This is a genomic window from Mycolicibacterium fluoranthenivorans (genome assembly GCF_011758805.1).
Lineage (GTDB): Bacteria > Actinomycetota > Actinomycetes > Mycobacteriales > Mycobacteriaceae > Mycobacterium > Mycobacterium fluoranthenivorans.
In genome coordinates this window covers 3,317,126-3,372,214 of sequence record NZ_JAANOW010000001.1, presented here as the reverse complement: position 1 = coordinate 3,372,214, position 55,089 = coordinate 3,317,126, and the positions used below count along the sequence as shown (strand labels likewise).

General features: G+C 65.8%; 62 protein-coding genes and 1 pseudogene (2 of these 63 only partly in view). 32 read left to right on the top strand and 31 right to left on the bottom strand.

Annotated elements, in window-relative coordinates; all coding sequences use genetic code 11:
• Window positions 1-346 carry the end of an SAM-dependent methyltransferase gene (locus FHU31_RS16365; RefSeq protein ID WP_167159922.1) on the top strand. Its footprint begins 491 nt before the window's first position, so only the last 346 of its 837 coding nucleotides appear in the window; its start codon lies off the left edge, out of view; the stop codon is at window positions 344-346.
• Here FHU31_RS16365 and FHU31_RS16360 read toward each other — a convergent pair.
• Complete coding sequence (locus FHU31_RS16360) at window positions 329-883, bottom strand: DUF4334 domain-containing protein (protein ID WP_167159920.1); 555 nt, start codon at window positions 881-883, stop codon at window positions 329-331. The genes FHU31_RS16365 and FHU31_RS16360 overlap by 18 nt on opposite strands.
• Window positions 884-951: 68 nt before the next feature.
• Between FHU31_RS16360 and FHU31_RS16355 the strand changes: the two genes are divergently transcribed.
• Entirely contained in the window at window positions 952-2,409 is a 1,458-nt protein-coding gene (locus FHU31_RS16355; protein ID WP_167159918.1) for an FAD-dependent oxidoreductase, read from the top strand.
• Here the strand turns inward: FHU31_RS16355 and FHU31_RS16350 are convergent, their stop codons facing one another.
• Genes FHU31_RS16350 through FHU31_RS16335 form a run of 4 tightly spaced genes read right to left on the bottom strand, consistent with a single transcriptional unit; the run spans window position 2,410 to window position 5,996 of the window.
• Window positions 2,410-4,800 (bottom strand): ATP-binding cassette domain-containing protein, encoded by a 2,391-nt coding sequence (locus tag FHU31_RS16350; protein WP_167159916.1) that lies wholly within the window; start codon window positions 4,798-4,800, stop codon window positions 2,410-2,412.
• Window positions 4,797-5,105, bottom strand: coding sequence for a DUF1801 domain-containing protein (locus tag FHU31_RS16345; protein WP_167159914.1), 309 nt, complete (start codon window positions 5,103-5,105; stop codon window positions 4,797-4,799). Before FHU31_RS16345 ends, FHU31_RS16350 begins: the two co-directional genes overlap by 4 nt.
• A gap of 28 nt (window positions 5,106-5,133) precedes the next feature.
• On the bottom strand, window positions 5,134-5,544 hold the full coding sequence (locus FHU31_RS16340) for a VOC family protein (RefSeq protein WP_263988249.1): 411 nt from the start codon (window positions 5,542-5,544) through the stop codon (window positions 5,134-5,136).
• A 14-nt stretch (window positions 5,545-5,558) separates the two neighbouring features.
• The gene (locus FHU31_RS16335; RefSeq protein WP_167159910.1) at window positions 5,559-5,996 is read right to left on the bottom strand and encodes a helix-turn-helix transcriptional regulator; all 438 of its coding nucleotides are present in this window, start codon (window positions 5,994-5,996) and stop codon (window positions 5,559-5,561) included.
• Window positions 5,997-6,022: 26 nt separating this feature from the next.
• Here FHU31_RS16335 and FHU31_RS16330 point away from each other — a divergent pair, with 26 nt between their 5' ends.
• From FHU31_RS16330 to FHU31_RS16300, 7 genes are all read left to right on the top strand, one after another.
• Window positions 6,023-6,400: an NYN domain-containing protein gene (locus tag FHU31_RS16330; protein ID WP_167159908.1), complete on the top strand. Its 378-nt coding sequence runs from the start codon at window positions 6,023-6,025 to the stop codon at window positions 6,398-6,400.
• A gap of 474 nt (window positions 6,401-6,874) precedes the next feature.
• Window positions 6,875-7,267: a hypothetical protein gene (locus FHU31_RS16325; RefSeq protein WP_167159906.1), complete on the top strand. Its 393-nt coding sequence runs from the start codon at window positions 6,875-6,877 to the stop codon at window positions 7,265-7,267.
• A 523-nt stretch (window positions 7,268-7,790) separates the two neighbouring features.
• Window positions 7,791-8,705 carry an extracellular catalytic domain type 1 short-chain-length polyhydroxyalkanoate depolymerase gene (locus tag FHU31_RS16320; protein WP_409371270.1) on the top strand — a complete coding sequence of 305 codons (915 nt, stop codon included), beginning with the start codon at window positions 7,791-7,793 and terminating at the stop codon, window positions 8,703-8,705.
• 176 nt (window positions 8,706-8,881) lie between these two features.
• Window positions 8,882-9,763 (top strand): TIGR03854 family LLM class F420-dependent oxidoreductase, encoded by an 882-nt coding sequence (locus tag FHU31_RS16315; RefSeq protein WP_167159904.1) that lies wholly within the window; start codon window positions 8,882-8,884, stop codon window positions 9,761-9,763.
• 111 nt (window positions 9,764-9,874) lie between these two features.
• A complete protein-coding gene (locus tag FHU31_RS16310) occupies window positions 9,875-10,516 on the top strand; it encodes a hypothetical protein (protein ID WP_167159902.1) in 642 nt (213 codons plus the stop codon).
• A gap of 5 nt (window positions 10,517-10,521) precedes the next feature.
• Window positions 10,522-11,604 carry a threonine aldolase family protein gene (locus FHU31_RS16305; protein WP_167159900.1) on the top strand — a complete coding sequence of 361 codons (1,083 nt, stop codon included), beginning with the start codon at window positions 10,522-10,524 and terminating at the stop codon, window positions 11,602-11,604.
• Window positions 11,605-11,688: 84 nt separating this feature from the next.
• Window positions 11,689-12,873: an acyltransferase family protein gene (locus tag FHU31_RS16300; protein WP_167159898.1), complete on the top strand. Its 1,185-nt coding sequence runs from the start codon at window positions 11,689-11,691 to the stop codon at window positions 12,871-12,873.
• Between the two features lie 10 nt (window positions 12,874-12,883).
• On the opposite strand, the gene FHU31_RS16295 is transcribed toward FHU31_RS16300, so the two are convergent.
• The 4 genes from FHU31_RS16295 to FHU31_RS16280 all read right to left on the bottom strand — a co-directional run bounded on the left by FHU31_RS16295 (window position 12,884) and on the right by FHU31_RS16280 (window position 15,864).
• The gene (locus FHU31_RS16295) at window positions 12,884-13,249 is read right to left on the bottom strand and encodes an Hsp15 family ribosome-associated heat shock protein (protein WP_167159896.1); all 366 of its coding nucleotides are present in this window, start codon (window positions 13,247-13,249) and stop codon (window positions 12,884-12,886) included.
• A gap of 43 nt (window positions 13,250-13,292) precedes the next feature.
• Window positions 13,293-14,177 (bottom strand): cutinase family protein, encoded by an 885-nt coding sequence (locus FHU31_RS16290; RefSeq protein WP_263988245.1) that lies wholly within the window; start codon window positions 14,175-14,177, stop codon window positions 13,293-13,295.
• 131 nt (window positions 14,178-14,308) lie between these two features.
• Window positions 14,309-15,184: a sialate O-acetylesterase gene (locus tag FHU31_RS16285; protein WP_167159894.1), complete on the bottom strand. Its 876-nt coding sequence runs from the start codon at window positions 15,182-15,184 to the stop codon at window positions 14,309-14,311.
• 35 nt (window positions 15,185-15,219) lie between these two features.
• Window positions 15,220-15,864 (bottom strand): TetR/AcrR family transcriptional regulator, encoded by a 645-nt coding sequence (locus tag FHU31_RS16280; protein ID WP_167159893.1) that lies wholly within the window; start codon window positions 15,862-15,864, stop codon window positions 15,220-15,222.
• Between the two features lie 70 nt (window positions 15,865-15,934).
• Here FHU31_RS16280 and FHU31_RS16275 point away from each other — a divergent pair, with 70 nt between their 5' ends.
• Window positions 15,935-17,155 (top strand): oxygenase MpaB family protein, encoded by a 1,221-nt coding sequence (locus FHU31_RS16275; protein ID WP_167159892.1) that lies wholly within the window; start codon window positions 15,935-15,937, stop codon window positions 17,153-17,155.
• Between the two features lie 11 nt (window positions 17,156-17,166).
• Here the strand turns inward: FHU31_RS16275 and FHU31_RS16270 are convergent, their stop codons facing one another.
• Both FHU31_RS16270 and FHU31_RS16265 read right to left on the bottom strand, forming a co-directional pair.
• Complete coding sequence (locus tag FHU31_RS16270) at window positions 17,167-17,745, bottom strand: ATPase (protein ID WP_167159891.1); 579 nt, start codon at window positions 17,743-17,745, stop codon at window positions 17,167-17,169.
• An 11-nt stretch (window positions 17,746-17,756) separates the two neighbouring features.
• Entirely contained in the window at window positions 17,757-18,146 is a 390-nt protein-coding gene (locus FHU31_RS16265; protein WP_167159890.1) for a TA system antitoxin ParD family protein, read from the bottom strand.
• A 155-nt stretch (window positions 18,147-18,301) separates the two neighbouring features.
• On the opposite strand from FHU31_RS16265, the gene FHU31_RS16260 reads away from it, so the two are divergent.
• Entirely contained in the window at window positions 18,302-20,056 is a 1,755-nt protein-coding gene (locus FHU31_RS16260) for an MOSC and FAD-binding oxidoreductase domain-containing protein (RefSeq protein ID WP_167159889.1), read from the top strand.
• Here FHU31_RS16260 and FHU31_RS16255 read toward each other — a convergent pair whose 3' ends face one another.
• Window positions 20,057-20,689, bottom strand: a complete 633-nt coding sequence (locus FHU31_RS16255) for an FKBP-type peptidyl-prolyl cis-trans isomerase (protein WP_263988246.1) — start codon at window positions 20,687-20,689, stop codon at window positions 20,057-20,059.
• Between the two features lie 99 nt (window positions 20,690-20,788).
• On the opposite strand from FHU31_RS16255, the gene FHU31_RS16250 reads away from it, so the two are divergent.
• From FHU31_RS16250 to FHU31_RS16235, 4 genes are all read left to right on the top strand, one after another.
• The gene (locus FHU31_RS16250; protein WP_167159885.1) at window positions 20,789-21,823 is read left to right on the top strand and encodes an acyl-CoA dehydrogenase family protein; all 1,035 of its coding nucleotides are present in this window, start codon (window positions 20,789-20,791) and stop codon (window positions 21,821-21,823) included.
• A 180-nt stretch (window positions 21,824-22,003) separates the two neighbouring features.
• Window positions 22,004-22,186, top strand: a complete 183-nt coding sequence (locus FHU31_RS16245; RefSeq protein WP_139169945.1) for a hypothetical protein — start codon at window positions 22,004-22,006, stop codon at window positions 22,184-22,186.
• A gap of 188 nt (window positions 22,187-22,374) precedes the next feature.
• Window positions 22,375-23,337 carry a ferritin-like domain-containing protein gene (locus FHU31_RS16240; RefSeq protein WP_167159883.1) on the top strand — a complete coding sequence of 321 codons (963 nt, stop codon included), beginning with the start codon at window positions 22,375-22,377 and terminating at the stop codon, window positions 23,335-23,337.
• A gap of 83 nt (window positions 23,338-23,420) precedes the next feature.
• Complete coding sequence (locus FHU31_RS16235; protein WP_167159881.1) at window positions 23,421-23,849, top strand: type II toxin-antitoxin system Rv0910 family toxin; 429 nt, start codon at window positions 23,421-23,423, stop codon at window positions 23,847-23,849.
• Between the two features lie 3 nt (window positions 23,850-23,852).
• On the opposite strand, the pseudogene FHU31_RS16230 reads toward FHU31_RS16235, so the two are convergent.
• A pseudogene (locus tag FHU31_RS16230) lies at window positions 23,853-24,602 on the bottom strand (L,D-transpeptidase); the annotation flags it as partial.
• Between the two features lie 213 nt (window positions 24,603-24,815).
• On the opposite strand from FHU31_RS16230, the gene FHU31_RS16225 reads away from it, so the two are divergent.
• A complete protein-coding gene (locus tag FHU31_RS16225; protein ID WP_167159878.1) occupies window positions 24,816-25,508 on the top strand; it encodes a haloacid dehalogenase type II in 693 nt (230 codons plus the stop codon).
• A gap of 8 nt (window positions 25,509-25,516) precedes the next feature.
• On the opposite strand, the gene FHU31_RS16220 is transcribed toward FHU31_RS16225, so the two are convergent.
• The 6 genes from FHU31_RS16220 to FHU31_RS16195 all read right to left on the bottom strand — a co-directional run bounded on the left by FHU31_RS16220 (window position 25,517) and on the right by FHU31_RS16195 (window position 29,510).
• Window positions 25,517-26,425 carry an MBL fold metallo-hydrolase gene (locus FHU31_RS16220; RefSeq protein WP_167159876.1) on the bottom strand — a complete coding sequence of 303 codons (909 nt, stop codon included), beginning with the start codon at window positions 26,423-26,425 and terminating at the stop codon, window positions 25,517-25,519.
• Between the two features lie 132 nt (window positions 26,426-26,557).
• On the bottom strand, window positions 26,558-27,553 hold the full coding sequence (locus tag FHU31_RS16215; RefSeq protein ID WP_167159875.1) for an NAD(P)H-quinone oxidoreductase: 996 nt from the start codon (window positions 27,551-27,553) through the stop codon (window positions 26,558-26,560).
• Window positions 27,550-28,092, bottom strand: a complete 543-nt coding sequence (locus tag FHU31_RS16210; protein WP_167159873.1) for a hypothetical protein — start codon at window positions 28,090-28,092, stop codon at window positions 27,550-27,552. Before FHU31_RS16210 ends, FHU31_RS16215 begins: the two co-directional genes overlap by 4 nt.
• 109 nt (window positions 28,093-28,201) lie before the next feature.
• On the bottom strand, window positions 28,202-28,810 hold the full coding sequence (locus FHU31_RS16205) for a class I SAM-dependent methyltransferase (RefSeq protein WP_167159871.1): 609 nt from the start codon (window positions 28,808-28,810) through the stop codon (window positions 28,202-28,204).
• Between the two features lie 4 nt (window positions 28,811-28,814).
• Window positions 28,815-29,114, bottom strand: a complete 300-nt coding sequence (locus FHU31_RS16200) for a thiamine-binding protein (protein ID WP_167159870.1) — start codon at window positions 29,112-29,114, stop codon at window positions 28,815-28,817.
• Between the two features lie 6 nt (window positions 29,115-29,120).
• Window positions 29,121-29,510 carry a PPOX class F420-dependent oxidoreductase gene (locus tag FHU31_RS16195; RefSeq protein WP_090357436.1) on the bottom strand — a complete coding sequence of 130 codons (390 nt, stop codon included), beginning with the start codon at window positions 29,508-29,510 and terminating at the stop codon, window positions 29,121-29,123.
• A gap of 175 nt (window positions 29,511-29,685) precedes the next feature.
• Here FHU31_RS16195 and FHU31_RS16190 point away from each other — a divergent pair, with 175 nt between their 5' ends.
• Window positions 29,686-30,054: a hypothetical protein gene (locus tag FHU31_RS16190; protein WP_167159869.1), complete on the top strand. Its 369-nt coding sequence runs from the start codon at window positions 29,686-29,688 to the stop codon at window positions 30,052-30,054.
• Window positions 30,055-30,068: 14 nt separating this feature from the next.
• Window positions 30,069-31,046 (top strand): prolyl aminopeptidase, encoded by a 978-nt coding sequence (pip, locus tag FHU31_RS16185; protein WP_409371271.1) that lies wholly within the window; start codon window positions 30,069-30,071, stop codon window positions 31,044-31,046.
• 41 nt (window positions 31,047-31,087) lie between these two features.
• On the opposite strand, the gene FHU31_RS16180 is transcribed toward pip, so the two are convergent.
• Entirely contained in the window at window positions 31,088-31,489 is a 402-nt protein-coding gene (locus FHU31_RS16180; RefSeq protein WP_167159868.1) for a type II toxin-antitoxin system VapC family toxin, read from the bottom strand.
• A gap of 70 nt (window positions 31,490-31,559) precedes the next feature.
• Between FHU31_RS16180 and FHU31_RS16175 the strand changes: the two genes are divergently transcribed.
• A complete protein-coding gene (locus FHU31_RS16175) occupies window positions 31,560-32,567 on the top strand; it encodes a serine hydrolase domain-containing protein (protein WP_167159867.1) in 1,008 nt (335 codons plus the stop codon).
• A gap of 31 nt (window positions 32,568-32,598) precedes the next feature.
• On the opposite strand, the gene FHU31_RS16170 is transcribed toward FHU31_RS16175, so the two are convergent.
• Window positions 32,599-33,087: a DUF1203 domain-containing protein gene (locus FHU31_RS16170; protein WP_167159866.1), complete on the bottom strand. Its 489-nt coding sequence runs from the start codon at window positions 33,085-33,087 to the stop codon at window positions 32,599-32,601.
• A 425-nt stretch (window positions 33,088-33,512) separates the two neighbouring features.
• Here FHU31_RS16170 and FHU31_RS16160 point away from each other — a divergent pair, with 425 nt between their 5' ends.
• From FHU31_RS16160 to FHU31_RS16145, 4 genes are all read left to right on the top strand, one after another.
• On the top strand, window positions 33,513-33,995 hold the full coding sequence (locus tag FHU31_RS16160; protein ID WP_167159865.1) for a flavodoxin family protein: 483 nt from the start codon (window positions 33,513-33,515) through the stop codon (window positions 33,993-33,995).
• A gap of 448 nt (window positions 33,996-34,443) precedes the next feature.
• Window positions 34,444-34,761, top strand: coding sequence for an NIPSNAP family protein (locus tag FHU31_RS16155; protein ID WP_167159864.1), 318 nt, complete (start codon window positions 34,444-34,446; stop codon window positions 34,759-34,761).
• Between the two features lie 393 nt (window positions 34,762-35,154).
• The gene (locus FHU31_RS16150; protein ID WP_167159863.1) at window positions 35,155-36,015 is read left to right on the top strand and encodes a Stf0 family sulfotransferase; all 861 of its coding nucleotides are present in this window, start codon (window positions 35,155-35,157) and stop codon (window positions 36,013-36,015) included.
• Window positions 36,016-36,177: 162 nt separating this feature from the next.
• Window positions 36,178-36,897 (top strand): glycosyltransferase, encoded by a 720-nt coding sequence (locus tag FHU31_RS16145; protein ID WP_167159862.1) that lies wholly within the window; start codon window positions 36,178-36,180, stop codon window positions 36,895-36,897.
• A gap of 277 nt (window positions 36,898-37,174) precedes the next feature.
• Here FHU31_RS16145 and FHU31_RS16140 read toward each other — a convergent pair whose 3' ends face one another.
• Complete coding sequence (locus FHU31_RS16140) at window positions 37,175-38,860, bottom strand: GMC family oxidoreductase (protein ID WP_208410252.1); 1,686 nt, start codon at window positions 38,858-38,860, stop codon at window positions 37,175-37,177.
• Between the two features lie 127 nt (window positions 38,861-38,987).
• Between FHU31_RS16140 and FHU31_RS16135 the strand changes: the two genes are divergently transcribed.
• Both FHU31_RS16135 and FHU31_RS16130 read left to right on the top strand, forming a co-directional pair.
• Window positions 38,988-39,392 (top strand): nuclear transport factor 2 family protein, encoded by a 405-nt coding sequence (locus FHU31_RS16135; protein ID WP_167159858.1) that lies wholly within the window; start codon window positions 38,988-38,990, stop codon window positions 39,390-39,392.
• A gap of 21 nt (window positions 39,393-39,413) precedes the next feature.
• On the top strand, window positions 39,414-40,106 hold the full coding sequence (locus FHU31_RS16130) for a helix-turn-helix transcriptional regulator (protein WP_167159856.1): 693 nt from the start codon (window positions 39,414-39,416) through the stop codon (window positions 40,104-40,106).
• 22 nt (window positions 40,107-40,128) lie between these two features.
• On the opposite strand, the gene FHU31_RS16125 is transcribed toward FHU31_RS16130, so the two are convergent.
• The 6 genes from FHU31_RS16125 to FHU31_RS16100 all read right to left on the bottom strand — a co-directional run bounded on the left by FHU31_RS16125 (window position 40,129) and on the right by FHU31_RS16100 (window position 46,129).
• Complete coding sequence (locus FHU31_RS16125; protein ID WP_167159854.1) at window positions 40,129-40,938, bottom strand: LLM class F420-dependent oxidoreductase; 810 nt, start codon at window positions 40,936-40,938, stop codon at window positions 40,129-40,131.
• A gap of 310 nt (window positions 40,939-41,248) precedes the next feature.
• Window positions 41,249-42,427 (bottom strand): serine hydrolase domain-containing protein, encoded by a 1,179-nt coding sequence (locus tag FHU31_RS16120; RefSeq protein ID WP_263988247.1) that lies wholly within the window; start codon window positions 42,425-42,427, stop codon window positions 41,249-41,251.
• Complete coding sequence (locus tag FHU31_RS16115) at window positions 42,424-42,633, bottom strand: hypothetical protein (protein ID WP_167159852.1); 210 nt, start codon at window positions 42,631-42,633, stop codon at window positions 42,424-42,426. Before FHU31_RS16115 ends, FHU31_RS16120 begins: the two co-directional genes overlap by 4 nt.
• 100 nt (window positions 42,634-42,733) lie before the next feature.
• Window positions 42,734-44,218: a carboxylesterase/lipase family protein gene (locus FHU31_RS16110; RefSeq protein ID WP_263988248.1), complete on the bottom strand. Its 1,485-nt coding sequence runs from the start codon at window positions 44,216-44,218 to the stop codon at window positions 42,734-42,736.
• Between the two features lie 118 nt (window positions 44,219-44,336).
• Window positions 44,337-45,200, bottom strand: a complete 864-nt coding sequence (locus FHU31_RS16105; RefSeq protein ID WP_167159848.1) for a 3-hydroxyacyl-CoA dehydrogenase family protein — start codon at window positions 45,198-45,200, stop codon at window positions 44,337-44,339.
• Window positions 45,201-45,223: 23 nt separating this feature from the next.
• A complete protein-coding gene (locus FHU31_RS16100) occupies window positions 45,224-46,129 on the bottom strand; it encodes a hypothetical protein (protein ID WP_167159846.1) in 906 nt (301 codons plus the stop codon).
• A gap of 298 nt (window positions 46,130-46,427) precedes the next feature.
• Here FHU31_RS16100 and FHU31_RS16095 point away from each other — a divergent pair, with 298 nt between their 5' ends.
• On the top strand, window positions 46,428-47,078 hold the full coding sequence (locus FHU31_RS16095) for a TetR/AcrR family transcriptional regulator (RefSeq protein WP_167159844.1): 651 nt from the start codon (window positions 46,428-46,430) through the stop codon (window positions 47,076-47,078).
• Window positions 47,079-47,093: 15 nt separating this feature from the next.
• Here the strand turns inward: FHU31_RS16095 and FHU31_RS16090 are convergent, their stop codons facing one another.
• On the bottom strand, window positions 47,094-47,576 hold the full coding sequence (locus FHU31_RS16090) for a hypothetical protein (protein ID WP_167159842.1): 483 nt from the start codon (window positions 47,574-47,576) through the stop codon (window positions 47,094-47,096).
• A gap of 223 nt (window positions 47,577-47,799) precedes the next feature.
• Between FHU31_RS16090 and FHU31_RS16085 the strand changes: the two genes are divergently transcribed.
• Both FHU31_RS16085 and FHU31_RS16080 read left to right on the top strand, forming a co-directional pair.
• Window positions 47,800-48,228 (top strand): cellulose-binding domain-containing protein, encoded by a 429-nt coding sequence (locus FHU31_RS16085; protein WP_167159840.1) that lies wholly within the window; start codon window positions 47,800-47,802, stop codon window positions 48,226-48,228.
• A 214-nt stretch (window positions 48,229-48,442) separates the two neighbouring features.
• Window positions 48,443-48,958 (top strand): nuclear transport factor 2 family protein, encoded by a 516-nt coding sequence (locus FHU31_RS16080; RefSeq protein ID WP_167159838.1) that lies wholly within the window; start codon window positions 48,443-48,445, stop codon window positions 48,956-48,958.
• Between the two features lie 204 nt (window positions 48,959-49,162).
• Here the strand turns inward: FHU31_RS16080 and FHU31_RS16075 are convergent, their stop codons facing one another.
• Complete coding sequence (locus FHU31_RS16075; RefSeq protein ID WP_167159836.1) at window positions 49,163-50,038, bottom strand: alpha/beta fold hydrolase; 876 nt, start codon at window positions 50,036-50,038, stop codon at window positions 49,163-49,165.
• A gap of 59 nt (window positions 50,039-50,097) precedes the next feature.
• Here FHU31_RS16075 and FHU31_RS16070 point away from each other — a divergent pair, with 59 nt between their 5' ends.
• Complete coding sequence (locus FHU31_RS16070) at window positions 50,098-50,754, top strand: winged helix-turn-helix transcriptional regulator (protein WP_167159834.1); 657 nt, start codon at window positions 50,098-50,100, stop codon at window positions 50,752-50,754.
• Between the two features lie 135 nt (window positions 50,755-50,889).
• Window positions 50,890-51,516, top strand: a complete 627-nt coding sequence (locus tag FHU31_RS16065) for an MFS transporter (RefSeq protein WP_167159832.1) — start codon at window positions 50,890-50,892, stop codon at window positions 51,514-51,516.
• A 22-nt stretch (window positions 51,517-51,538) separates the two neighbouring features.
• Here the strand turns inward: FHU31_RS16065 and FHU31_RS16060 are convergent.
• A protein-coding gene (locus FHU31_RS16060; protein WP_234901327.1) for an IS3 family transposase occupies window positions 51,539-52,977 on the bottom strand; the annotation gives its coding sequence in 2 pieces (ribosomal slippage) (window positions 51,539-52,611 and window positions 52,611-52,977; 1,440 coding nt in all).
• 182 nt (window positions 52,978-53,159) lie between these two features.
• On the opposite strand from FHU31_RS16060, the gene FHU31_RS16050 reads away from it, so the two are divergent.
• Window positions 53,160-54,008 (top strand): MFS transporter, encoded by an 849-nt coding sequence (locus tag FHU31_RS16050; protein WP_167159830.1) that lies wholly within the window; start codon window positions 53,160-53,162, stop codon window positions 54,006-54,008.
• Window positions 54,009-54,287: 279 nt separating this feature from the next.
• A protein-coding gene (locus FHU31_RS16045; RefSeq protein ID WP_167159828.1) for a xanthine dehydrogenase family protein molybdopterin-binding subunit crosses the window boundary here: on the top strand, window positions 54,288-55,089 show its start. Its footprint extends 1,364 nt past the window's final position; only the first 802 of its 2,166 coding nucleotides appear in the window; it begins with the start codon at window positions 54,288-54,290; the stop codon falls past the right edge of the window.

The window sequence follows — 55,089 nt, the reverse complement described above, 5'->3', positions numbered from 1 at the left end:
GCAGTACCTGAAGGCGGCCGAGGTCCGGGCGCTGTTCGCCCGCGTCGATGCGCTGTCGGCACCCGCTTCGGTGTTGCTCTACGAGGTGGTGGGGCAAGCCCTGCTGGATTCGCCGACGATGGCCGGCCTGCTGGAATCGATGGCCGCACAAGGCTCGCCGTGGTTGTTCGGTTCCGACACCCCGGGCGAGTTGGCCGAGCGCCATGGCTGGACGGCGGTCGTCACCGATATCGCGGTACCGGGCAACGCGTGGAAGCGATGGTTCGCGCCCGTCGTGCCGATCGAGGTGCCGGGTGTGCCGCGCGGCTACTTCGTCGAGGCGGTCAAATCACAGGACGGGCAGTGAGGTGTCGCGGCGCAGCACGAAGAAGTAGGGGCGGGGCACGCCGCGCAGATCCATCGCCCCGATCACCTCGTCCTCGGACAGCTTGCGGAAGACGTCGTTGATGGGCAGTTGGTCATAGATCATCGTCGCGGTGTCTACCCCGCGGTAGCGGGTGGTGCGCAGCCTCGCCTTCGATGCTGAGGTCCGCAACACCGGCCGCAAGGCGGTGACGGGCCGTGTCAGCGAAAGATGCTTGATGAAGGGCAGTTTGGTGGCGACACCGAGGCCGCCGAACGCCAACACGGGGTTCATCGCCCACAGCGCATTGCCGTCCCTGGTGGGGAAGAGCAACGGATGCACCTTCTCCGCACTCAGGAACTGCTTGCCCCACCATCCGCTGACGGCCAGCAGACCGTCCAGCGGATGCCCGGTGGGCACCTCCGCGCCGCGCCAGGTGCCGAGCATGAACTCCGGTTCCACCGCCGGGGCGGCATCGAACACCTCCAGTGCCTCGGCGGTGGTGGTGGGCACGGTGGTGAGCACATCCTGGGCGAGCATGCCCGAAACCATACTTGACAGGTGTCAAGTTCGGCAATGTGGGGTTCGGTCTCTGGCATCCTGATCCCATGGTCGAGCTGGCACGGCAGACGTTCGTGCGCGGTGCGCTCGGGTTGCTCGCCGGTGCGGCACTGGGCGCCTGTGCGCCCGCGACATCGCAGCCCGGGGCGAGCCCCGCACCGACCGCCGCCGGCGGCCCGGACTGGCGCACCCTGGCCGAGGGCATCGACGGAGCTGTCGTCCTCCCGGCCGACGGTGCCTACGGTTCGGCCAAGCGCATCTTCAACGCCCGGTACGACGATTCCACGCCGGCGGCCGTCGTCTCGGTCTCCTCGACCGGTGACGTACAGAAGGCGATGCGCTTCGCCGCCGACCATGCGGTCAAAGTGACACCGCGGTGCGGCGGGCACTCCTATATCGGCGCGTCTGCGGCCGACAAGGCGCTCGTGCTCGATCTGCGTGGACTGCCCGGCGGGGTGCGCTATGACCCGGCAACCGGCGTCGCGACCATTGCCGCCGGGGTTGATCTGGCGTCGGTCCCGACCGCCTTGGCTGCCTTCGGGCGTGCCATCCCGACCGGCAGCTGTCCGAGCGTCGGGGTCTCCGGCCTCACCCTGGGTGGTGGTCTCGGGTCCGACGCGCGTCGCTTCGGTCTGAGCTGCGATGCGCTGGTCTCCGCGGTGGTGGTGCTGCCGGGCGGGGACATGGTCACCGCATCACCCGACCGTGAGGCCGACCTGTACTGGGCGTTACGCGGCGGCGGTGGGGGCAATTGTGGTGTCGTGACATCGTTGCACTTCCGGACCTTCGCCACCGCCGATCGCGATGTCGTCACCATGACATTCCCGGAATCCGCTGCGGTGCAGATGATCTCCGGCTGGCACAGCTGGCTGGGTGCTGCCGGGCGATCGACCTGGGGCATGGTGAACCTCACCGCGGGCCCGGACCCCGGGCTGCGCTGCTCGGTGGTGCTGGCGACACCCGCGGGTGCCGGGCCGGCCGCGGCCGCCGACGTGCGTGCGGCGATCGGGGTGGCGCCGCAGCGCAGCACCGTCAAGACCTTCGGCCATCTGGACCTGGTGCACTATTTCGCGGGCGGATCGGACGCCACCAGGCCGCGGGCCTTCGTGGCCGGATCCGACATCCTCGGGGCGCTGACACCGGCCACGGCGGAAAAGCTGGTGTTCGCCATGTCGGCCTGGCCGGTGACCTCGGGTGCCGCGACCGCCGTCGTGGAGTCACTGGACGGGGCGATCGGCGATCAGCAGCCTGGCGACACCGCGTTCCCGTGGCGCCGCCAGGCGGCGTGTGTGCAGTGGTATACCGAGGCGCCGGACATCGCCGCGGCGACGGCCTGGCTGGCCGACGCACACGCGGCGGTCCACCCGGATTCGGTTGGAGCCTATGTCAATTACGTGGAGCCAGGGGTGGCGCCGGCACGCTACTTCGGCACCAACCTGGATCGGTGGACAGCGGTGCGCCGCCGCTACGACCCGTCCGGGTTGATGTACTCGGCCCTGACCTGATCACGCGCCGACATAGGCGGCCAGATGATCGCCGGTCAGTGTGCCGCGATCATCGACCAGCGTGCGTGGTGGGCCCTCGAAGACCACCCGGCCGCCGTCGTGCCCCGCGCCGGGGCCCAGATCGATGATCCAGTCCGCGTGCGCCATCACGGCCTGGTGGTGCTCGATGACGATGACCGATTTGCCTGAATCGACGATGTGGTCCAGCAGGGCCAGGAGCTGGTCGACATCGGCCAGATGAAGTCCCGACGTCGGCTCGTCCAGCACGTAGACGTCGGCCTTCTCCGCCAGCTGGGAGGCGAGTTTCAACCGTTGCCGCTCACCGCCGGACAGGGTGGTCAACGGCTGGCCCAGCGTCACGTAACCCAACCCCACATCGGCCAGCCGCTGCAGGATCTTCTGCGCTGCCGGGATCTCCTGCCCAGTTCGATTCCCTGAGTCGCTGCGCTCCTGCCCGCCGGCGGCACCGAAGAACTCCGACGCCTCGGTCACGGGCATGGCCAGCACCTCGCTGATGTTGCGGCCACCAAAGGTGTACGCCAGTACCGACGAATCGAACCGCCTGCCCTCGCACTCCTCGCACGTCGTCGACACCCCCGCCATGATCGCCAGATCGGTGTAGATGATCCCCGCGCCCTTACAGGCCGGGCAGGCGCCGTCCGAATTGGCGCTGAACAGCGCCGGTTTCACCCCGTTGGCCTTGGCGAAGGCCTTGCGGATCGGCTCGAGCAGACCGGTGTAGGTGGCGGGATTGCTGCGCCGGGAGCCGCGGATGGGGGACTGGTCGACGGCCACCACACCCTCGCGTCCGGCGACCGAGCCGTGGATCAGCGAACTCTTCCCTGAGCCTGCGACCCCGGTCACCACCACGAGCACACCGAGTGGGATATCGACATCCACCCCCGCGAGGTTGTGCGTGTCGGCGCCGCGGATCTCCATGGCTCCGGTGGATTCGCGCACGGTGTCCTTCAGGGCGGCCCGGTCATCGAGATGGCGTCCGGTCAGCGTGCCGCTCTTGCGGAGCTTGGCGACAGTACCCTCGAACACCACCTCGCCACCCGCGGTGCCTGCGCCCGGGCCCAGGTCGACGATGTGGTCGGCCACCGCGATCGTCTCCGGCTTGTGTTCGACCACCAGTACGGTGTTGCCCTTGTCGCGCAGTCGAAGCAGTAGGTCGTTCATCCGCGCGATATCGTGCGGATGCAGGCCCACGGTGGGTTCGTCGAACACGTAGGTGACATCGGTCAGTGACGAGCCGAGCTGGCGAATCATCTTGACCCGCTGGGCTTCCCCGCCCGACAAGGTAGCCGATGGCCGGTCCAGCGAAAGGTAGCCCAGCCCGATCTCGACGAAGGAATCCAGGGTCGCGCGCAACGCGGTCAGCAAGGGCGCGACGGTGGGGTCGTCGACCCCGGTGATCCAGTCGGCGAGGTCACTGATCTGCATCGCGCTGACCTCGGCGATGTTGCGGCCGTGGATCTTCGACGAGCGGGCCAGCTCCGACAGCCTGGTGCCGGCGCACTCCGGGCAGACCGTGAAGGTGACCGCGCGCTCGACGAAGGCCCGGATATGCGGCTGCATCGCGTCGATATCCTTGGACAGGAAGGACTTTCCGATGGACGGAATCAGACCGGCGTAGGTCAGATTGATCCCGTCCACCTGGATCTTGGTGGGCTCCTTGTGTAGCAGCGCATCCAGTTCCTTCTTGGTGAACTTGCGGATCGGCTTGTCCGGATCGAAGAACCCACAACCCCGGAAGATCCGGCCGTACCAACCGTCCATGCTGTAGCCGGGAATGGACAGTGCCCCCTCGTTGAGGGACTTGGTGTCGTCATACAGGGCGCTCAGGTCGATATCGTTGACCGTGCCGCGGCCCTCGCAGCGCGGGCACATCCCGCCGGTGATGCTGAACTCGCGGCGCTCCTTGACGGTCTTGCCGCCCCGTTCCATCGTCACCGCCCCGGCACCGCTGATCGAGGCCACATTGAACGAAAATGCCTGGGGTGAACCGATATGCGGGATGCCCAGCCTGCTGAACAAAATACGCAGCATCGCACCGGTATCGGTCACGGTACCGACCGTCGAGCGGGGGTCGGTACCCAGACGCTGCTGGTCGACGATGATCGCGGTGGTCAGTCCTTCGAGCACGTCGACGTCCGGGCGCGCCAGCGTCGGCATGAAACCCTGGACAAAAGCGCTGTACGTCTCGTTGATCAGGCGCTGGGATTCGGCGGCGATCGTGTCGAACACCAGCGAGCTTTTGCCGGAACCGGACACCCCGGTGAACACCGTCAGGCGGCGCTTGGGCAGTTCGAGACTGATGTCCTTGAGGTTGTTCTCCCGCGCGCCGGTCACCCGGATCCGGTCGTGGCTGTCGGCAACCGGGGTCATCGCGCGATGTTCAGCTCGATTGCCTCGCGCACCAGGGCGGTCAGCGCCAGCTCATCGATCGTGTCGTCCTCGCGAATATCGATGGCGCGCCGGGTGTTTCCGTCCAGGCTGGAGTTGAACAGCCCAGCTGGGTCGGACAGGGTGGCGCCCTTGGCGAAGGTCAGCTTGACGTAATCCTTGTACGTCTCGCCGGTGCAGATCATGCCCTTGTGCGACCACACCGGCACCCCGCGCCAGTCGGCGAGTTCGCGGATGCGCGCATCGATCGGGGCGGTGGGGGAGTCGTTCCCGGGTTTCGCGGTCATCGGTGAAAGTCCTTTCCTTTTCCGGTCGTCATCGCACTTCCTGGATGCGGACCATGGTGCCCGCCGGGTCACGAACGGCGAAGTCACGCACGCCGTAGGGCTGCTCGGTGGGTTCCTGCACGATGTCCGCGTCGGTGCCCTGCAGTCGCTCGAAGGTGGCGTCGAGGTCGCTGGTCGCGAGCACGATGATCGCGTAGGTGCCCTTGGCCATCATCTCGGCGATGGTGCGCCGCTCCTCGTCGGTGGTGCCGGGGCCGACGGCCGGTGGGTGCAGCACGATCGAGGTGGCGGGCTGGTTGGGCGGCCCGACGGTGATCCAGCGCATCTTGCCGGAGCCGACGTCGAGGCGGACCTGGAAACCCAGCGTGTCCCGGTAGAACGCCAGCGATTCCTCGGGGTCGTCATGGGGCAGGAAGGTGTTGTGGATGGTGATATCGATGTTCGCCATGCGATTCACGCTAGGTGCAGGCCCACAGCCGGAGCTTCTCGATTCCTGATCGGTTTGGTCACGTTCTTCTCCATACACGACGGGAGTCCCACCGAACCCGCCGCCTGCTCGCGGTAGGCGCTGGGTGGCATGCCGACCAACTCGGTGAACCGGGTGCTGAAGGTCCCCAGCGACGAGCAGCCCACCGCGAAACAGACTTCGGTGACGGTCAGATCACCTCGGCGCAGCAGCGCCATCGCCCGCTCGATCCGACGGGTCATCAGATACGAATACGGCGACTCGCCGAAGGCGAGCTTGAACTGACGCGAGAGATGCCCGGCCGACATGTTCACACCCCTGGCCAGCCCCTCGACGTCCAACGGCTGCGCATACTCGCGGTCCATCCGGTCCCGGACTCGGCGCAGCAGCTTGAGATCACGTAGCCGTTGCTCCGAGGAGTCCATATCCGGACTCTACTAACGTCGCATCCGTGCGCTGGATCATCGACGCGATGAACGTCATCGGCGCACGCCCGGACGGCTGGTGGAAGGACCGCCACGCGGCCATGGTCGCGCTGGTGACCAAGCTCGAGGGCTGGGCGGCCGACGGACATCGGGTGACCGTCGTTCTGGAACGGCGGCCCTCACCGCCGATTCATTCCACCCTGATCGAGATCGCGCACGCGCCGGCGGCCGCGCCGAATTCGGCCGATGACGAGATCGTCCGGCTGCTGCATGCCGACTCCGCCCCGGATGCGATCACGGTCGTCACCTCGGATCGCGTCCTGGCCGAACGTGTGCACGCGACCGGTGCGCGGGTGTACCCCGCGTCGAGGTTCCGCGATCTGCTCGACGGGTCGGTTGGGTGATCCGTCACCGATCAGGGACCGCAACGTCTTTCGGCCGAATTCTCCGCTCGCGCGATCGGGCACTGCCAGGGCCCGCCGCTGGCGTGGTGTCAGATCCTCCAGCACGGACTCGACGATATGCGCGGGTGGCATGAACCGGGCCAGCGCGTGACGGGGCCGATCACTGGAGTAGACGAAGGTGGCCGAATATCGGTCACCGCCCGTCGGGGCTTTGACCCGGTGCAACAGCCGGGCCGTGTCGGCGTACACCGCTGTCCCGGCCGGACCGGTCACCCGTTGCCAAAGCGATGAAGGCACCGCCGCCGTGACATCCGCGTCCGGCAGAAAGGTGAGGCCGGGACGCACCCGCAGGGTCTGCCGGGTCTGGTCGCTGGCGGCCAGCGGAAGGAACTCGAAAGGTCCGGTGCTCTCGTCGACGTCGCTCAGGTACACGATGATCTTGAGCATCCGGCGGTCTTCGAGATCGAGGTGCCAGTGGCGGACCAGGTGTCGGGGATCGGTGGGCGCGGCCCGTTCGGCTCGCACCTCCAACCCGTGATAGCGCACCGGGAGTCCGATGTGCCGCTCGGCGATGTCGAGGTTCTCCTCGGCCAGGCCCCACAGAAACAGGGACGGGTCGTCCTCGAGCAGGCGCAACGGCAGGTATTCGACGGCCTCGGCGAGGTTGTGTTCGCGCAGCCAGTCGACGGCGCGCTGGGCGGCGGCCTGGGTGTGGGTGTCCAGACGGACCCGGTGGCCGGCGATGTGACCCGATTTCAGCGCGTCGGCGACGGCGGCATCGGCGGCATTGACCGGCGGAAGTGTCGAACGGTATTGCGCCAGACGCGATTCGTAATTCCGCGTCACTATGGAATTGAACGGCGGTGAATTGAGCAGACGGGCTGTGATATCCGAAATGCGAAGCCTTATACCGCCGGCGAATTGGTCGTGCCAAGTTCCCCCTCGGCGTCGTGACCGACTCAATCTCGAACCCTTCTCTGTCGGCACAGACGTCGCCGGCGTGTCGCCGGTGAAGTACTGAAAAATGTTGTGCGAAAACATCATACGGTCAGCGTTCGGGGCCGCGCGCACCGCGGCGGTCCCGGGTCCGCACATTCGAGCGCCCGTCGTGCGGCGCGAATTATCCCGCAAATCAAGGTTAATTCGCCGTGTATCGACGAACGCGGCCGATCGACGGCGAATGTGCATGTGAAGCGAAACCGTCTGACGAGCGCGTTAATAACCTCGGCGGTATCGGCAAATTGCGCAACGTGAAGCTGTGAATTTTGCTAAACAGGAAAGGTGTCGCGAATTCTGAGCACGATATTGGATCCCATTGTGCGCGCGCTGTGGCCGGCCCCGGTCACCTGCTGTTCGGCACACGTTCGCCAGACCGCTCTACGGTGCGCCCATGCTTAGCGTCCTGAAACGGGCCGGCGCGATGTGCGCCGCGGCGACCGTGATGTTCGGTACCGCGGTGGTCGGCGCGGAGCCGGCACGAGCGGCGGCAATCGAGGTCGGGGGTCTGTCCCGGACGTACGAGATACACGTACCGGCCGGGGTGACTCATCCGTCGGCGTTGGTGGTGAATTTGCACGCCGCGGGTGCGTCCGGGCGCGAACAGGCCGCGCTCACCCACTACAACGCCGTGGCGGACGCGCACGGCTTCGCCGTCGTCTATCCCGATGGCATCGATATGAGCTGGGCCGACGGTCGTGGTGCCTCCGTACCGGACCGCCAGGGTGTCGACGACGTCGGTTTCATCACCACATTGGTGTCAAAGCTGGTGTCCGACTATGGGATCAGCCCCGGTCGTGTGTTCCTCACCGGGCTGTCGGCCGGCGCGTTCATGGCCAATCGGCTGGCCTGTGACCGCGCCGACCTGTTCGCCGCCATCGCGCCCGTCGCGGGCACCGTCGGCTCGAATGTGGGTTGCGCGCCATCACGCCCCGTTGCGGTGATGGCGACGTACGGCACGGCCGACCCGATCGTCCCGTTCGGCGGCGGGCCGATGATGGGCCGCGGCGGTGCCAGCGACATCGTGTCGGCGCCGGCGATGGTGCAACGGTGGGGCCGGCTCAACGGCTGTGCCGGTCCGCCCGCGCAGCAGCCGCTCGCCCCCAGCGGCGACGGAACGCAGACCGATCGGATCGACTTCGCGCCCTGCGCACCCGGCGGCGAGGTGGTGTTCATGCGCGTCAACGGCGGCGGGCACACCTGGCCCGGCGCACCCGAGGTGTTGCCCGCGCACGCCGTGGGCTTGGCGAGCCGAGGGTTCGACGCGTCGGAGGAGTCGTGGCAGTTCTTCGACGCACACAGCCGCTGAGCCGGGCACGATCCACTGTCGATCGCACCGACCCGGTCCCTGATCGCCCGTACCGCGTCGAGCGAGGCGTTGTCGCCACCGGGGACCGTCTGACCCGGTCACCTTGACAGGCGGCCACTAAGACCCGGCACAAAACTGCGCATCGCGCTGTTGTGACATCGGGAAGGGTGGTGCCTGTGAAGATCCGATTCGGTGTGGGGCTGGGAGCAGATGTCGGCCCGGAGCGGTTGCCGGCGATCGTCGACCATCTCGAGAGTGCGGGCATCGACTCGCTCTGGTTCTCCGAGCTGGTGTATTCGCCCGCCGTCGACCCGGTCGTGGGGATGGCGTTCGCGCTGGCTCGGACGAAGCGGCTCAAGGTCGGCACCTCCGTGGCCGTGCTGCCGGGCCGGCATCCGGTGTTGGTGGCCAAGGAGCTGGTATCGCTGGCGGCGCTTGCGCCCAAACGGGTTCTTCCGGTGTTCGGTCTGCGCTCGGCATCGCCGGCCGAACGGGATCTCTTTCCGGTGCCCCACGGTCGGCGCGCCGCGGTGTTCGACGAAGCGCTGCGGCTGCTGCGGACGGTGCTGCGCGAGGACGAGGTGACGTTCACCGGGGAGTATCACCGAGTTCGTGACGCCGTGATCGTCCCGAAACCGGCTGTCCCGCTGGATATCTGGGTGGGTGGATCATCTCCGGCGGCGTTTCGGCGGATCGGTGACCTGGCCGACGGTTGGTTGGGCAGCTTTCTGACGCCACAGGAAGCCGGCCGGGCGCGGGTGGCCATCATCGAAGCCGCCGAGCGGGCCGGGCGGGTGATCGAACCGGACCACTACGGGATCAACCTGGCGGTCGGTGACGGCGAACTGCCGCCTACGGTCGCCGACGCGATTCGGGCGCGACGACCCGACCTCGATCCGTCCGAGCTGATCGCACCCGACTGGCCCACCCTGCACCGGCGTCTCGACGAGTACATCGCCGCCGGGCTGACGAAGTTCGTCATCCGGCCACTCGATGCCCCCGGCGACGCGAAGTTCCTGGACAGATTCGCCGAGGAGTTGCTTCCGCGGCAGAACTGAGGTGCTCGCCCCGGTGCGCCGACCGGCCGACCCTGTGCGTTCGCGTTGACGCGGGAGCGGGCGGACGGGGAGGATTACGGGCACGTGTCTAGGAGAGGACAACCTGTAGTGATGTTTGAGCGGATCTCCACTGCGGTGAAGGCCGCGCTCGTCGGCGGTTTCCTCGTGGGCGGCGCGCTGGCCGGTGCCGGTCAGGCCTGTGCCGATCCCGAGCCACTGATTCCGACCCCGGCTCCCGGGGCACCCGACGCGGTCGCTGCGCCCGCCCCCGGTCAACCGGTATTGGTGGCCGGCGAACCCGCCGGTGCGCAGCCCCCACCGCCGGCCGGCGCCCCGCCGGTGCCCGAGGTCTCCAATCAGCAGTACGGCCAGGGCCAGACACCTGGGCAGCTCGGTTACCTCCGCGATATCTGGCACACCTTCCACAGCGCGAACCCCATCGACGAGCTGACGATGGCGCCCGAAGACGCAGGAGTCGGGGCCGGAGCGCCTCCCGGCGCGGGCCCCGCGCCCAAGCTGCCGCCCGGCTACACGTCGCTGACCGATCCGAGTTCGTCGACGCCCGCACTGCCGGTCGTTCTTCCGCCGGCCGGGACCCCGGGTGGCGGCCCGGCGCTGCCGCCGGGATACGTCGCGCTCAGCGATCCCCACCCGCCGGCGTGGGTGACCGATCCGGCACCGGGGGCCGCCCCCGCGGCACCGGCCGATCCGGCCGCACCGCCCATCGTTCCGCCCGGCCCGCCGACGCCGTAACCGGAGTGCCGGTAACGCGTCTGCACGACCCGTCCTGGCGCGGGTTCGCAAGCGACAACTATGCCGGGGTACACCCGGAGGTGCTCGAGGCCATCGCCGTCGCCAACGGCGGTCACCAGGTCGCCTACGGAGGCGATGTGTACACCGCGCGCCTGCACGAGGTGGTCCGGGAGCATTTCGGCGCACAGGCTGAGGTATTCCCGATCTTCAACGGCACTGGCGCGAACGTCGTCGCGTTGACCAGTGTGCTGCCGCGCTGGGGCGCGGTGGTCACGGCGTCCACCGCTCACATCAACACCGACGAAGCCGGCGCCCCCGAGCGCATGACCGGCATCAAGCTGCTGACGGTGCCGACGGCGGACGGCAAGCTCAACCCCGAGCTGGCCGCCCGTGAGGCGTGGGGCTGGGGCGACGAGCACCGGGCCCAGCCGTTGGCCGTGAGCATCACCCAAGCCACGGAGATGGGCACCGTGTACACCGTGGATGAGGTGCGGGCCCTCACCGACTTCGCCCACGCACACGGGATGACGGTGCACATGGACGGTTCCCGGTTGTGGAACGCGGCTGCGGCGCTCGACGTGCCGTTGCGTGAGTTCACCACCGACGCGGGTATCGACATCGTGAGCCTCGGCGGGACGAAGAACGGCCTGCTCGGTGCGGAAGCGGTGGTGGTGCTCAACCCCGAGCGTGCCGTCGGCCTGGTGTATCTGCGCAAGCTGACGATGCAACTGGCGAGCAAGATGCGTTTCGCCTCGGCGCAATTGCTGGCTCTGTTCGACGGCGGATTGGGTATCCGCAGTGCCGGCCATGCCAACGCCATGGCGGCCAGGCTGCGGGCGGCACTGTCGGCCGGCATCGCCGAGGGCACCTTGCCGGGGCTGGCGTTCACCCAGGAGACATCGGCGAACGCGGTGTTCGCGACCTTGCCCGTCGCGATCGCCGATCAGATCCGGGAGCGGGTGCGCTTCTACGACTGGGACCGGGCTAGAGGCGAGGTGCGGTGGATGGCGGCATGGGACACCACCGCAGCCGATGTCGACCACTTCGTCACCGTCATCGAAGAGGAATTCGCGCGCGCATCGCGGTGACCATGCCTGTCGACGACGCTCGCAGGAATCGGATTCACATCGCTGCGCACCACGGGTAGTGCCCGTCGGGCACACTGAGGAGTTGTGGGGGATTCGCTACCGGAACCCGCCGGCGGGACGCGTACGTTTCTGCCGGCGCTGCAGGGCCTGCGTGCGGCCGCTGCCCTTGCGGTCGTGGTCACCCATGTCGCGGTGCAGACCGGAGAGTTCCACGGACTGCATGGGCGCCTGCTGATCCGGCTGGATCTCGCGGTGGCGGTGTTCTTCGCGCTGTCGGGGTTCCTGCTCTGGCGCGGGCATGCCGCCGCGGCCCACGGGTTGCGGCCGGCGCCTGCCACCGGACCGTACCTGCGCTCGCGGCTGGTGCGGATCATGCCCGCTTATCTGGTCGCGGTGGTCGTCATTCTGGCGCTGCTGCCCGACGTCCATTTCGCCGACCTTTCGGTGTGGTTGGCCAACCTGACCCTCACCCAGGTCTACGTTCCGCAGACGCTCGTCGCCGGACTGACCCAGATGTGGAGCCTGTCGGTCGAGGTGACGTTCTATCTCGCGCTGCCCCTGCTGGCGTTGGCTGCGGCGAAGCTTCCGGTCAGGATGCGGGTGCCCGCCATCGTGGCGGTTGCGGTGGCCAGCCTCGGCTGGGGTTACCTGCCCATCCCGGCTCCCTATGAGGCGAATCCGCTCAACTGGGCGCCTGCGTACGCCTCCTGGTTCGCCGTCGGCATGCTGCTCGCCGAACTGACCTGCCGTCCCGAGGGCCGCATGCACCGCCTCGCCCGCCGCCCGGTGCCGATGGCGGCCCTCGCACTCGTCGCCTATGTACTGTCGGCGTCGCCGCTGGCGATTCCGGCCGTGGGGGTACACGCCAGCGTCGAGCAGTTCGCCTTCAGAACGGCGATGGGCGCCATCATCGCCTGGGCACTGCTGGCACCGCTGGTACTGGACCGGCCGTCGGCGTCGCACCGAGTGCTGGCCAGCCCGGTGATGGTCACCTTGGGTGAATGGTCCTACGGCTTGTTCATCTGGCATCTGGCCGCGTTGAGCCTGGTGTTTCCGATGCTGGACCGGCATCCGTCGGCCGGCGGGTTCGTCGGGGTTCTCGTGCTCACCTTGTTCTTCGGCCTGGCGATGGCCGCGGTGAGCTACGCCCTCATCGAGGAACCCTGCCGAATGGCCCTGCACCGCTGGGAGATTCGGAGAAAGGCCGCCGTCCTGCCGCTCGCCGGTTCGGCCGGTGCGCAGGTCGGCACCCGTACCAGGGCCGCCTGAATCCACGGTGTCACAGCCGGCCGGCTCGCCATTTGTCCAGGACGCGCCGGTCCCGTTTGGTCGGACGGCCGGCACCGCGGTCGCGGATGGCCACCGGTGCGGCGACGGCTGGTGGCGCGGCAGGTGTCCGGTCGAGGTAGCAGGTCACGGCATCGGCGGCGCCGACCCGCTTCTGGATCACCCGGACCACTTCGACGATCCGGGTGGTGTCGCCCACGCGGGCGCGGACCGTGTCACCCGGGACCACCGTGGTGGCGGGTTTCGCCGTCCGGTCGTTGACACGCACGTGTCCCGCGCGGCAGGCTTCCGCGGCGTCCGGCCGGGTCTTGGTCACTCGCACGGCCCACAGCCAGCGATCTACGCGCGTCGACTCCATGGGTCCATCATGACCTGCCGGTGTCGCAGTGCGGCTCGGATGTCTAGAGGACCGGTGCGGTGGGTGCGCCCGGCCCTGGTGCGATACCCGGCGCCGGCGCCGCCGCCATCACGGGACCGGGCGGCGGCCCGAGCGGGGCGGCAGGGGTGCGGGTGACGGGCGGCGGCGTGCCACCCAGGTGTGCGGTCACGGGAATCGACGCCGCGGGGGCCGGCCCCGTGGACGGCGCCGCGGGGGCCGTGGCGGCCCAACTCGCCTGCAGGGCATTGGCGGCGAAAGCGGCCGCCTGGTCGACCATTCCGGCGTCGAAGTAGGTGTTGTGAGCGGAGAAACTGCGCCCGGCCGGGTCGCACACCAGATCGTTGTCGACGCACAGATCGACGGTCTTGGCCAGGTAGTTGGGGCCGACGTTGACCGTGGGATCGTTGATGGCACGCATGAAACGGGCCGAAGGCTTTCCGAAAAGGGTAACTGCGGCAACGTGATTGGCTATCTCAGGCGGCATCGGTGCGGGCACGGTGGCGGGGTCCACACCATCGGGGATGGTGCTGGAGGTGACGAATCCCATCACCGCGGCGCCCTGGGAGAACCCGCCCAGCACCATCTTGGTGTCCGGGCAGGTGGCTGCGGTCGACAGGATGCGCGCCCGCGCGTCGGAGATACCGCTGACGGCGGTGGCGAAATCGAGGGTGGCCGGATAGTCCACCGCGTAGGTCCCCACGGACTTACCCGGAAGTCGGTCACGGAGCGCGGCGATGAAGTCGGCACCGGTGGGACCGGGACCGGGGTCTTCGGTGGTCCCTCGGGCGAAGATCACCTCGGCGTCCGGGCAGCCCACCGCGTGGGCGGCCGGGATTGCCGCATTCTGCAGAATCGCTGTTGCGGCGGCGGCGACACCGACCGCAGCAACGTTGCGCCAGGAGGTCACGGACTCATGCTGACACAGGGCGAGGCCGACTGCGTCGGACCGCCAGAGTCCTATCACCGAAGCCACAACGTCTTTTTAGAAATTGGGGGTCATCCGCGGCGGCGCCTCCGGCATCCGACCGCGGTCGCCCCTCAGCGCCGGTAGCTATCGAGTCTGTGGGCGTCGAGCTGCCGGTAGGCCTCCCACATATCGCTGCCCATGGCGCGGACACCGGAGGCGTTGTAGTGCCGATCGGTGTCGCTGTTGAACGCGTTGCGGTGGCCTGGGACGAAGGCCGTCCGCGGGAGTCGGCGCGGGGTGTCCTCGTGCACGGCGTTGATCGGCCGGTAGTCCTTGCCGCTGTGTTCCATCTCCTCGGGAACCATGCCGCCCACGATGATCGGCAGTTCGGGGCCGTATCGGGCGCGCAGATCCTCGAATAGCGCGTCGAGTCTGCGCTGATAGTCCGGCGCTGTCAGGAGCGGGACATCGGACTCGCCCTGGTGCCACAGCACCACGGCCACAGTGGCATCCGGATAGCGGGCGAGCGCCGCGTTGATCGAGGCCACCGCTTCCCGGTACAGATTGCGCCGAGTCGTGGTGTTCGCGATATCCCAGGTGTAGCCGTTCTTCGGGTGGAACGAGGTGTCGCCGCGTGCGCAGGGCACCAGGAGTACGGGGCGGTTGGTCGCCTCCGCAAGCGCTTTGCCGAATGTCACGCCGAAACCGACACGCCGCGAAGGAGTCTCATGCAGGAGCGGGTCGACGGCGAGGATCGCGGTGTTCTTGGCTCGCCCACTGTTGGCCCACTGGTGTACCAGCGGGTGGGGTGTGTCGGCCGCGTCGAGCGGCAACCCCATGCCGAATGCGTTCGACTGCCCCAGGATCGGGACGATCAGATAGGGATCATCCGGCGGCGTCACGGAAATGCCCTTCGGGGCGAGGAGACGTGTGACCGCGCTCTTGACTTCGCGTGCGGTCCGTCTCCACAAGGGCACGTCGCCGTCGGGGTCACGGCGGTTCGGCATGTCTTGCACAGTACAACCGCGGCGCGGGGCGTCGGCTACCGCTCGACGGTGTCCTGAACGACCGCGACGCACAGGCCGGCGCAGGCGCTGGCCAGTTCCTCGACCGTCTCGGTGTCGGGGTTCGACGGATTGCGTAACCACTCCGCGATGATCTGGTTGACGCCGCCGACCATGAACACGGCGCCGCGGCGCAGGATCGCCGGTTCGGGCAGTCGCGCGCCCAGCACCGAGGGGGCCTGTTCGATGATCGAGGCGACGATCATGTCGAGCAGCTGCATCCGGTGTTCGAGCAGACCGGGCACACCCGTCACGTCGCCGGAGACGATCCGGTGCAGGTGCGGGTCCTCGGCGACGATGTTCAGAAACGCCGTCAGCGCCGCGCGGAGTTTGTCCCGCAGGTCCCCGCTCTCGCCGATGCCCGCCACGAGCATGGCTTCAAGCAGCTGCACGCGCACCTCGTCGATGATCGCGAAGAGGAGGGCCTCGCGGCTCTCGAACTGTTCGTAGAAATAGCGGGTGATCAAGCCCGCTGACGCGCAGACGCCGCGCACGGTGACCTCGTTGAGGCCGGATTCCCCCCAGATCCGCCGGCCGGCGGAGATCAGCTTGCGGCGACGTTCGGCGCGACGGTCCGCTGCTGAGATGCCGCCGTAGTCGCGCACCACTTCCGCGCGTTTCATTGACAGCACCTTACCCCCGGACCTATTTTTGATCACACACGTAGTCCAAAAGGCTCAAAGGGGAGCACCGATGTCCGCGCATATTCCGACTCGCCATCCCGAGTCGCCCCGTCCGGTACCCGGGATGATCAAGCTGCTGGCGCTGGCACTCGGGATCCGCACCCCGTCCGCTGACCAGTGGCGCAGCCTGGGGGAGCGGCTCACCGTCGGTGACGAGCCCATGGATCGGCTGCTGGACTGGATGATCGACACCGGCCTGGCGCAGACCCGCCCCTTGTTCGACCGGGCGCTCGCCGAGGGCATCGCGAGCGTTCCCGAGGCGCCGCAACCGCTGCGTGATTTCTTCCGCACGGTCGAGGCGGTACCCGACTGGGTGGATCCCGCGGTGCTGCGGCGCGGCCAGCGGGCGTTGCGCCGGGGTGGTGCGGACGGCATGTACGTCGCGCGGGATGTATCCCTGCTGGGCGGGTATCAGTTCGCCGGTTTCAACAAGACGCTGTTGCGCACCGGGGCGCTGGAGAAGGGTTCCAACAAGCGCTTCGCCGAGACCATGCAGTGGGCCATGGACGTCATCTCCGAGGACGGGCTGCAACCGCGGGGAATCGGGTACCGGTCCACGATCCGCGTGCGACTCATCCATTCCTTCGTGCGCAGGCATGTCGGGCAGATGCCGGATTGGCGCGCCGAGGCCTGGGGTGTGCCGGTCAACCAGACCGATATGGCGGCGACGCTGGTCGGTGCGCTCATCGCACCACCGGTGGGTGGACTCGGGATGGGAATCCTCAACGCACCAGAGGATCTGGAGGCCATCGCCCATCTGACGCGCTACGTGGGGTGGCTCATCGGTGTCGAGGACGAATGGTTGCCGAACAGTTTCCGTGATGCCATCCGGATCCTGTTCCACACGCTGACGGCTCTGTCGACCCCCGACGAGTCGACCCGCCAGTTGGCTGTACCCATGGCGGACGACCCCCTGGGGTGGCACTACGACAGCCTGCGTGGGCTGCGGCGGCGGCTGGCGCGCCTTCAGCACCTGTCGGTGACCAGTGCGTTCCTCGGTCCCAGGGGGATGAGAATGCTGGGGCTGCCCGCCCACGTGCCGCCGTGGTACCCGCTGATGCGGTTGCCGGTCAATGTGGTTCGCAGCGTGATCGCCATGGCGGCTCCCGGCGGGATGGAGCGCGCCGCCCTGCGTGGACAGCGGGAACAGCTCGCGTTGCTACGGACGATGATCGGTGACGGCGAGGTGGCCGTCGGCGAATCCGCCGCACACGTGAGCCGGGTGGCATAGCCGCGCCGCGATCACTGCGGCCACTGGCGCGTCAACTCGTCGGCGGCCCAGTCCGGCCAACCGGGTTGTCCGATCAGCAAGCCGGAACTGATCTGTGCCACGACACGTGGCCCCCGGACGGCCGAATTGTCGTACACGGTGGTGTTGTCGGCGATTCGGGCGGCCCGCGCGACCAGGGTCCACAGCCGCCGGTGGCGTTCGCGGATCTTGTCCTCGGGAACGCTGTGCCCGCCGGCAGACACGCGCAGCCGCACCCGATGAACCGCCAACTCCTCGGGGATGATCAGGATATGAAGCGCGACAACGTATCCGGCAGTTGCAGCTTCGGTGATCAGCTCGAGTTTCGACGGGTGGGAGAAGACGGTTTCGGCGATGAACGAGTCGCCCCGCGCGATCAACGCGGACCGGGTCGTTGCGGCGATCCGTGCCGCCTCGTAGGAATGTGCCGCAGGATCGTCGGGCCAGCGCCGCTTGGCGATCTCATCGGCATTGACGAATGCACTGCCGGGCAGCAGGGGAGCGAGGGTCAGTTCGACGAAGGTGGATTTACCCGCTCCGTTGGGGCCGACGACGAGGTCGAGACGTTTCACCGCCGCTCAGGTCAGGACGCCGGGCCCAGCGCCACGGAGGTGCCGTCGGGGTGGTACTCGACCAGCTGGCCGTCCTCGTCGATGGCCACCGTGGTGATGCCGCGCGCCGCCAGGGCGGCACCGTAGTCGGAGCGCACCAACTTCTCTTCGATGGCGGCGCTGATCTCGGCGTTGAACACCACACCTTCTTCTTCGGAGAGGTCGGCCAGGGGCAGGGTTCCGGACAGGGCGGCCTCGACCCGGCGGCGGGGGGCGGTCTGTTGTGCGGACACCGCCCGCCCCACGCGGGCCCAGTGATCGAGCTGCTGCTTGGCTGAGCGGCTCTGCCTGCGGCCTTCAGCTGCCGCGCTGTCGAACAGGTCGGCGGCAATGCGGGTCGGCTTGTCGGCGACGTCAGTCACGATAGGCTCCTGTAGCAGAGTGCAACGATATGTAGCAATATGCTACAGCGCTGGGTGGGGTTCCGCCAACGGCCGCGGCCCGGCCGGATGCGCAGCCCGGGGTTGGGTGGCCGACACCCTCCGGAAAGTGTCTGGTGGAACTAGGCTCAACGGCCATGGCGACACTCGCATCGGTGAATGTCGGATTGCCGGCAGAGGTGCCCTGGAAGGACCGCATCGTCTATACGGGAGCCTGGAAGACGCCGGTCGAGGGCCCGCGGATGGTCCGCCGGCTCAACATCGACGGCGACGGCCAGGGCGATCTCGGCGGCCACGGCGGAGAGAACCGCGCGGTGCTGGTTTATCAACTCGACTCGTACCGGCATTGGATGGGCGAACTCGATCGCGACCTGCACCCTGGTGACTTCGGGGAGAACTTCACCGTCGACGGACTGCCCGACGACGAGGTGTGTATCGGTGACCGGTATCAGATCGGCGAGGCCCTTCTTGAGGTGACGCAGCCAAGAGTCACGTGCTATCGACTGGGTCTGCGCCTCGATGAGCCGCGGATGGCCGCTCTCCTGGTCTCGCACCGTCGGCCCGGATTCTATTGTCGGGTATTGCGTGAAGGGCACGTCCAGGCCGGCGATGACATCGTGAAGGTCGCCGACGGCCCGGAAGGTGTGACCGTGGCCGAGATCGACGCGTTGCTCTATCTGCCGGGCCATCCGCGCGCCGGTCTGCAACGGGCACTGCGTGTCGACGCGTTGAGCCCGGGATGGAAGACCTCGCTGCGGGCTCTGCTCGACGATGCCGGGGAAAACGCTGCCCCAGCCGGGAATCCCGGGCTGACGGGGATGTCCGCGGGCCCGCCGGCGTGGTCCGGGTGGCGCACGCTGCGGGTGGTCGAGGTCGAACGCGAGGGCTTGGAGGTGACCTCGTTCACCCTGGCCGACGCGCAGCCGCTGCCCGAATGGCAGGCGGGGCAGTCGATTGCGGTGCGGGTACCCGTCGACGGTGGCACGAGCAGTCTCATTCGGAACTACTCGCTGTCGAATGATCCCACCTCGGGCAGATATCGCATCGGCGTCAAACGCGAATCGCAGGGTGCGGTCAGCCGGTGGATTCACGAGCACGTCGCCGTCGGTGCAGCGCTCGACATCGCCGCGCCGCGTGGGACTTTCGTTCTCGGGACCGATACCGGCCCGGTGATCCTGATCTCGGCCGGAGTAGGAGTGACCCCGATGCTGTCGATGTTGCACGCCCTCGCCGCGGCCCACCGGGATCGTTCGGTGTGGTGGCTGCACGGGGCGCGCGACGGCGCCCGCCAGGCCTTCGCCGCGGAAGTGCGTGATCTGTTGAAGACGCTGCCGCGCAGCGAATCTCGGGTCTACTTCAGTGCGCCGACGCAGTCCGACCGAATCGGCGTCGACTATGACGAGCCGGGCCGGATATCGGTGGATGCGCTGCGCCGGCTCGATCTTCCGGTTGACGCATCCGTGTTCGTGTGTGGTCCGGAGGCGTTCATGCGGGAGGTCGGCGAGGCGCTTGTCGAGTGCGGTGTCGACGCCACCAAGATCAGCACCGAGATTTTCGGCGCCCGTACCGCACTCACGCCGGGGCTGATGCCGACCGCACCCGTTGCACCGCATCCGCCGCGCGGCCCCGTCGGTACGGGACCCATGGTGCAATTCGCCCGCAGCGCGCTGTCGGCGCCGTGGGGCACCGGGTACGGCAGCATGCTCGAGTTCGCGGAGGCATGTGATGTGCCGGCCCGATGGTCATGCCGCACCGGCGTGTGCCACAACTGCGAAACAGCCCTGCTCGCCGGTGACGTCGACTACACCCTGGAGCCGCTGGAGCCGCCGGCCGCGGGAAACGTGCTGCTGTGTGTGTCCACGCCCCGGAACGACGTGGTCATCGACCTGTGATCAGGCGGTCGCGTCCAGGATCTTGATCGCGAACACGAGGCTGTCGCCGGCCTGGATTCCGGCAGCCGGCTGCCCGTTGGGGTAGCCGTCGGCCGAGTTCATCGCGACCGCGACGGTGGACCCGACCTTCTGGCCCGCGATGGCCTTCTGGAAGCCGGGCACGACGCCGTTCAGCGGAAAATCGGCCGGGGTGCCGCGCTCGTAGCTGCTGTCGAACACCGAGCCGTCGCGACCGTTGACGCCCATGTAGCAGACCAGCACGGTCGCCGTCGGGGACACCACAGGTCCGTCGCCGGCTTTGAGGGTGTGCACCTGGGTCTCGGTGACGCTGAACGGTCCGCCGACCTTCACATACGGCGCCGTCGTATCGGTGGAGCCACTGACCTCGACGTTGCCGGTGGTGCCTGCCAACGTCCACTCGGGTGTCCCGGCGCTTGCAGGGGCCGCGGTGGGGCAGCTGGGGGTCGCCGGGGGAGCTTCGGGAATCGAGGACCCGACCTGAGCGATCGACGGCGAGCTCGCCGAGGGTTTCGACGACGTGTCCGAGTCCGAGCCGCATGCGGAAAGCGTCATGACCAGGGAAGCGGCACCGGCCAGGAGTGCGACAGAGGCAGAGACACGGGAAGAGTTCACGACCGTCACGCTACAACCGCGCGATATGGGCTTGGCCGCTAGCCCCGGCCGGGGAGCGTGGACCACCATCGCGGGCACCGCTGGGTTACCGTCGGCGTCGTGACCGATACCGACACGGCACGTCTGGTCGCGGCGGCCCACGATATCGCCGATGGCGTGCTGTTTCCCGCGTCGGTGGAGGTGGATCGGACGGGAGCCGTGCCGGCGGGCCACTGGCAGCGGCTTGCCGAGTCCGGGTTGTACGGCATCGCGGCGCCTGCCCAGCTGGGCGGACCGGGCCTCGGGCTGCCACAGATGGTGGAGATCCTCGAGACGCTGGCCGGGGCGTGCCTGCCCACCACATTCACCTGGGTGCAGCATCACGGCATGGTTGCGGCGCTGGCCGCCTCCCCGAACACCGCGCTGCGCGACGAGGTGCTGCCGGAGGTCGTGGCCGGGCGGATCCGGGGTGGCGTGGCCTACGCCGGTGCGGTCCCGGTTCCTCCGCGGGTGCGCGCCGAGCGCGTCGACGGCGGATGGCGGTTGTCGGGTCACGCGCCGTTCGTGAGTGGCTGGGGCATCATCGATCTGCTTCAGATATCCGCGGGTGATATCGCCACCGGCGATATCGTCGCGGGGGTGATTCCGGCGAAGCCGCAAGCCGGAATCGCCAACGTCAGCGCCGTTCCGCTGTTCGTCGCCGACGCGACACGGACGGTGTCGCTGGACATCGACGGCCTCTTGATTCCGGACGATCGCATCGTGAGCCAGGTCAGTCGCCCGGATTTCATGGCGAATCAGAACTTCGGCTCACGCCTGAACGGCACGTTACCGCTGGGCATTGCCGGGCGGTGCACCCGACTGATCGGCGCGCTGGGCCATGGTGATGCCGCAATCGCATTGCAGGCCAAGGCCGACGCCGTCCGCGCACGTCTGGATGCCGGTATGGCGGACTCGGCTGAGCTGCTGGCGGCGAGGGCCGAAGGGGCCGAGTTGGCGGTGCGGGCGGCGGGCGCTTTGGTGGCCGCCACCGGCGGACCGGCGTTGACGATCTCCTCACCCGCGCAGCTGCTGGCCAGGAACGCCACCTTCACCGTGGTCGCGGCGAGTCGTCCCGAGCTCAAAGAGCTTCTGGTGGGCCGGTTTTCGTCCTGAACTCGGTTCGAACATCGCACGCGCGAAGCGAAGCGCCGCAATCAAAATTGGTTGCGCTCCCAGTGAGCGATCGGTCATGATGCACGCGGGAGTCGGGTCAAGCATGGGGATGCTCCGCTTCCGTGTCGGTCAGGGGAAACCGGGGGGACTGCAAGGATGGCGTGCCGAAAAGGTGATGTGGTGACTGCCCGCAGGCGGATCGAGGGCATGGATGTTCCGGCGGTGCCGGCCGGTTCCACGGGTACGGTCGTGTCGACCTCGGTCTTCGGGCGGCCCAAGCGCGTGCAGTTCGTGGTCGCCGACGCCTGGGGTGACAAGCACTTTCAGGTCGAGGTCGGCCGCGGTGATGTGCTGCACCACTGAACCGGTGGGGTTTGCCCACCAGATCCTCGGGTAGCGGCCGCTGCCGATCGGCTGAGGTGTCCGCTTTGTGTGACCCATGTCATGGGGTCAATTTCCGGTTGGGCGCGTAGCGGCCCGATACGGCCGGGTACCCGGAGAGCAAGGTGCACTTGCGCCGACACATCCGCCAACGTAAAGGGGCGAAATCCATGTCTATCGCTGACACCACCACACTGCTTGCACAGCTACGCACCGTATTGGACCTGACCAACACCGAGGTCCAGATCGCCGAGACCAGGGTTGCCCAGGCCCGCACCGAGGCCGTCAAGCGTGAGCTGACTCGGAACGCCGCCAACGGCCGCGATCGCGCCGCAGCCATCGAACAGGCCATCCGTGACCTGGGCGGTTATCCCGATGTCATCGGCCCGTTCCTCGGTCGTGCCGCGGCCGCGGTCAAGGCGCTGACCGAGCAGGCCGAGCCGTTCGACGAGGCGCTGCTCGGCGACCTGGCTCTGGAGGACCAACTGCTCGACCGTTCGCGTTACATCAAGGCGCTGGCGGTGGCTGCCAAACAGCCCGAGGTCATCGCGCTGGCCGACCGGCTGATCACCGCGCACGCCGCGACGGTGGAGTGGTTGACGACGGTGCTGGCCGAGGATGCGCTGGGTGGTCCGGCCGCCCTTCGCCGCACGCCGCTGCAGGCGGCTACCGGCGCGGCGGTGAAATTGGCCAATCTGCCGGGGCTGTGGACCGCGCGCAGCGTGGACCGCGCGCTGGAGGTCATTCGCAACTTCCGCCCGAATGTCGATCAGCTGATCGACCGCGGCGCCCACGCAGGGGAGTTGGCCGGCCGGGTGCTGTCCGGTTCGCGTGATGCCGCACTGGCCGCTGCCGAGGACATCACCCGGGGTGACGGCGCCGAACAGGCCGCCGACGCGCTGCACGCGCTGCGCAGCGCGTCCGGGGCGCTGGATCCCGCCGAGCTGCCGATCGCCGACTACGACGAACTTCCGGTGGCCGAGGCAATCTCGGCCGTCAAGGAACTGACCGATCCCAGCGACATTCGGGTCATCGTGGCGTGGGAGGAAGCGCACAAGAACCGTCAGCGCGTCGTCTCGGCGGCGCAAACCAGGCTGGCCGCAATCGCACAAGAGGTTGTCGGGATCAGCTGACCCGACCGATCATCGGTGCCCCGTGCCCTAGCCGCGGGGCACCGTATCGTGTCCGCACCCAGAACAGAAAGTATCGACCTGCCATGGCAAAAGTCGACGTGTCGGTGTCCTCGGATCTGACACCGGATCAGGCCTGGAAACTGGCCTCAGACCTACAGCGGTTCGAGGAGTGGCTGACGATCTTTGGCGGCTGGCACAGTCCACCGCCGGCTTCCATCGAGGCGGGTACCAAGGTGTCGTCGCTGATCAAGGTGAAGGGTTTCCGCAACACCATTCATTGGCGGGTCACCGATTACGAAGAACCGCAGCGAATTCGGCTTGTCGGTCGGGGACGTGGCGGGGTACAGATCGCGCTGGCAATGACGGTGGCCGATGAGCAGCCCGGATCGACGTTCCATCTGGTCGCAGACCTGTCCGGTGGACTTCTCGGTGGGCCGGTCGGCGCGCTGGTCGCCGCGGTGTTGAAGTCCGATGTCCGCCGGTCGGTGCAGAACCTCGCCGAACTGCGTTGAGGCTCAGGCCCACTGCTCCCACGGCACACTCCAGTCGCCGTTCTGCCAGAGCTGCAACGGCTTACCGCCGGTGTTGCGTACCTCCACGACATCGCCGGGCACGGAGAAGTTGTAGAACCACTGCGCATTGTCGTGGTTGAGGTTCAGACAGCCGTGGCTGGTGTCGGTCTTGCCCTGCGCCCACACTGTGGCATCCAGCTCATGCAGGTACACACCGTCGGTGCTGACCCGCACCGCATAGGGGATCGACTCCTTGTAGCCGAGGTGCGAGTTGATCGGCAGACCGTAGGTGGACGAGTCCATGATCACCGGATTGCTCTTGTCCATCACGGTGTAGACGCCCGGCTGCGTCCAGAAGCTCAATGTCGTGTTGCCGACGGTTTCGGTGCCGCCCCGGCCCATCGACGTCGGCATGGTGCGCACCAGCGTCCCACCGTCGTACACGGTGACCTGTTTGGTCTTGTCATCGGCGATCGACACGTGCGACGCGCCGATGGTGAACGTGGTCGGGGCGTCCCGGCCGACGGTGACGACGGTGCCGGGGGCGTAGTACTGCGGCGGCCGCCAATGTGCGGTCGTGTCATTGACCCAGTGCCAGGCGCCGGTGACCGGAGGTTCGGTGGTCACCGTGAGTTGTTGTTCGGCCGCGCCACGATCGGTCACGGGCGCGGCGAAATGTGCCACCACGACCATGCCGATTCCGTAGGTGCCGCCGTTCTGCACCGGCGCACCCGAGGTGGACGTCAGTGACACCGCTGGCAGAGGATCATCGGCGCGCGACAGCCCTGCCGGCCCGTACAGCACGGCGGCGAGCACCGTGCCGGTCAGCGCAAGCAGCGCAGTACTTCGGCGCGCACGTTCCATCGGCCACACTCCGTCTCCCGGTGCTGAGCTTGTCGAAGCCGGATCCTAGCCGGGGTTGCTGTGAACCACTCCGAGTGCGGCCCGGGTCGGTAGGGTCGTGGTGTGCGGTTCCGCGCTTACCTTTTCGATGTACAAGGCACCCTGCTGGATTTCTTCGGGCCCGTGAGCCGTGCCGTCAAGAACTTCCTGGACGCGAATCAGATCACCACGGTGGATGCGGGTGAATTCACCCGGGACTGGCGGACAAACTACTTCCACCGGGTGAGAACTCTGTCGCAGTCCGTCGACCAGTGGCATCCGGTGCAACGCGAGTACGCCGCCGGGTTCGGCGAGGTCTGCGTCAGTCACGGACTGGCCGAGCCGACCTGGGCCGCTGCGGAATCGGTCGCGTCGAGCTGGCAGCGGCTTGAGCCCTGGCCCGACGCGCGGGCCGGAATGGCGCGTCTGCGCCGCGATGCGATCACCGCGACGTTGTCGAATACCGATATGAGCACCATGGTCTCGCTGTTCAAGAACCTGGCGATCGACATCGATGCGGTCTTGACCGCTGAGCTGGTCGGCGCGTTCAAACCCGACCCGAGGACCTATCTGCGGGCGTTGCAGTACCTCGGCGTGCAGCCCCACGAAACGGCGATGGTTGCCTGTCACCCCTATGACTTGGACGCGGCAGCCTCGCTTGGGTTGGGCACCGTCTTCCTGAGCCGTCCCCACGAGTACGGCGATCCGCACTTCGCTCACGAGATGACTGCCGGGAGTGTCGACCAGGTCGTCCGCGCCGTCGGCGATATCCGGTGACGCGCCGGTCAGAAGTCCCAGGTTGCCGGTACGCAGCGGAAGGCGTCGCCGGCGACGGCGACGTGGCAGACCGAGGGAAAGGGAAGGTGGGTGGCCACCAGCGACTCGCCGGTCGCTGCCAACTCCCGTAGCAGCTGGATCCGAACGCGGGCGGCCTCTTGTGGGTCGTGCTCAAAACCGTTCTGCCACTCCGGATTGTCGAACCCGGGCGCGAACACGGCATCGCCGGCGAACGTCAGCTTGTCCCCACGTGACTCCAGGCGGACCACACTGTGTCCGGGGGTGTGGCCGCCGGTGCGGCTGATGAGCACTCCCGGCGCTACTTCGTACTCCGTCTCGAACGTGCGCAGCCGGCCGTGGTATTCGTCCAGGAACTGCGTGGCGACCCGGCGAAGCACATCGGGTATGGGCGTCGGCATGACGGTGTGCGAGAAGTCGGGAGCCGCCCAGAACTCGGCCTCGGCGGTGGCAGCGTGCACGCGCAGGTCCGGACGCAGCCGTTCTTTCAGTCCCTGGGTGAGCAGCCCTCCGACGTGGTCCATGTGCATATGGGTGAGTACCACGTCGGTCACGGAGGCGAGATCGACACCGGCGGCCTCCAGTCGTTGCACCGTCTGCCCGGCCCGGGGGAAGTCCGGGAACTCCAGTCCCAGCCCGGCGTCGACGAGGATGGTCCGGTCGCCGCTGCGCACCACGACGACGTTCAGCGGCCAGTCGACCACCTCGGGCGGCAGGAAATTGTCGTCCAGCCAGGTGGCGAGTTCTGTTGATTCCACATTGGTGGCCAACGTCGAGGCAGTGATCGGCAGTACGCCATCGCTGATCACCAGCACCTCGATATCGCCGACGCCGACCGCGTAGCGCGACGGGACCAACTCGCCCACGACACCGGTGCGGGAAATGTTGTCCAAGCTCATGCTGCTGTTCTCCTGAGGGCGGTACCCGAAGGCACGGTGGTAATGACCTGTCCTCTGGGTTGATCGCTCTCCGTGGCGGGGATTCATCCCGAGATCGCGTGTGCCGGTGCGGAAACGCCGACGAGCCGCCGCTCACAGCTGCCGACGGCCCCGGTTGTCGAGGATGACCTTGCCCACTGTCTGCTTGGACTCCAGGAGTTGGTGTGCCCGCGCTGCCTCGGCCATGGGAACGATGGTGTCGACGACCACCCGGACGGTGCCGCTCTCGAACAGGGGCAGGACATCGCGGGTCACCCCGGCGATGATGTCGGCCTTCTGATGAATCGGGCGAGCTCGCAGCATGGTGGCGGTGACACTGGCGCGTTTGGACATCAGCAGTCCGATGTCCAGCAGCGTCGGTGTGGTCGAGCCGCCGATGATCACCAAATGGCCGTCCGCGGCCAGGCATTCGAGATTGCGGGCGAGGTAGTCCGAACCCACGACGTCGAGGATCGCGTCGACCCCGCGGCCGTTGGTCGCTTTCAGGGTGGCGGACACGAAGTCGTGGTCGCGGTAGTTGATCGCGGTATGGGCGCCGAGCTCCAAGCCGATACGGACCTTGGCATCGCTGCCGGCAGTCGTGATGACATGTGCCCCGATTGCGGTGGCCCATTGGATGGCGAAGGTGCCGATACCGCCGCCTGCTCCGTGGATCAGCACGGTCTGGCCTTCGGTGAGTCCTGCGGTCATCGCGAGGTTGGAATACACGGTGGCGGCGACCTCGGGCACGGCCGCGGCTTGCACCACGGTCAAACCGCGCGGGATCGGCATGACCTGGGTGGCCGGGACCGCCACCTCGTCCGCGTAACCGCCGCCGTCCAGGAGCGCGCACACGCGATCCCCGACCGACCACCTGGCGACGTCGGTTCCGACGGCGGTGATCGTGCCGGCGCATTCCAGCCCCAGCGGGCGCGGCGCCCATGCCGGGACGGGATAGTGCCCGCGGCGCTGCATGAGGTCGGCGTTGTTGACCCCCGCCGCCTCGACACCGATCACCACTTCGTGGGCGCGGGGAAGCAACGGTGGTACATCCCGCCACTGCAGAACAGCGGGCGGGCCGGGCTGGTCGAAGACGATGGCAGAGCTCATCGTGCAGTGGCCCGTCGTGCGATGCTCTCGGCGTACAACGGTGTCTCGACCCGGCAATGCCTGCCCGAGGCTTCTTGCCGGGCCTGTGCCGCCTCGTCGAACGTCTGCCCGTTCTCGGCGATGAACGTCAAGAAATCCTCGGTGGGGTGCGAGGTCACCGTGTTGGTGTAGCGGCAGCGTTCGCCGTCGAGCTGCTCCATCCGGAGCTCCCAGATGACCTGCGTCGTCGTCCATCCCGCCGGGGTGAGAATGTCCGACAGCGACACCATCTTGCAATAGTGCGCCTCGGCCACCTCGAAACGGTATTGCTGGATCACCAGGCCGGTCCCGATCATTTCGACGTTGATCGACATCGGTGTACCGTCGTCATCCACGGTGTAGCCCGCGGCCTTGTGATCGCCAGGCGCGCAACGCTGATACTCATGTGTGGGAAGGGTTTTCAGCCATTGTGCAATATCGACACGATCGAAGTTCGCCTCCACCTCGGCAGTGACCACTGCATGCGAAAGAACCAGATCGTCGCGAACCGCGTTACCCATTGACCGCTCCTGTCGTAGCCCCGTCGGCCGGTGTGGCCGGGGGATGCCGACAAGCATGTCGGTCCGCGACGGGGGGAACAATGACGCTGGCGTGACCGCGGCGGTACCGCTAGCCCCCATTGCGGCGGGCAAGCAGGTGGACTTGGGGGAAGCGGTGCACGTCGTCGGGCCGACTGACCATCCGCCACTGTTCGCCGAAGCCCCCTTCGGTGAGTACCCTGCTGAGTTCATCTGGATGCCAGCGCCACGCGGGGGCCACGGCGTGATCGAAAGATGTTGCGGGACCGGGCATGTCGGAAGACTGGGTTGCGATCAGCACGGGTGCGCCGGAAGTGAGCCGGCGGGCCCACAGCCGGAGGATCCCGGGCAGCAGATCGGGTGGAATGTGGATCAGGCTGAACCGAGCGATGATCGCCGCGACGGGTCCGTGCACCCGGGTGAGGGCCGCGTCGTCCTCGACGAACCTGAGATGAGGGTAGGTCCGGCGGGCGATGGCCAGCATCGCGGGGCTGGGATCGCAGCCGATCACGTCGAGGCCGCGACGTGTGAGGTCGTCGGTGACATGTCCGATTCCGCATCCCACGTCGATGACGACGCCCGCGGCGCGAATATCGTCCACGAAGGCCGCCACCGCATGGTGCTCGATCGGTGACTGATAGGGACCGGGAAACATCGCCGCATAGCGTGCGGCAAGCGCGTCGTATCCCGGTTGTGTCATGTGCTCACTCGCGCAGCGCGTCCTCGATGCGTTGTACCTTCGCCGTGAGCTGGCCCACGTGACCGGGCCGGATGTCCGCTTTCAACACCAGACTCACCCTGGGGGAGGCCGCCGCGACGGCCTCCACGGCTTGCTTGACCACCGCCATCACCTCGTCCCACTCACCTTCGAGGTTGGTGAACATGGCGTTGGTCTCGTTGGGAAGGCCCGAAGCCCGGACCACCCTGACCGCTTCGGCGACGGCCACGCCGACACTGCCGTCCTCATCACCACCCGCCGGGCTGACACTGAATGCCACCAGCATGGTCGTCTACTGCTTGCTGAAGGCGGTCGGGCGCACCACCAGGATCACGCGGTCGGCCTTGTCGGCGGGCGGTTCGGTCAACGGCCCGTCATACCGGTCGTTGAGTTCGAGGTAGAACGAACCGGTCGGGTCGGGCACGATCTCTTCGACGACGCCACGCACCTCGAGGTAACGGTAGGGGTTGTCGGGGTCGATGATCGACATCGCCACCGCGGGATTGGCGGTGATGTTGCGATATTTCTGCCGTTTGGTGGTGTGGGTGAAACGCAACAGTTCGCCGTCCCAGCTGAACCACATCGCGTTGACCTGGGGCGCGCCGTCGGGACGAACGGTGGCGAGGTGTCCGTACAGCGGGCGTTCCAGAAGTGACTCATAACCCTCGGGAATGGCGACCATGGTGATCCTCTCGGTACGACAGTGACGCTGTCTACGAAAACTACTGTGCAACAACAGTATTAATAGTACGGTGCCATCTCTGGTGGCGCGGTGGGGCAGAGGTGTCGACGGGTGGGACGGAATTGAGTTCAAGTCGCCGCCGAATCGGGGCCGGTGGAGATAATCTAGGCGGTGGATGACCGGACCAGAAAGCGGGTGTGCCATGTGCGCAGCGATCTCACCGAACCTTCGACGGTCTGCGGCGGCGGCCTTGTCGGTCGCCTTCGCAGTGATGGGGCTGCCGATCGCAGTCGCGCATGCCGACGATCTGACGTGTTCCAACGGTGAGGTGGCGATGGACGGCACCTGCGTTCCCCCGACGGACAACAGCTCTGCCGCGCTCGGGCTCCCGCAAGGCAACGTCGGTGACGTGGTGTCGTCACTGAACAATCCCAGTCTGTTCGATCCTCCGTACCAGCTGACCGAGGCCGAAGTGGCGTCACCTGGATACAACGCTGGGGCCGGCCACGCGGGTGGCGGTGGTGGTGGCGGCCACGGGCGCTGAGCCCGGCTGGACTGGTGGGGGATCAGGCATCCGGCGCAGCGGTCCGTCAGGGGTGGCTCGATGTCGGCGACGGAAACCAGGTCTTCTGGGAGGCTCGGGGAAACGTAGCTGGGCGTACGGTGCTGATCGTGCACGGCGGTCCGGGTGGCGGCAGATCTCGCACCGCGCACCGATCGTTTGACCCGAACGCCTTTCAGATCGTGTCATTCGACCAACGTGGGTGCGGTGACAGCCTGCCCCACGCCGCCGATCCGGCGACCGATATGCGCGTCAACACCACCGCTCATCTGCTGGCCGACATGGAGCAACTGCGGGAACACCTCGGTGTGGATCGGTGGCTGCTCTACGGAGGATCGTGGGCTTCCACACTGATCCTGGCCTACGCCCAGCGCCACCCGCAGCGGGTGGCCGGCGTCATCCTCGTCGGTGTCACCCTGACACGACCGAGTGAAATCGACTGGCTCTATGGCGGTCTGCGTCGATTTCTGCCGCAGGAGTGGGAACGGTTCCGCGCCGTCGTTCCGACGCATCTGCGCGACGAGAATCTGGTCGAAGGCTATCGCCAACTGATGGAACACACCGACCCTGACGTGCGGCAGCACGCCGCATACGAATGGTGCGCCTGGGAGGACGCGGCGATCGCTCATGAGGTACGCGGCAGACCCGGGCAGTACAGCGCGCGGCCCGATGATGACAAGCTCGCCTTCGTACGGATCTGCACCCACTTTTTCGCCCATCACGGCTGGCTCGATGAGGGACAGTTGCTGCGCGATGCCGGCAGGCTGGCCGGCATTCCCGGTGTCCTCATCCACGGGCGCCTCGACCTGTCCGCGCCGCTGCACACCGCGTGGGAAGTCGCCCAAGCATGGCCGGAGGCTGAGCTGGTGGTGATCGAGGACTCCGGGCACACCGGCAGCCCCGCGATGAGAGAGGCGATCGAGCATGCGATCGCAGGGTTTGCCGACGGTGGGCGTTACGCGCATACGTGGTGAGCCGCCCGAGGCACGATCGACGAGTGCGGTTGCTCTGTGGTCTAAGACTGCAGGATGTCGGCAGGGGACACGGTGGTGACGAAAGCGCTTGCCGCGGCCGCGAGTTCGGGGTCGGTGGTGGCCAGTGCATCCGCCTGCAACCGGGTCAGTGCGATGTACTCGGCCCGGTAGGCGTCCGGCCAGTTCAGCGTGGCGGCGATGCGCCAGGCCTGGTCCTGCAGTGATCGGTCACCAAGGAGCCGGATCCGCATTGCCCGGATATCGTCGAGAACCTTTCGGCCGGTCCGCTCATCGATCTCGCCGTGCTGCACCGAGTGGTACACGAGAGCCAGCACCTGCGAGCGCAGTAGCGTGGGAGCCGCCAGGCTGTGCTCTGGTGGAATGGTTGCGCCGCCAACGGCGAGGTCGACAGCCACCTGTGCATCGATGACGAACGTTGTCATGCCAGTACCTTTGCACGGGGACGGCTGGTGTGGCGATGAGGCGGAAGTGAAGAAACCTGGCGGAGGTGAGATGAGCGCCTCAGCGTCGCGGGCACCGGGACTCGGGCCGGCCGGCGGCGACCCCGATCTGATTGCGCGGGTCGAACCGCTCCTACGGGAAGCCGGCCTTCGTGATCGCGCCAGTGTCGTCCATGTCAAGGACCGCCAGTCGACCGAGGCACATTTCGGCGCGGGGCCCGACACGGTCTACGAAATCGGATCTCTTGCGAAAACGATGACCTCGTTGCTCTTCGCCGAAGCCGTCGAGGCCGGTGAGTTGACAGCCGAGAGCACCCTCGGAAGCCTGCTCGATCTCCGCAGCAGTCAGGTCGCCGACGTGACACTCGAGGAACTGGCCAGTCACCGATCGGGGCTGCCGCGGATCGCCGCGGGCCCGAGGGATCGGGTGGCCGCCCTTCTCGCCGTCCTGCGGCACCGCAACCCGTACACCGCCGATGCCGCGACGCTGCTCGCACAAGCGCGCACGGCAAGAATCGCTGGGAGAGGCTCTTTTTCGTATTCCAACCTGGGTACCGCGCTACTGGGCGAGGCGCTCGCGGTCCGGGCCGGCACCGGGTACCCCGAATTGTTGGACCGTCAACTGTTCGGACGCCTCGGGATGAAGCGGTCGAGCACACCCCTGTCTGCTCGCGACCTGCCGCCTGGCGCACCGACGGGGTGGAGCGCCGGCGGCAAGAGTGAGCAGGCGTGGACGTTGAATGCGTACGCGCCTGCCGGGGGAGTGCGCTCAACCCCGGCCGATATGTGTCGGTACGCACAAGCCCTGCTTGACCGCAGGGTGCCGGGCCTCGACGCGCTCGAACCGCGTTGGGACGCGGATAACGGGAGCCGGGTGGGCTACGCGTGGTTCACCAATTGCATCGGCGGCGCGGACGTCACCTGGCACAACGGCAGAACGGGTGGCTTCACGAGCATGCTGGCTCTCGATCGGTGCCGCGCGGCGGCGGTGGTGATCCTGGCCAACACTGCTGTCGCCGTTGATGAGATTGCGATCCGCATTCTGCTCGACGCGATATGACGGCCCGCCCGGAGGCTGAATGGACTGGTTTTCACTCGTCGAGCCCCGCAAGTGAAGCGGCGAACATGAAGCAGCCATAGGTGATGTTGCGGCTGTGTGCCTCGACAACCCCGGGTGCTGACAGAACCTCGCGAAGCGCTGTTTCTGCTTCGTTGCCGTCGTGCATGGTGGTGGCGGGGTGGATCCAGCCGCGAGAGTCATATGCGCGCAGGATTTGCGGACGGTGCAGCCATTCGTCGGGATAGGTGGTCCACTGCGGTGGGCCGTCGCACGACTCGGCGTGGGCGAATACCGCACCGACTTCCTGATAGGGGCTTGGCCCTCCCGGTATCGGGGGCGCGTAGCCGAACAGGATCAGTCGTTCACCCGGCCGCGAGTTGCGCAGGCAACAGCGAAGCGGGCTGCCCGGCGCGTCGGTCAGTTCTTCGACGGGAGTACCCCACGCGTCGCGAGCGGATTCACGGACGTGATCGAGGAGGGAACCCGCGATGGGATGGATGAGAAACGACGGAGATGGCATTCGTCGATGTTGTTCTGAGACAGTCGAAAGCGCTGGCGGATTTCCGACAAGACACTTGTCTTCATCAGTTCAGCACGGTTGGCGTTACTGAGGGCCGACGTCGACCTGCGTCACTCCGGAGTGATATCCGGCAGGACTGAGGGGGTCACTCGGTCGACGATCTCGCGGACATACCAGCCGGGCACCACGCCGTCCTCGATAGCCGAAAGCGCCGCCTTGACCGCGCCGCAATTGTCATGACGTTCGTTACCCGCTCGAAGGGCCGCCCATGTGCCTCCAGGGACAGTCCCACACGTCGAGTAGTGACCAAATGCCCTTCGGCCATGGTGCCTTCCGCCCTTTCGGTACACCCGGTCGCCGGCGCACCATCGGTATATCCCACGCCGGCACGGTGTCGACGTGGCAACGTATCGGAAGGGTGGCCGATGAAATCGCTACTCATCTGCGTTTCGGTCTCCAACGGCAACACTCGGCGGGTAGCAGACCGAATGGCCGAGGTACTCGGGGCTGAAGTCCTTGAGCCCGAATCGGTTGACGTTGAGACCCTCCGAGACTACGACCTCGTCGGGTTCGGGTCTGGCATCTACTTCATGGCGGTACATCCCAGGCTGTGGAGGTTGATCCGACGACTGCCGCGCGGCAACGGCATCCACGCATTCACGTTCATCACCAGCGGTGGACGTGAACTTCCGCTTCTGGGTTACCGCCGAGCGGTGCATCGTCGGCTCACCGCGAAGGGTTTTGAGGTACTTGATTCGTTCTCGTGCCGCGGTCTGGATACGGTCGGACCGCTGCGGTGGGTCGGCGGTGTCAACAAGGGCCGGCCCAACGACGCCGACCTCGACCGGGCAGCGGCTTTCGCGGCGCAGCTCCGCGAGCGGGTGGCGCAGTCGCCGAGGGCGCGGTGACCGGGCCCTCAGCAGGCAGGCTGAACGCTTACGCGGTTCAGCATCAGGGACTTTCGCCCTGAACTCTGGGGACTGCAGGAAGTTTCGGATCCGCACATGGTTGCACTCGACGAACGGGGAAGCTCGTGAACGCGAATATCGGTCACATGGTTGGCCGACAGTTGCGGAGGCTGTTCGGGTCGATCATGCTCAGCATCGGCCTGGTCTGTACGGTGTGGCCGGCGGGCGCGCTCGCAACCCCTTCGTGTACGAATGTGAGTTCAACGACGACCATGTGTCAGAGTCCGGGAAATGTACAGATCGTCACGTCGCCCGGCACCGTGGCCACTCCCAGCCTGGGTTGGCCCTACTGGGGCGGTGGCCTTGTGATCGGCATCGGTGGCAGAAGGTGACCTGTGTTCCCGTTGTGGCAACTTAGGTGAATTAAACTGAAGGGCAGTCGATTTCGATGTTCCAACTCAGGATCTACACCCTGCGCTCGCCGGAAGCTCTGCAACAGTACGCGACGGTACATTGGGCCCGGCACCTGGCGACCTTCCCCAAGTTCGGGATCGTCATCCACGGCGTGTGGACTGAGCAGGTCGACGGTGCCCATCGTCTCGTCGCGCTGGTCCGATATCCGCCGGACGTCGATCCGAAAGACCTTACCGGCCAGATCATGACTAGCCCGGAATTCGCCGCCGATATGGCCGGCTTCGACTTCGATGACATCGTCGCAGTCGAAGCGACGCTGCTCGACCCGACCTCGTTCTCGCCGCTTCGCTGACGCAAACCTGGAATGGCTGTCGTCGGCGTGCTGGTGGCTGTGCGTATTCGTTTACTTCATCTTCACGCGGGTAGAGGCCGCCGTGTTGTGTGACGAGCTCTCGGCCACGCTGGCACAAGGCGGGGAGAGCGAAGACCGTCCAACGACAAGCACATATGTGTTAAAGCGGCCTGCGTGCTGTCAATATTCATAGGTTGAACGTTCGAACTCGACGCTGTTTCACTCTGCTGTTAGCGTAACCTCCCGGCGCACCGACACCTTGCTTCATCAATTTGTTGACCCCCACTTTTCACCATCGGTACAGCGCCCGGTTTGTATTGAGCAATTAAACGAACTGGGCAGAATTCGATCCAACGACGGCGCGTAGCCATGCCATTTGGAGGTACTTACACCTTGGCGAGATATGACGCCTATTTGCATCGTCTCAAAGTCACAGCCGCAGCGAAGATGATCCCGGCCGAGGACTTCGCGGATGCGCGTTATGACGAGACCGAAGAGACTCAGACGACGGACGTGATGATTCTGTTGAGTACCCCCCGGAGCGGAAGCACACTGCTCTGTGAGTTGATACGCGAGAATCACGGCTACACCGCGCACGAGTACTTTCAACCGTTTCAATATATGCCGCTGTTGGCCGATCGGTGGAACTGTCACAGCGACGGCACGATCGACGGTGCCGCATACATTCGTGCACTGCGGCGACACCGAACACACAAGAATGGCTGGCTCGGGATAAACCTGCACGGAAATCACCTGCCTTACTTCTCCAGTATTGAGCGATATCTCGGAGACCTTCGCGTTCATTATGTACGTCTTCGAAGAGAAGATCAGATAGCCCAAGCGGTGTCGTTCGAGATCGCGATGCAAAGTCGAAGATGGTCGAATCACTTTGACTCCAAAGCGCAGGCGAAGTATTCATTCCGGCGGACGTTGAGAATGCTGGAAGTAATCCGGAATCAAAACACCGTAATCCAGAGCTTTCTGGCCGAGCGTCGTGTGCCGTACCGAGACCTCACGTACGAGTGTCTGGTGGCCAGGCCGGAGGAGACGTTGCGCAGCCTCCCCGGGATCCCGCCAGACCATCTCCTCTCCGTGACGCCGAGACTTTGCCGGCAGGCGAATGGACAGTCTGAAGAGTGGACTCGGAAATTCATCAGTGATGTGTTGGACGACCAGTTCAACGCGGACAAGGACCTAGGTGGCCTGCTTCAGCTCCGTCAGCGATTGAAGCTGCGTCGGCTGCGGGTGACGTGAATCCGGCGCCCGTCAGTCGGTCAGTGATGCTGGCGCCGCACGGATGGCATCTGCGGTTCGCCGAGAACCCGGGTCCCTCCGAGTTCTGAGTCTCCGCAAGCCCCGCAATTTCCCCGCTCGGCCGCGGACACCCGTGAGCCCACCAAACAGGAGTTTGACGGCATGATCTCGTTCATCATTCCAACGTTGAATGAATCGAAGACCATCATGAATACGCTTAACTCGATCACCCCATTTTCCGGTGACCATGAGATCATCATCTCTGACGGAAACAGCAGGGACGAAACAGTTTCATTGTGTCGGAACCACGCCTCCCGGATCATGGTCCATGACGGGCAGACGAGACAGACCATCGCGATGGCGCGGAATATGGGCGCGTCAGTGGCGCGAGGCGATTACCTCGTCTTCCTGGATGCCGATGTGGTTATTCCCGAAGTCGACATCTTTTTCGAAACGGCGCTCGCCGAATTCCGCTCGAGGCCGGACCTGGTGGCCCTCACGGGCAAGTACCGGGTCACACCCGAGATCAGTACGGTTGCCGATCGCGCCGTCTTCACGATGTTGGGACTTCAGTTCTTTCTTCAGAACAACGTGTTCAGGATTGGCGCGGCCGGCGGCGAGTTTCAAATGATCGCCGCGGATGCATTTCGAGAAGTTGGCGGATTCGACGAAAAGCTGGTCGCCGCGGAGGACATGGATCTATTTCGGAGGCTGTCGCGAATCGGCAGAACCCGGTTCGTCAACGGCCTCACCATTTTTCATACCGGCAGAAGAGCACATGAGGTGGGGTGGCCCAAGCTCCTGTGGCAATGGTTCACGAATTCTGTTTCCGTGTACTTGTTCCGGAAGTCTGTAAGCCGAGAATGGGAAGAAGTTCGTTGAGCCGGCGAACGAGGAATTCACCTCGTCTTTCTGGTACACACCCAACTCAACGAGGGAAAAGCTGACACCCGAGGCGGCGTCTACGTCCTGCGTGCCGAGACACTGCAGGCTGCGACGGCCTGGCCGGCACCGACCCGCTCCACCGCGACGGAATCCGCACCGCGCACGTTCATCACTGGATGTTGAAGACCGACTACAACCGGTGAGCCCGAGCCCGACGGCACTGCAGTTCGCCTAATCAGGATGTCCCGCAGGTATTTCGGCTTTCAGGACCGACTCAACCCAGGATCGCTCGCGCAGCGCGCTCGGCGATCAGCATGACCGGTGCATTGGTGTTCCCGGAAGTGATGGTGGGCATCGCCGAAGCATCGATCACGCGAAGACCCGCGACGCGGTAGACGCGACAGTCGCTGTCGAGCACCGTGGCGGGAGACCGGGGTACGCCACGTGTGTCGAAGGCTCCCATCGCGCAGGTGCCCACCGGATGGAAGATGGTCGTCCCGAGTTCACCCGCTGCCTGCTGCAGGTCGTCGTCGCTCACCAGCTGGGGCCCGGGAAGCAGCTCGTCGGGGCGGTAGCGGGCCAAAGCCGGTGCTGCCATGATCTTTCTGGTCATCCGGAGGCCGCGTACCGCAGCCAGATGGTCGGCTTCGGTGGACAGGTAGTTGCAGGAGATCTTCGGGTAGGTCAGCGGATCAGCACTGGCGAGGCGTACGTGGCCACGCGAGCTGGGTCGCAGATTGCACACCGAGGGTGTGATCGCTGCGAAACGGTGCAGCGGTTCGCCGAACTTGGCCAACGACAACGGCTGCACATGCCACTCCAGATCGGGACTGGCCAGTGTGGGGTCACTCCTTGCGAATGCGCCCAACGTAGACGGCGGCATGGTCATGGGACCCGAACGCATCACCAGGTACTGAAGTCCCATGCCGGCCCGGGTGATCCAGTTGCGGTACAGCGTGTTGACTGTCCGGGCGCCCCGCACCCGGTAGACGGTTCGCAGCTGCAGGTGGTCCTGGAGGTTCTCACCCACTCCCGGCAGATCGACGGCCACCGGCACGTGATGCTGGGTGAGCAGACCGGCCGGACCCAGACCCGATGCCTGCATCAGATGCGGCGACCCGATCGCCCCGGCGCTCAGGATCACCTCCCGGCGGGCTCGGACGTCGATGGTCTGTCCGTCTTTGAGCAGTCGCACACCGGTGGCGCGGTGCGCAGCGGTGGTCCAGGCACCGCGACGTTGATCCTCCTGGACCTGGTCGTCCATCAGCAGCTTCACGGCCTGGGTCTGGGTGTAGATGGTGAGATTGGGCCGGTGGGCGACGGGGTGCAGGAAGGCATCGGCCATCGACCAACGACGGCCACGCCGTTGGTTGACGTGAAAGTACGCGCTGCCGGCGTTGTCGCCGCGGTTGAATTCGTCGATGGGGGAGATGCCGACCTGGGCGGCGGCCGCCTGCCAGGCGTCCAGGATCTTCCAGCGCACCCTCGGCGGCTCGACACGAATCTCACCGTCGGCGCCGTGCCACTCGTCTGCGCCGCCGAAGTAGTTTTCCAGGTCCTTATAGATCGCCAGTGTTTCGCCGGGACCGTCCGAGCCGCCCCAACGCCATCGCTCGTCACCGGTGGCCTGTGCCCACAACTCGTAATCGCTGGCCTGTCCGCGCATGTGGATCATGGCGTTGATCGACGAGCAGCCGCCGATCACGCGGCCCCGGGCGTAGAGAATGCTGCGACCGGCCAGACCCGGGTCGGGTTCGGTGGTGAAGCACCAGTCGGTGCGGGGGTTGGCGATGGTGTACAGGTAGCCCACCGGCACTTTGATCCAGAACCAGTTGTCCTTACCGCCGGCCTCGATCAAGAGCACACGGTGATCCGGGTTGGCGCTGAGCCGGTTGGCCAGCAGGCAGCCCGCGCTGCCCGCTCCCACAATGACGAAGTCGAAGTCAGCGACAGGGCTCATTTCCGGCATCGGGAGAGACTAGAACTTTGTGGCCCCTGGTGGTCGCAAGACGCGACGCTTCGTGCCCCTCGACACAGCGCACGAACACCGACACACCGTTGTCGCGGCATCCTCAGATGCTGGTGTCATGAACAAGAACACGAATATGGCGGAGACAAACTCGGTTGCTGCGGACGCGGCGCTGGGGGTGTGGTTGGAGATGTGGAACACGAACAGTGAGATCGCGCGCCGGATCTGCAGTGCGGACTTCCGGATTCACTTCCTGATCTCCGAGAACGATGGGTCGAATCCGGGCGACGACGTGCTGGGCGCGCAGAGTTTCGCTCGGTTCCTGGATCGGTACCGCGAGCAGCATCCGGACGTGGTGTTCACCGAGGTCGCACGGGCCGTGGACGGTCCACACGGGCGGATGCTGTGGAACGTGCGAAACGGGGAGCTCGCCGCGGGCGGGATCGATGTCTTCGACTTCACCGAGGATGGGCTGATCCGCGAGGTGTGGTCGGTGACCGGGACACGCGCGCACCTCACCTGAGACCGGGGGAGACTCACCTTCATGAGGAGAGCCGAGCGGTTGTACGCGCTGGTCGATCTGCTGCGGGGAGCACGCCGGCCGTTGTCGGCCGCTCGGCTCTCCGAGGAGTTCGAGGTGTCCAAGCGCACGATCGAGCGTGACATCCAATCGCTGCAGCTCGCGGGGGTACCCATCTACGCCGAATATGGGGTGGCGGGCGGGTATTCCATCCTGCGGGAACACTCCCTGCCGCCGCTGAATCTCTCGGTAGCGGAGTCGCTGGCGGTGCTTGCGGGGCTTGGTTTGCTGGAGAACTCGCCGTATGGTGCGGCGGCGCGTCGGGCGCGGGCCAAGATCCTCGCGATCAGCCGCGAGGATCAGCTCGCGCCTGTCGACGAGGCGCTGGCGTCGATGTTCGTCATCGACGCCCACCCGCCGTCCGAGGCGGCGATCCCTCTGATACCCGAGGCGATCGCCGCGCGCCGGGTCATACGGCTGGACTACACCTCAGAAAACGGCGAGACCCACACCACCCGCGACGTGGAGGCGATGGGTCTGCTGCACGGAGGTGATTCGTGGATGTTCGTGGGATGGTGTCGGCTGCGTGAGGGCATCCGTGGATTTCACCTCGGCCGTATCCGGCACCTGGAGATCACCGCAGAGGTGTTTCCCGAACGTGATCCTGCGGTGCTCGACGCGGATCTGTCACGGTGGCGCACCCGGCGGCTGGGGTGACGGACCTAACCGTTGAGGGACATCACCCGTTGTCCCGCCATGCGATCACCTGCTTGAGAGACGTCAGGTCGTAACCGTTGTCGGCGGTGAGTTCGGTTTGGAACAGCGTCACTCCCGCGTCGCGGAAGGCGTCGGCGCTGTCGGGGTTCTCCCACAGCGTGGAGCGTTCGATATCGGCACCGTTGCGGCCGAACGTCGCTGCCAACTCGTCGACACGGTCGCTGGATCTGCGGAACGCGTCCAGATCCTGGAACGCGTGCCAGATATCGGCGTGCCGGGCGATGGCTGGCAGCGAGCGCTTGGGTCCGGTGCCTCCGATGAGGATCGGGAGCTTGCGCACGGGCGGCGGGGTCAGCGCGGCGAGCCGATTCTCGATGCGGATGAGGCTCTCGTCGAACAGATCGAAGCGGGAGCCGAAGGTGCCGAAGTCGTAACCGTAGGTGGTGTAATCCTTTTCGTACCATCCCGCGCCGAGTCCCAGGATGAGTCGGCCGCCGCTGATGTGGTCGACGGTGCGCGCCATGTCAGCAAGCAGGTCCGCGTTGCGGTACCCGACGCCGGTGACGAGGAGTCCGATCTCAGCGTGTGAGGTGATCTCGCCCCACGACGCGAGCGCGGTCCAGCCCTCGAAGTTGGCGACGTCGGGCTGCTCGTCGAACATGACGGGCTTACCGTCGACGATGCCCTTCATGGCCGGGCGGTGAAAGTGGTCGTAGCCGAAGATCACGTCGACGCCGAGGTCGTCGGCGGCCAGGACCGCTTCGCGCCACGTGGCGTAGTCGGGCGCGCCGCCGGGCTGGATCTGCACGGCTACGCGAACGGGACGGGTCATGAATGCTCCTGGTTCGGGGAGGGGGCTTCTCTTGAGCCAAGCTGACCGGGGACGCGTTTATTCCGGAGCCGTGGTCGGCGAAATAGTGGTGATGATTCATCTCGTGAAATAGGCCGTGGCCCATCGCGGAGGTCGCTCGAGGGGGACTCTGACAGCACCCGTTACCACGGGTGTCTCCTCGGCGTCCTGGTCGACCAACCAGAAAGGCCGCCCAGCGGTAGACAGTCAATTCGCCACGACCGCGTGATCCTTCGCCTGCGGTGCCGGTTGCGGGCATGTGGAACCTGCGCGTGCGAGATGAGTCCTGGCATCACAGCGCGTCGTACACCGCGGCGATGAGCCGGTAGGCGCGGCGATCGCCGGCCAGCCAGTCGCGGCGCAGATTGGGCACAAAGGCGAAAGCGACCTTGTGTTCGACATCTGCCAATCCCACCGCGCCGCCGGCACCCGGGTGACCGAAAGCAGTCCGTTGCGCAGGTTCGGGCACCAGGAAGTTCTGCGACGGCAGCATGTAGCCGAGGCCGAAGGCGCTTTCCAGGCAGAGCACCCGGTCGCGGCCGCGTACGCGTTCTGTGATCGCTTCCCGTAGCAGGCCCGGCGCGACCAGCGTTCCGCCGATCAGGTCTCCGTAGAATGTGGCCAAATCACGAGCGGTAGTGACCAGGCCAGCCGCGGGCCAGCCGGCCGACAATACTTCTGGATCATTGTACGATGCAACGGGATTCGATGATGCTCGGATGAACAGCGACTCGGGATCGGCGAAGGCGGCTAGCATTTCGGTGACTGTGTCGTCGGGTATCGGCGGTGCGTTCTCGGCGCTCCAGACACGCTGCTCGGGCGGTGGCGAACTGATCCGGGCGGCTTCGCGCACCGCCGCACCGGAAGCGCCGATGCGCAGCCGATCGCCCAGGTGGCGGCAGGTGAACTCGCCGACCGTCATACCGGTGTGGCGACGCACAAATTCGCCGACCAGCCATCCGAAAGTCAAAGCGTGATAACCATGTTCGGCCCCGGGCGGCCACAGCGGGTATTGGTGGGCCAACAGGTCGGCCATCGCCGCAGGATCCGCGGCTTGGGCCACCGAAACCGGGCGCTCCAAGACAGGCAACCCGGCTCGATGGGCCATCAGATCGCTCAGCGTGGTCTCGTGCTTGTTGTGTTGTGCGAATTCCGGCCACCAAGCGCTCACCGGTTCGTCGGTACCGCGGCCGTATTGCTGGGAGACCATGAGGGCCGCGGTCGCCGTCACACCCTTGGTGCAGGAGAAGGTCGGACAAGCCGTGTCGCGTCTCCACGGACGTCCGGTCCGCCTATCGGCGATGCCTCCCCACAGATCCACCACCGCACGGCCGTCGACGAATACCGCCACCGCGCCGCCGAGATCGTCGCCGTTGGCTAAACCTGCTTCGAAGACGGCTTTGACTTCCTCAAACGCGGGGTCAGTGTGCCCCGCCACGCGCTTCGGACCCAGCGCGTGGTGACGGTTCACGCGACACTGCTCATGATCGCGATAACCAGCCCGCCCAAGGTGAGCGCCCCGACCATCACCGCGGCCGCGATCGCGCGGCCCCGGCGATGCCGGCGCGCGTCGTAGATACCTACCGCGATGCCGACGAGGATCAACGCTGCATAGGCGGACAGCCCCAACGTCAACGCCGCCGTTGACGCGGCGCTGGCCAGGATCGCGGTGTGCACGCCGTGATCCTACGGCGCGAGCGCATCGCACCGGTCAGTTCGGACCGGTAGCCGTGGGAGGGTATGAGGGGGAGGGAGTACGCGGTGTCGAGGGCGACGGTCAGCGGATCCCGTCCCAGATTCGGCGTTGGTCGGGTGCGGGGTCCCTGGCAGTGTCGCTGTGTACGTTGAGGCGGCGCACGATTCTGTCCTCACCGTACGGCGACCACCCGGGGTCGCCGCCCTTCACGAACGACACCCACGCGCCGTGCATCTCGTCGGCGAGTTTCTGCGGCGGGTTGACACCCGCGATCATCGCCGACGCCGGTGTGGCGAGTTGGTCGAACGCGAACGCGATCTCGGCGGTGTGGCAGGCGCCGAGACGTCCGTCCAAGAGCGGTGACGGCCAACCGAATTCGTACACGTGGGTGTCGGCGCCGTGCATCATCCGGGATTCCGCTACCCGAGCGGCGGGGACTCGGTAGAACCAATCGGTGAGCCAAGTGACCAGCAGTTCCCCGGCCGATGCCGAGGGCTGTGCTTGGCGGTAGACGGGCAGTACCACGTCGGGATCGGCCCCCACGAGCGCAAGAATGCTCGCCAGCGTGTCCTCGTTCGCGGCATCTGCCGCTCCGTTCGGTACCAGGAAGAGGGCCGCCTCCTGTGCGTTGGTCCCGATCAGGACGTCCACGTCGCGGCCCACCCCTGCTGCGAAGCGGTCGATCGGTCGGGCAGCCACGAATGCACCGTCGATCACCGGCTGAAAGGGCATAGGACTCGTTGCAAGTTCGCCCCAGACGGTCGGGTCGGGCGCTTCCGAGATCATTTGACCGACCACCCCTTGGGCAGCGAGAAGGTCCGCAGGCGAGACCGCCGAGAAACTCGCCAGGGTGGCCTCGACGCCCAACTCTTCGGCGATGGCAGCAGTTACCTTCGCGGCGCTAGCCGCTGTCTGAACGTGGTGACCGGCACCGCTCTCGGCAATTGCGCGACGGAATAGTCCGGCCGCCTGCGACGTCGACAGGAGCGTCATCACGGACATGGCGCCTGCGGACTCGCCCGCGATGGTCACTGCGTCCGGGTCGCCGCCGAAGGCCGCGATGTTGTCCCGAACCCACCGAAGCGCTGCGATCTGGTCGAGCAACCCGCGGTTGGCCGGGGCGCCGTCGATCTGGAGAAAGCCTTCGGCCCCCAACCGATAGTTGATGGTGACACAGACGACGCCGTCACGGGCGAACCGCGAGCCGTCGTAAGCGCTTACCGCCCCGCTGCCGTTGGCGAACGCCCCGCCATGGATCCACACGAGCACCGGCCGACGACCCGCGTCCGTGGCCGGGGTCCACACATTGAGGTTCAGGTAGTCCGGACCTTCGATGACAGGCTCTTCCATCAATTGATCCAGCGGTGGCGAGTAGGGAAGTGATGGGGCAGTCGGCCCGTACTCGGTGGTGTCCCGGATTCCTTCCCACGCCGGCGCTGCGGTCGGTTCCTTGAACCGATGGACGCCGATCGGTGCTGCGGCGTAGGGAATGCCCTTGAATGCCAGGATGCCGTTGTCCTCCTTGCCTCGGACGTAACCCTGGGCCACTCGAACCGTATCGCTCACGTTCTTCTCTCCTCGATTTTCGTCGATCATTGAATCTGGATGTACAGCAGCCGCTGCCTGATGATGTTGCTTTTTCGTTGTCGCCGGGAGCTCCCTCTGCAGGAACCCTTCTCGTGGCTCAGGTGTAGTCGCTGTAGAAGCCTTCGCCCGACTTGACGCCGAGCTTCCCCTGTTGCACATACTTTTCGAGCAGATTCCGGGAGTCACTAGGCAGGTGCGGGAATCGCTCAAGGTAGTGATTCTCGATGTCGAGAGCGACGTCGAGGCCCACCTGATCGATAAGGCGGAAGATTCCGGTGTTGCCGAAACCCGCTGCCACCCAGAGATTGTCGAATTCTTCTGCCGTCGTCACTCCCTGCGCGACGACGGCCAGTGACTCTCGCTTCACGGCCGCCCACACCCGATTGACGATGAAACCGACACTTTCCACGTGCGCGACGGCGACGACAAAGCCATATGCGGACAGTTCACGTTTGAGCAGGTCGAAGATCCGTCCATCGGTGTGGCCGTCGCTCATCAATTCGAGCTGTCGAGTTTCGGGTGGTTGCCCGTAGTGAGTGTTGAGTACCCGCTCGGGATGGGCGACTTTCGCGACAAGTTCACTGCTGGCGTAGGACGACGAATTGGTTCCGATGATGGCATCCGGTTCCGCGAGAGTGTCGACGGTGCCCAGGACATCGATCTTGAGGCTCGGCACTTCGGGAATGGATTCGACTATGTACCAAGCATTTCGGACTGCGTTTTCGAGATCGGTGACGTACTCGATCGTCGCCGGTGAACCCGAACCACGGGTCTCCAGCAGGGTGGGCAGCTGGTCGTCGATGAATCTCTTCGCCTCATGCAGTTGTTTCTCGGAGAGGTCGTAGAGACGAACGGAGCCGCCACGGGTAGCGTGCGTGAGCGCGATCCGACGGCCGAGCGTCCCGGCCCCCAGGACCACGATCGGACGATCGGCTACGTTCGTCGGCAGTTGATAGGACATGGTGTCTCCTGTCAGGTGGGTTTTCAGATGCCTGCAATTCCGGTGAAACCGCCTGTAGCGCGGATCAACCGGCGTTCTCCAGTGCCATCGAGGTCGACTGCTCGGATCTCGCCGGACAGATCACCGACGTAGGCGACCCCGGCATCCGTGTCGACGGCCAGGCCAATCGGTTCTCGAAAGTCTCCGGCCAGCACGGTGACCTCGGCGCCGTGCGCGCCTAGCGGTGGAATCGGCGCGCAGTTCAGTGTGTTCCCGCGTGGCGGTGCACCTCGGTCGGTCCAGTACACAAGCCCCGCGCGGACGTCGAGATGTAGGTCGATCGGCTCCGGCAGGTCAGACCAAAGCTCTTCCACCACCCGGGCAGCGATCGGGGTGCGCAACGACGTCCGAAAGATGCGGCCGTCGTTGCCTTTTGATGCGCCCTTCTGAGTCCAATACAGCAGTCCGGCTTGTTCGTCGACTGCGACACCGACGCATTGGTTACGTACGATCCGGCGAGCGGTGTCCGTCGCGACGACAACCTCGTCGCGCAGATCCGTGCCGTCGAGCCGCGCGCTCAACACACGAGCGCCCTCGCGGTCCGACCAGTACAACCGTCCCTGAGACCATGCGCCCACGAGCTGCTTGCCCGTGACGAACGAGCCTTGCGGGATGATGGTCGTGCGGTGAGTGCCGTCGAGGTCGACACGTTCGAGCGACCCGTTCTTCGCGTGGAAGTCGAGTGCAGAGTCGGACGTGGGTGAGCGGTCTGCCGGCGCGACCGGCTCACCCATGTTGGTCCAATAGACGTGCCGTCGGCGCAGGTCTACGGCGATTCCGTCGGGAACGGCCGTCACACCATCGACCAGGACGGCGGAATCACCGGTTCGGATGTCGATCCGCTGAATGTTGCCTTCGGCTGGATTGAGTGCCAACAAGTATCTGAACATGTTGCCTGGTAATCACTTTCATGGGTCTCGTTGCGGAGATATGACGCACGGTTGCGCTTCGCTCAGGGCTCAACGACCGCCGCTTGCGTGGATGGACCAACGGTGGCCGAGGGGCTACGCCCGAGGCGATCTCCCGTAGTTACACACTGTAACTTACACGGCGTAGTAAAGTACACGCCATGAATGTGAAATGCGTCTCGACCCGCACTCGGGCTGCGGTTGTCCGGAACGACGCACCGCGGCAGGGGCCGCGCCGCTGCCGTCGTGTTGGCGTACGCGCATCAGCGAGGTTGGCGGCGTGACGCAGGCAGAACCCGCAAAGCAGTCCAAGCGGGTCAGGCTCACAGGTGAGCAGCGAGAGCGGCAGCTACTCGACGTTGCTGAGAAGCTGTTCACCGAGCGTGGCTACGAAGCGGTATCGATCGAGGACATTGCGCGCGCCGCTGGTGTGAGCCGGCCGATCGTGTACCACCACTACGGCTCGCGTGAAGGCGTGTTTCTTGCGTGTGTCGCTCGAGCGCGTCGCGAGTTCGAACGATCCTTGCTGGACCGCGTGAGCGCCGCAGGCGAAGACCTGACGGAGGTATTCCGCGCAGGGGGAGAGGCGTACTTCGATCTGATCGAGGACGATCCACAGCGATTCGTGTTGCTGTTCACCGCGTCGTCAAGCTTGCACGCAGAACTCAGCGACCAACTCGGCACGCTACGTGCTGACACCATTCGGACTATTGCCACTGTCATCAGGCAGAAGGACCCCAGCGTCGAGTCCGAGGTTGCGCTCGCGATCGCCTACAGCGCTTCGGGTATCGGCGAACAGCTCGGCCGATGGTGGCTCGATGAACCCTCGATACCCAAGCGAAAGTTGGTGTCTTACTACACGGGAGCACTGAACGGCGCGATGAAGGGGATCTTGGCCGTCGCGAACGTTTCCGACCGCAGCGGTGGTTGAGCGCTTTCGTCTCCGTCAGAATCGATCGAAGATCGAGTTGACGATGTCGTCGCCGATGCCGATGCCGGCGCCGGTGACCATCGCCTGCCCGAACCGGCCGCTGAGGAATCGTTGCAGGGTACCTCCACCGGAGGTGGGCTGCTGATACTGCTGGTATTGCGGCGCCTGTGAGTACTGGGGTACCTGCGCGTACTGCGGCGGCGCGGAATAGGTGGCGGGAGCGGAGTAGGCCTCTTGCGGTGCGGCCGGTGGTGCCGCCGAAGTGACATGATCATCGACGAGTCCGTGAATGGCTTGCAGCAGTTCGGTTGTCGTGCTCTGCTCATCCCTGATCGCGAGCGCGATCTCCTTCAGATCCAGCCCCCACTCACGCGCATTCGTATCGCCGGCGGCGGCTGCGGCCGACAGCTTGTCGCGCAGCGTGCGGATCAACGAAGCGGTCTGGTCCGCCTGCGATTGCAGTGCGGCGAACTGCCGGTCCACGGTCTCGGTGTTCATCAGCGGGTCCTTTCGTATGTCCATTCCGAATTACTCCCGCCGACTGAGGAGAAGCTGAGAGTTCGCTGCGGGAAGCCTCATTGGGTGCGGCCGGCCGCATCACAGGCAGTCTTCGCGACAGGGAGCTTCAGAGATTTCACGACGGTCTCGGTTCAGCAAAGGTTGGTGGCTGTGCAGTGGCGGCTGGTTCGACTCCGCCTGAGCCGGTTTAGTGTTGGCGACCATGGCCAGACTGGATGCGCAGGTGAAGCGCTGGCGTGCAGCGCTTCACGCGGCGGCATTGGCTTTCGTGGTGATCACACTCGGGCTATCGCCAGCCCCAATCGCTCACGCCGATGCGGCCATGGCCAGACTGTCGGTGACATCAACGTGGCAGACCGGCTTCATCGCGCGCTTCGTCATCACCAACCCGACCACAGTGCCGTTGACGGACTGGAGGCTTGAATTCGACTTACCGATCGGGGAATCCGTGTGGCATAGCTGGAACAGTGTCTTCACGCAGTACGGCGGCCATTACGTGATCGGGCCGGCCAACTGGAATCGCATCATCCCACCGGGTGGTTCGGCAACGGGAGGCTTCCGGGGCGTGCTCGGCGGCACCTACTCGCCACCGGTGAACTGTGTCCTCAATGGTCAGTCGTATTGCGTTTAGGGCTGTCTACCCACGTTCTGCGCCGATCGCAGGGTGATCGCATGGTCGAATGCGTCGTGCCCGCCCCGGGCGACCCCAAACGCCCGGGGGAGCCAGACGCCGAACTTCTCAAGGCCGGCGGCGTGGGCGAACAGAACAGCAGCGGCGTCAAGATGCCAGCGCGCCGGCCCGGCATCCCACTCGGACTCTCCCGGCTTTGTCTACTGTGGTCTTGATGGCCACCGAACACACTGCACCAAGACCCACGCCCCAGTCGGATATCGGACCTCTGCGGTCCTTTGCGACAAGCGGAGCGGCCGGTCGCACAGATTTCGACTGCCTCGATCGGCTCGCCGTCAAGAATCTCGTCGATACCTATGCGCTGGCGTACGACAACTATCAGGCGGAGTCATGGTTCGATCTGTTCACCGACGACGCGGTCTTCGTCGTCGGTATCCCCGGGCAACCGCCGGTCGAGCAGAGCGGCGAAGCGTTCCACAGCTTCTGGCGGGATCGTATGTCCACCTTCAGTTCTAGTGGAAATCAGCGACGCCACTTGATGTCGAACATCGTATTCCTGGAACAGACTGGCACAACGGTGCACGCCGGCGTCGTGGGACTGCTCACCAATACCGCAAACGGGAGGGCTTTCGCGCCCATGGCGGCGCTCAACTACGAGGGATGGTTCGTCAAGACGAATGGAATCTGGAAGATCAGCCGGTGGCATGACTTTCCCGACGGACCCGTATAACACTCTCGCAGCCATCGCCGCAGCACCCGACCTCCGGCTTCAGTTGGTCGGAGATGGTTCACGCGATCACTTGTGAGTAGCGACCGATTGAATCCCAGCGAGGCCGAGACGTTCTTTGTCGGCTACCGCCAGGTGCCGCGAAACGTAACGGCGATGGATCGCAGGGTCCTTATGAAGTCCACCTGATTGCTAACCATCGGGCGGTCACTGATGCGCGAAATGCCAGCGGCGGATCGCCTCGGCGAATTGCTCAGGAGCGTCGGAGGGGACGAAATGACCGGCGCCTTTGACGATCACCGTCTCGTGATCGGTGAATGCCTTCTCCCACCGTTCCAGTTCCTTCTGTCCGAATGCAAAGTCGGCATCGCCCCAGATGATCAAGGTGGGTAGTGCCGCGATGGTGTTCAGGCCCGATTCGATGTCCGCGAGAAACGCACGACTGGAGGTGATCTCGCGAGGGAAGACCCCGGAAGCTTCCCTCCGCGATGGGCTGTCGAGAGCCTTCTTGTAGTGCTCCATCTGCGCGCTGGTGGGCTTGGACAGTCGGTGCCCGATCGGGATCATCACGTTGACGAACAGGTTGAGCTGCCGGATCAGCAGCCGCCCGACGGGGCTGCCCATCACATGGGACATCATCTGCACAACCGGGTCACCGACCGGCCATGCCCATGTGTTGGTCAGCACCAGGCTCTCGAAGGTCTCGGGCCGGCGTTGCACCACTGCCAGACCGATCGGGCCGCCCCAGTCATGGCCCACCAGCGTGACGCCGCTCAATTCGAGTGCCCCCACGAATCGGTCGATCACCTCCGCGTGTTCAATGGGCAGATGTCGGTATCCCGGCGCCGCCGACGACAGTCCGAAACCGGGGTAGTCCACTGCGATGCAACGGAATTCCGGTCGCAAGGATTGGATCACCTTGCTGTAGTCGAACGACCAGGTCGGGTTGCCGTGCAGGAACAGCAACGTGGGTCCCGATCCTTCGTCCACGTAGTGCACGCGGTGTGCGTCGATATCGATGAAACGGCTCTCGAACGGGAACAACTCGTCATCAACCCAAGCAGGTCTCGCTTCGATCGCCATTCCGCGCCCCCATCGATCAGATACAATCAAGCGAACTTTAAAATAGCAAGCAGAGGGCGATGAGTCGAGACTACGGGCAGTACTGCGGACTAGCCCGGTCCCTGGATGTGGTGGGCGACCGGTGGAATTTGTTGATCGTCCGCCAGCTCCTATTGGGCCCCGCGCGTTACGGGGAGCTTCGCGAAGGACTGTCCGGCATCGCGACGAATCTGCTGACCGACCGGCTTCGGGGCCTCGAAACTGATGGTGTGATTGAGCGGAGACTGTCCGATGACTCCAGTGCGATTACCTACGCCCTCACCGAGTGGGGCGCCCAGTTACGCGAACCCATCAATGCGCTGGTCCGCTGGTCCACCCCTCTGATGATCCGCGGGCCCCAGGGTGATGACTTCCGCTCTGAATGGCTTCTGGTCGCACTTCCAGCCTTGTTCGAGGGTCGTGCGCCGACCAATCAGTCAGCAACCATAGGAATCGTCGTCGAAGGCGGCATGGTCCAACTGCGAGCTACCCAGTCCGGTATCGACATCGCTAAGCCTGATGGTCGCGGCCTTGACGCCGTTCTTGTTGGCGATGCGCCGGCAGTTCTCGGACTCGCGGCAGGCGTCTTGTCACTGAATGACGTCGCTGCACTCATCGACATCGACGGTGACGAATCCGCTGTGCGAACCGTCTTCGAGGCACCCCATAGAGGAGCCGACGAAAAGCCGTCACCCTGATCGATGAGCGCCCAAGACGATCGCTGGCGTGATGGCGTTGTGGGGCAAGCCGGCGGGGACCTCTTGCCTCAGCTTTCAGAGTTGATTTTCGCGGTGGCGGGGGGCAGTCACCGGTACGCGGTCTAGCATCGCCTGGTGCGGCAGCAGCAGGTCACCGGGTTGGGAGCCGTCATGACGACGGTGGCTATGAGCCTTGGCAGCGCCGTCGCGGTAGGCGATCTGAGAACTCTGGCGGCCAACATCTCTCTCGTGCGTCATGGCCTGGAATTCTCGCCCGGTGCAACCATTTTCGTGTCGTCCCTGGCGACTCTGACCTTGGCTGCCTCGGTGCTGGGAGCCGGCGTCCTAGGCGACAAGTACGGAATGAAGAGGATGTTCGTTGCCGGTGCGTGTGGTGCGGTCGCGTTCGGATTGATGGGGGCGACAGCACCCAACGTCGAGGTGCTGATGATCGCCAGAGCCTGCATCGGGGTGGCGTTCGCGTTCCTGACCGGTCTGTCGCTGGCCATCATGAACGCCGTCTTCCCTCGTGACCGCCGGGCGGGCGCGATCGCAGGCTATCTCGCGGCGGTCTACGCCTTCGGCGTGGTGCCGGCAACGGTGGGCAGTCTGCTGGCTGAGCGCATCGGTTGGCGCAGCGGTTTTCTCGTCACACCCGCCCTCGCGATCCTCGTGTTGGTGATCACTCTGCGTTATGTCCCGGAGACTCAAAGCGCTCACCGCAGGACCGACATCGTGGGCCTGCGGAACCTGTCAACCTGAATGAGGCACCGTTGCGCGGTATTTACTGAGCGTCCTCCTGTGGATGGTCGGGTGGGTTGATCCACGAGCTGGTGGGGAGCTTCGGTGGTTCGGGCGGCTTGCGGACGAACCGTTCCGGGCGTGCGGCGTAGGCGGCGTCGAGTACGCCGGCACGCTTGTCGCGGATTGCCTCGGCCAGGCCGTAGTGGACGTCGGCGGGGGTATGAAGGGCCAGCCCGGTGTGGCGATGTTCATCGTTGTACCAACCGAAGAAGCCCTGGCAGTGCAATCGAGCTTCCTCGATCGAGCCGAACCGGCCGGGGAAGTCGGGCCGATACTTCAATGTCTTGAACTGGGACTCGCTGAACGGGTTGTCGTTGGAGACGTGCGGTCGCGAATGTGACTGGGTGACACCGAGATCGGCGAGCAAGAACGCAACCGGCTTGCTGGTCATGGAACTGCCGCGGTCGGCATGGATGGTCAGCTGGTCACGGTTGACCTCTTGCTTGGCGCAGGTCTGGCGGATCAGCACCTCGGCCAGCGCGGCCGATTCGCGGCTGGCGACCATCCAGCCAACGACGTAGCGGGAGAAGATGTCCAAGATTACGTACAGGTAGTAGTAGGTCCACTTCGCTGGGCCGCGCAATTTCGTAATGTCCCACGACCACACCGCATTTGGGCGGTTGGCGACGAGTTCGGGTTTCACTTTCGCCGGGTGGGTGGCCTGCCGGCGGCGCTCATGCACCTCGCCGGCTTCGCGCAGCAGCCGGTAGAACGTCGACTCCGAGCCCAGGTAGACGCCTTCATCGAGCAGGATGGCCCACACCTCAGCCGGTGCCAGGTCAACGAACCGGTCGCTGTGCAGCACGTCGAGGATCACCTGCTGCTCGGCGGCACTCAGCGCACGCGGTTGCCGCCGCTCACGGTGCGCTATGGGCTCTGGCCGCTGCGGTACCGGACTGTGCCGGTGGCGTCGGTAGTAGCTGGCCTGCGCGGCACCAACGGCTTCGCAGGCGGCCCGCACGCCCAGCTGCGGCGCCAGCTCCATGATGGCTTGATCGGTCATCGTGTCGACCTCGGATCGATGTCCGCGCTCTCGGAGAGCGTCTCCAAGAGCGCGTGCAGTTTTGCCTGCACATCCACCACGGCGCGGGTCTTCGCCAGCTCCTGCTCCAGTCGCTGCTTTTCTGCTTGCAGGCGGGCGATCTGCTCGGCCTGCCGATCACGGCGCTTGCGCCCACGTGGGGCGGCCAGCCCCGCCAACGCGCCGACATCGCGGGCTTTGCGCCATTCGGTGATGTGGCTGGAATACAGCCCCTCACGGCGCAGCACCGCGCCCTTCTCGCCGTCGGGTGCTGCGTCGTAGGCAGCGAGGACCTCCAGCTTGTACTTCGCGGTGAAGGTCCGCCGCCTGGCGCGTTCGGGCACCTCGGGATCGGGACGTTGCGTTGCATCGTTAACCACCCGACCAGGATCTTCCATCCCGGCCGAGCGGACCAACGTCGTCACCTTGCTTGTCATTTCGGGGAGTCTCTCCATCCCCGCCCTCGGGTCACTAATTATCAGGGGGCGGGTGCCTCAACCCAGGTTGGCAGAGAGGGCTGCTACTGATAGCAACCGCACTCATCGGGCTCACTTATGGCGTCTCCGTGCTACAGAGCGGATTGAGCCTCGCGGCGATGGCACCGATTCTGACGGGGGTACTCGCTGCAGCGGCGTTCGTATGGTGGGAGTTGCGCTGCGACGACCCGGCGCTGGATCTGCGAATCTTCCGCTCGCCTCGCTTCAACGCCGTGGTGATCGCGGGCGCAGCCAGCAATATGGTGCAGGGCGGATCGATGATGATGGTCACCTTCTACCTCGTCGTCGTCCGCACCCAGTCGACGTGGGCGTTCACCCTGTTGCTCATCCCGGCCACGCTGTTGTCGGCAGTGGCAGCCCTCTGTGCAGGCCGGGCCGCGGCGCGCTACGGCAACTGCGCTGTGATTGTCGCGGGCCTAGCGGTGTTGGCGGTAAGTCTGCTGGCGCGGCTCTCGTTCGAGATCGACACCCCGATCTCCGTCGTCGGAGCCGTGATCGCGCTGACGACATTGGGCGGTGCGATCGTGCAGACACCGCAGGCGACGGTCATGATGTCCAGCGCACCAATCAATCTCGGCGGTGTGGTCTCGGCGGTGAAGGCGTCGGTCGGCGGAACGTTCTACGGTCTTGGTTCGGCGTTTTTCTCAACGTTCGGCATTCTTCTGTTCATCGACGACGCTGGCCCGAAGCTGGCCGGTACGGGCATCAGCGCCAGACAGGCCGGCGATATCCTGGGCGCATCCGGCGCCTCGCCGGGTGGTGCCGGCCTCGATCCCGAGCGCACCCGGCAGGTGCTCTCGGTCGCAAGTTCGAGCATGCTCGACGCCGCGAATACGCTGAATCTGATGATGACGGTCATACCGCTGGCGGCGATCGCCGTTGCGTTGTTGCTGTTCCGGCGCGAGCGCGATGCATCGTCAGCGTGCTGCTAACTGTCCTTGGCGCAGAACTCATGCGGGTGGAGGATCAGGATTGCAGCTCTCGATCCTCATAGCGGCTACGTCGTTGACACTGAAGAGACGGTTGGTGTTGGCGAATCGTGAGCAGTTCTTAGAGGAAACTTGAGGCCGATCAGTTCCGGTCCGCGCGTCCAGCCGCCCCGAGCGCCATTCCTTGGCAACCCGCGCACGCACCCGTAGCCGGTCCACGCGGTTCGGTGGCCGAAGGGGACTGGCGGCCCTAGGGTGGCTGGTAGTGCGGAGGTGATGCCCATGGCACTCGGTCCTGCGGCGCCCCGCGTCGGGGCACCGGTGAACCGGGTGGACGGCGTAGCCAAGGTGACCGGCGCGGCCCGGTACACCGCCGACACCGAGATGCCCGGCGTGGTACACGCAGTGCTCGTCGGTGCCGAGATCGCCCGCGGGCAGATCACCGCCGAGTCGATGACAGAGTCGGCGGCACGCGCCCGGGCGGCCCCCGGCGTGCTAGGGGTACTGACTCCGATGAATTGCCCGCGGCTGAATCCTCCGCCCGCCGACTTCAGTGAGACCTGGCCGGTTGAGCGGCGACCTCCGCTCTCGGATCTGAGCGTGCACCACGTCGGGCAGCACGTCGCGGTCGTCATCGCCGACTCGTTCGAGAACGCCACCTACGCCGCCTCGCAGTTCACGTTGGACTACCGGCAGGTCGCAACCGATGACGACGCAGCCGTACGCTCCGGCAGCTACTGGCCCGACCACTGGGTGGAGGTGGCCGACGAGAAACTCCAGGACCGACGCGGCGAGCTGACTGAACCGACTGTCCCGGTGAGTGTTTCGGGTCAATACACCACGTCGGCGACCGTTCCATACCCGCTGGAGCTATCGGCCACAATTGCCCGGTGGGACGGCGACCGGCTTACCGTCTATGACAGCACCCGCTGGATCAGCGGTGAGAAGCGACTGCTGGCGCACTGCCTGGATCTGCCCGAACCCTCCGTTCGGGTGATCTCACCTCTGGTGGGCGGCGCGTTCGGAGCAAAAGTCTTTCTGTGGTCGCACGTGCTGTTGTGCGCGGTCGCGGCGCGCGAGGTGG

Bases quoted from the DNA above. Each gene is read 5' to 3' on its own strand.
- FHU31_RS16070 (WP_167159834.1), top strand. From the start codon at position 50,098: ATGAGTCGAGACTACGGGCAGTACTGCGGACTAGCCCGGTCCCTGGAT.
- FHU31_RS16175 (WP_167159867.1), top strand. From the start codon at position 31,560: ATGAGCGCCTCAGCGTCGCGGGCACCGGGACTCGGGCCGGCCGGCGGC.
- FHU31_RS16285 (WP_167159894.1), bottom strand. From the start codon at position 15,184: ATGCCGAACCGCCGTGACCCCGACGGCGACGTGCCCTTGTGGAGACGG.
- FHU31_RS16075 (WP_167159836.1), bottom strand. From the start codon at position 50,038: ATGGCGATCGAAGCGAGACCTGCTTGGGTTGATGACGAGTTGTTCCCG.
- FHU31_RS16335 (WP_167159910.1), bottom strand. From the start codon at position 5,996: ATGGACTCCTCGGAGCAACGGCTACGTGATCTCAAGCTGCTGCGCCGA.
- FHU31_RS16085 (WP_167159840.1), top strand. From the start codon at position 47,800: ATGGCCAGACTGGATGCGCAGGTGAAGCGCTGGCGTGCAGCGCTTCAC.
- FHU31_RS16170 (WP_167159866.1), bottom strand. From the start codon at position 33,087: ATGCCATCTCCGTCGTTTCTCATCCATCCCATCGCGGGTTCCCTCCTC.
- FHU31_RS16195 (WP_090357436.1), bottom strand. From the start codon at position 29,510: ATGGTCGCCATTCCCGAGGGTTATGAGTCACTTCTGGAACGCCCGCTG.
- FHU31_RS16100 (WP_167159846.1), bottom strand. From the start codon at position 46,129: ATGTTCAGATACTTGTTGGCACTCAATCCAGCCGAAGGCAACATTCAG.
- FHU31_RS16360 (WP_167159920.1), bottom strand. From the start codon at position 883: ATGCTCGCCCAGGATGTGCTCACCACCGTGCCCACCACCACCGCCGAG.
- FHU31_RS16180 (WP_167159868.1), bottom strand. From the start codon at position 31,489: ATGACAACGTTCGTCATCGATGCACAGGTGGCTGTCGACCTCGCCGTT.
- FHU31_RS16080 (WP_167159838.1), top strand. From the start codon at position 48,443: ATGGCCACCGAACACACTGCACCAAGACCCACGCCCCAGTCGGATATC.
- FHU31_RS16345 (WP_167159914.1), bottom strand. From the start codon at position 5,105: ATGACCGCGAAACCCGGGAACGACTCCCCCACCGCCCCGATCGATGCG.
- FHU31_RS16105 (WP_167159848.1), bottom strand. From the start codon at position 45,200: ATGTCCTATCAACTGCCGACGAACGTAGCCGATCGTCCGATCGTGGTC.
- FHU31_RS16090 (WP_167159842.1), bottom strand. From the start codon at position 47,576: ATGAACACCGAGACCGTGGACCGGCAGTTCGCCGCACTGCAATCGCAG.
- FHU31_RS16320 (WP_409371270.1), top strand. From the start codon at position 7,791: ATGCTTAGCGTCCTGAAACGGGCCGGCGCGATGTGCGCCGCGGCGACC.
- FHU31_RS16350 (WP_167159916.1), bottom strand. From the start codon at position 4,800: ATGACCCCGGTTGCCGACAGCCACGACCGGATCCGGGTGACCGGCGCG.
- FHU31_RS16295 (WP_167159896.1), bottom strand. From the start codon at position 13,249: ATGGAGTCGACGCGCGTAGATCGCTGGCTGTGGGCCGTGCGAGTGACC.
- FHU31_RS16190 (WP_167159869.1), top strand. From the start codon at position 29,686: ATGACCGGACCAGAAAGCGGGTGTGCCATGTGCGCAGCGATCTCACCG.
- FHU31_RS16155 (WP_167159864.1), top strand. From the start codon at position 34,444: ATGTTCCAACTCAGGATCTACACCCTGCGCTCGCCGGAAGCTCTGCAA.
- FHU31_RS16130 (WP_167159856.1), top strand. From the start codon at position 39,414: ATGAGGAGAGCCGAGCGGTTGTACGCGCTGGTCGATCTGCTGCGGGGA.
- FHU31_RS16355 (WP_167159918.1), top strand. From the start codon at position 952: ATGGTCGAGCTGGCACGGCAGACGTTCGTGCGCGGTGCGCTCGGGTTG.
- FHU31_RS16240 (WP_167159883.1), top strand. From the start codon at position 22,375: ATGTCTATCGCTGACACCACCACACTGCTTGCACAGCTACGCACCGTA.
- FHU31_RS16160 (WP_167159865.1), top strand. From the start codon at position 33,513: ATGAAATCGCTACTCATCTGCGTTTCGGTCTCCAACGGCAACACTCGG.
- FHU31_RS16205 (WP_167159871.1), bottom strand. From the start codon at position 28,810: ATGACACAACCGGGATACGACGCGCTTGCCGCACGCTATGCGGCGATG.
- FHU31_RS16140 (WP_208410252.1), bottom strand. From the start codon at position 38,860: ATGAGCCCTGTCGCTGACTTCGACTTCGTCATTGTGGGAGCGGGCAGC.
- FHU31_RS16135 (WP_167159858.1), top strand. From the start codon at position 38,988: ATGAACAAGAACACGAATATGGCGGAGACAAACTCGGTTGCTGCGGAC.
- FHU31_RS16310 (WP_167159902.1), top strand. From the start codon at position 9,875: ATGTTTGAGCGGATCTCCACTGCGGTGAAGGCCGCGCTCGTCGGCGGT.
- FHU31_RS16145 (WP_167159862.1), top strand. From the start codon at position 36,178: ATGATCTCGTTCATCATTCCAACGTTGAATGAATCGAAGACCATCATG.
- FHU31_RS16235 (WP_167159881.1), top strand. From the start codon at position 23,421: ATGGCAAAAGTCGACGTGTCGGTGTCCTCGGATCTGACACCGGATCAG.
- FHU31_RS16220 (WP_167159876.1), bottom strand. From the start codon at position 26,425: ATGAGCTTGGACAACATTTCCCGCACCGGTGTCGTGGGCGAGTTGGTC.
- FHU31_RS16200 (WP_167159870.1), bottom strand. From the start codon at position 29,114: ATGCTGGTGGCATTCAGTGTCAGCCCGGCGGGTGGTGATGAGGACGGC.
- FHU31_RS16275 (WP_167159892.1), top strand. From the start codon at position 15,935: ATGTCCGCGCATATTCCGACTCGCCATCCCGAGTCGCCCCGTCCGGTA.
- FHU31_RS16210 (WP_167159873.1), bottom strand. From the start codon at position 28,092: ATGGGTAACGCGGTTCGCGACGATCTGGTTCTTTCGCATGCAGTGGTC.
- FHU31_RS16125 (WP_167159854.1), bottom strand. From the start codon at position 40,938: ATGACCCGTCCCGTTCGCGTAGCCGTGCAGATCCAGCCCGGCGGCGCG.
- FHU31_RS16260 (WP_167159889.1), top strand. From the start codon at position 18,302: ATGGCGACACTCGCATCGGTGAATGTCGGATTGCCGGCAGAGGTGCCC.
- FHU31_RS16215 (WP_167159875.1), bottom strand. From the start codon at position 27,553: ATGAGCTCTGCCATCGTCTTCGACCAGCCCGGCCCGCCCGCTGTTCTG.
- FHU31_RS16280 (WP_167159893.1), bottom strand. From the start codon at position 15,864: ATGAAACGCGCGGAAGTGGTGCGCGACTACGGCGGCATCTCAGCAGCG.